Below are 56,687 nucleotides of genomic sequence, written 5' to 3'. Positions count from 1 at the left end.
TAAGAAAACACCATCGGGCCTCTATAAGCATACAGTTGATACGCCGGTAAGTTCAGAGAAAAACGCGAACACAGGGCTCGTAAAAATTGGAGACGGCGTTTATTTCTACAGTGCAGCCGCGATCACTCCAGAACTCCATACGATTACCGCTAATCGGCGGGCTCCAGCAGTCCTCGTCAATTTTGACAAATTGGACTCCGATATAATTTCGAAGATAGCGGGCATATCCGGTTTGGATGGTCTTAGCCTGACCAAGAGCTCAATAGCTCGACCAAGTCTTGCTAGTCTCGAGTTGAGGTCACCAAAGGGACAACTGCTCGGATACCTGCAATGGCGCGCCAACAAGCCGGGCACTGAAATGCTCAGGCGTATTGCCCCAGTGCTCCTCATCCTTGCACTCGCAATTGTCGGTCTGACTGTCGGCGTCATGGATTTTACCCGCCAGACAACCCGGAACCTATCCCAGAGCCAGGCAAAAGCCGTTTATACCGCCCGGCATGACGCCCTCTCCGGGCTTCCAAACAGGGAACAGTTCACCTACCTGCTGGCGAAAGCCCTCAAAGAGCCGCAAACCGAGGCTGAGGGCAGCGCCGTCGTCTATATTGATCTGGATCGCTTCAAGGACATCAACGACACTCTAGGACACGGTGCCGGAGACGAAATCATTACAGCCGTCGCTGCCAGGCTCAGAGCCGTTGTTCCAGGCTCTGGCGTGATCGCCAGAATCGGCGGCGATGAGTTCGCAATGCTTTTGACCAAGTGCGACAGCGCAGAATCAGTTGAACGCATTTTAACCCGCGTTCAAGATCAGTTGGTTCGTCCTATCAGGATCGACAACAATGAACTTTACGTCAGCCTGTCCATGGGAGCAGCGCTTGCCCCGCGTGACGGTGATGACCCTGGCGAGCTTCTGCGCAAGGCTGACATCGCCCTTTATGATGCCAAGGCGAATGGCCGAGGCCGTTGGTCATTCTTTGATAACTCGATGCAGGAACACGTCCAGACCAAAGACAAGATGTCCCGTGCGTTACGCCAAGCCATCGACAATGATGCCCTCGACATCGCCTACCAGCCACAGTGCGATTCAAGCGCCAATCAGATTGTTGCCGTAGAGGCCCTCGCCCGCTGGGATCATCCTGAACTCGGCGCGATTTCACCTAGCAGTTTCATCCCGCTTGCGGAGGAAACAGGCATGATCAACGACTTGGGCCTGTGGATTTTACGCAGGGCTTGCCGGGACGCTCATCAGTGGCCAGATGTGGTGATCTCCGTCAATGTTTCGCCAACCCAGTTCAAACATCCCCGGTTCGTGGAAACGATCCTTGAAACCCTGGAAGAGTACAACCTTCCCCCGAGTCGCCTGGAAATTGAGGTAACGGAGAGCGTTTTCGCCGGACAGGCACAAACAATCCTGACATCCATGCGCCGCCTCAAGGATCGGGGTGTAAAAGTCGCGCTGGACGATTTCGGATCCGGTTACTCAAGCCTGAGTTACCTGAGAACCTTCCCCTTTGACACACTGAAGATCGACCGCGATTTCATCTCCAACATGGACCAAGGCATTGAGGCCCAGGCGATCTTGACGACGATTATCCAGCTTGGGCAGGCCCTTGGCATGACGATTGTCGCAGAGGGTATCGAAACCTCCGAACAGCTGAAGTTCCTGGCTGACAGCGGTTGCCACCGGATGCAGGGATATTATATTTCACGTCCATTGCCCGACAACGCATTGACAGCCTTCCTGGAAGACCATGAATTGAACGCGGCCATGCAGGACACCGTCAATGCCTCCGTGCAGAATACACGATCATTGAAGGCCATCTAAGTTCCTGCAATTACTTGGCAAATAGCCGTCTTTCCAAAGCATCAACTACCTGCAGATAACTTGTAAATGGCAACCGATCGGCGACCTCCCAAAACCTCTGATCGAAGGCCTTGCTTGCAGCCGTAAGTCCCGCACGGCCAAACCGGGACACAATCATGTCCTCTAGCCAGTGTCTGTGCTGCCCACTTCTTTTAACGCTTAGCCGCCCATCGCGCGCCAGAAATGCATCATGACCATCTGTTGCCTCAACCAGCTCAGGAATGCCACGGCCTGTGGTCGCAGAGACTTCACAGACAGGAACGCTCCAGCCTTCCCGTTCCGTTCGCGCCAACGACAAAGCGCCTGTGACATCAGACGCCGCACGTTTTGCAGCAGCCCCCATATCCGCCTTGGTGACAGCAACCACATCCGGCAGTTCCATGATACCGGCCTTCATGAATTGAAGACTGTCGCCTGACCCAGGCTGAATACACAACACCAGCGTGTCGCAAGCCTGAACCAGATCACTCTCGGACTGGCCAATCCCGACCGATTCGACGATGACACGATCCACCACGGCCCGAAGCAGGGCAATTGCTGCAATCGCATGATCTGACAGCCCCCCGAGGCGATCTCGTGCCGCCATGGAGCGCACAAACACACCTTGGTCGTCCGGATCGGTGTGCAGCCGGGTTCGATCCCCCAAAAGAGCCCCGCCGGTAAACCTAGAGGATGGATCAATTGCCAGAACGGCAACGCTCTGGCCTTGCCCCCGAAAGTGCCGAATCAAAGCATCCGTCAACGTTGATTTTCCGACCCCAGGCGGGCCCGTCAAGCCGAGTACGCGCCCTGACCCGGCAGCGCAGGAGTGATCCAAAAACGCCGCAACATCCGGGTCAGCAGACGATGTTTCCAAACGCGTCAGCAGACGGGACAAAGCCAATTTGCCGCCTTGCCTAAGCTGATCCAGATCAGGGAGCGCTATCATGAACTACTCTCCCCGGTTTCCGTGACCCGCCTGCGCAAGTGGCAAGACATCAGTCCTTCGCAGTGAGCGCCGACTGCGCCGCGGCAAGACGCGCGATAGGCACACGAAACGGCGAGCAAGACACGTAGTCGAGCCCGACACTTTCGCAAAAGCCGATGGAGGCTGGATCACCGCCATGCTCACCGCAAATGCCAAGCTTCATGCCTGGGCGGGTCGAGCGGCCACGCTCAGCACCGATCTTCACCAACTCCCCAACGCCGTCCTGATCGAGCGAAACAAATGGATCCTGCTCAATCAGCCCCTTTGCCTGATAGGTCCCCAGGAAAGAGGCCGCATCATCGCGGGAAATTCCGAATGTTGTCTGGGTCAAATCATTAGTACCAAAAGAGAAAAACTCTGCCGACTTCGCAATTTCAGCCGCCTGGAGAGCTGCCCTTGGCAATTCAACCATTGTGCCGATCTGATAGGTCAGCTCGACACCGGTTTCGCTCTGGACTGCCTTTGCTGTCTTTTCGATAGACGCCCGAACAAGGTCCAGCTCCGCCTTCAGGCCCACAAGCGGCACCATGATTTCCAGCAGCACAAGCTCGCCAGTAATTTTGCCCGCTTCAACAGCGGCCTCAAAAATCGCACGCGCCTGCATTTCAGCAATTTCCGGATAGGACACCAACAAGCGGCATCCACGATGACCAAGCATCGGGTTGAATTCATGCAGAGACGAGGCCCGCTCGCGCAGCTTTTCGACATCCACCCCCATCGCTTCAGCGACATTGGCAAGTTCCTCATCGCTGTGCGGCAGGAACTCATGCAAGGGTGGGTCAAGCAAGCGGATGGTAACAGGCAAGCCCTTCATGATTTCAAAAAGAGCCGTAAAATCTTGCCGCTGCATCGGTAGCAGCTTGTCAAGAGCGCCCCTCCGACCTTCCTCGCCATCAGCCAGAATCATTTCACGAACTGCAACAATGCGTTCGCCTTCAAAGAACATATGTTCCGTCCGGCACAGTCCAATGCCTTCCGCGCCAAATTCACGGGCAGCTCTGGCATCCGCTGGCGTTTCAGCATTCGTGCGCACTTTCATACGGCGAACCTTATCAGCCCATCCCATCAAGGTCCCAAAATCACCGGAAAGCGCAGGCTGAAGCATAGTCACTTCACCAACCAGAACTTGGCCGGATGAGCCATCGATTGTGATGATATCGCCTTTGTTCAGGATGCGACCTACCGCTGAGACGGTGCCTGTACGATAATCAATACGCAGGCTTCCTGCGCCGGAAACGCAGGGTTTGCCCATGCCTCTGGCAACAACAGCCGCGTGAGACGTCATGCCGCCGCGGCTGGTCAAAATCCCCTCAGCAGCATGCATCCCGTGAATATCTTCAGGACTTGTCTCGACACGGACCAGAATAACCTTGCGTCCCGCTGCCTTGGCTTCTTCAGCTTCATCGGAAGAAAAAACAATTGCCCCACATGCAGCGCCCGGGGACGCTGGCAGACCGCGCACGATCACATCGCGAGTTGCCTTGGGATCGATGGTCGGGTGCAGCAGTTGATCCAATGCTCCTGGCTCAACACGCATCACGGCTTCGTTTTCAGTCAGCAGGCCTTCTTCGGCCATATCAACCGCAATCTTGAGAGCTGCTTTCGCCGTGCGTTTGCCCGCACGTGTCTGCAGCATCCAGAGTTTGCCCTTCTCAATGGTGAATTCCAGGTCCTGCATGTCCCTGTAGTGGTGTTCCAGCTTGCTACAAATGTCCTGAAACTCGGCAAAGCACTCTGGCATGAGCTGCTCAAGCGACGGCTTGGTTGACCCTGCTTCAAGACGAGCCTTTTCGGTAATGTCCTGAGGCGTGCGAATACCCGCCACGACATCTTCGCCCTGTGCGTTGACCAGGAATTCACCGTAAAGGGTATTCTCGCCCGTTGAAGGATTACGAGTAAAGGCAACACCTGTTGCAGATGTCTCGCCCATATTGCCAAACACCATGGCCTGAACCGTCACGGCTGTGCCCCAGCTGGACGGAATATCCTGAAGGCGGCGATAGGTCTTGGCTCTGGATGTCATCCAGGAGCCAAACACGGCTCCGATAGCGCCCCAGAGCTGTTCCTGGGGATCCTGAGGAAAAGGCAAACCTAGGTCTTTTTCGACCAGCGCCTTGAACTGTTCGATGATACCGACCCAGTCTTCAGCGGCAATTTCCGTATCCAGGGCCAGATCATTCTCAGCTTTGTGCTGTTCCAGAATTTCCTCAAACTCATGATGATCAGCGCCCAGCACCACATCCGAGTACATTTGAATGAATCGCCGGTAGCTGTCGTAGGCAAAGCGCATGTCTCCAGCGTCTTCGCCAATTGCTTTGACCGTGACATCATTCAGACCCAGGTTCAAAACCGTATCCATCATGCCCGGCATTGAAACCCGCGCACCGGAGCGAACCGACAGAAGAAGTGGTTTCTTGTCATCGCCGAACACGCGTCCTGTCACCGCTCCGACCTGAGCCAACGCGGCTTCCACCTGTCCATTGAGGTCATCTGGATATGAATTCTTATGATCGTAAAACCAAGTACAGACGTCAGTTGTAATTGTAAAACCGGGGGGGACGGGCAGACCGAGGTTACTCATTTCCGCAAGGTTTGCACCTTTGCCGCCAAGCAGATTCCGAAGGTCTGCTGCGCCATCCGCACTGCCATTGCCAAAATTATAGACCCATTTGGTCATGATCCGTCTCCGTCCTGAGCATTTTGCCGCGAAAGAACTCGCCACCCAAGTCTTTTGCGCCGCACATTCCTGCTATGGGCAGGGCAAGGACTCAAGCTATTTTTTCAAACAGCATCACAGCGGAAACCAAGTGTTTCTATACAAAGCGGGAGATTGAACGTTTTCAATGGATTTAAATGAACCAACAAATCTTTACCCCCCATTCCCTTGCCGCACGGCCTTAAAGACGCCATTGTCGCAGATAAATGATAACCGCGTCGTCATAATGCGACGGACGGATGCGAGGTGAAATGACCAATCTGATCAGCGCAAACTTCAAGGCCCCATCGGCCAAGTCTCGTTTGAAACGCTTGGCGCTGGCGACAACAGCCGCGATTATTGCTGTGCAGCTACCATTTGCCATTCCGGCCTTAGCAGACACTGACAGCGGAGAAACACAGCACATAGGGACACCACTGGACCTGCCGATCACCCTGTCAGGCAGCTATTTGGCAGGACGACTGGCTGGCATGCGAAATGATTTTCCTTATGCGTCCGCGTTTTTTTCAGGAGGCCCTCGTTGCTGACCCTGACAACACCGCTCTTTTGGAACGTGCCTTCATTTTGAACCTTGCCAATGGCGACATTTTGGAAGCTGTAAATTACAGCGAGGAAATGGAGCAACTGGGCATCGAGAACTTCCTCGCTCGCCTGACACGCGGTGCCGACGCTGTCGCGCTTGGGAATTATGATGAAGCGGTCGAAATTCTGACGCCGACCTCCGCCGGCCCTCTCGCTCAGCTTTCAACAGACATTTCACGGGCCTGGGCCTTGTTCGGCGCCGGTAAAACTGATGAAGCCTTGAAAATTATAGACGATTTGAAAGGCCCTAGCTGGTTCGAAGTCTTCAAGGAAACACATCAGGCCCTGATTTCTTACGCGGCCGGGCGCAATGAACAGGCGCTTGAGCATATTGAAGCAGCTTATAAGGCCGACCGTGGCGCCATCCGGGTAATTGATGCCTATGCACGGATCCTGGCAGCGAATAACCGCAAGGACGAAGCTCTCAAGGTCCTCGACGATTATGACAGGCTTCTGCGCGGCCACCCACTTCTGGAATTTACCCGCCAGGAAATTGACGCGGACAAACCGTTACCGCTTGTCTCAACTCCGGCCGCCGGAATCTCTGAAGTGCTCTATGGGCTTGGCTCCGCCATCGGTCGAGACGGTGCAGAAGAGCTCTCAACATCCTATCTGCAACTGGCGCTGCACTTGGATCCCCAAGCAGAATTTGCAGCTGTTGCACTTGGCGGTATGTTTGAGCGCATGGGCCTGCAGGAACGGGCAATTGCCGTTTTGAAGCAAGTACCCGATGCCTCGCCGCTGAAACGGGATGCAGAGATCCAGATCGGCCTGAACTACAATTCCCTGGAACAGATCGACGAAGCACGCAGCCATTTGGAAGCGCTGATCAAGGAAGATCCGTCCGATCTTGAAGCCATCATTGCACTCGGCAATGTGCTGAGGGGCCACAAGCTTTTCGAAGAATCTGAAGCGGTCTACACGCAGGGCATCGATACAATTCCCGAGCTTTCCCAAGAGCATTGGCTGCTCTTCTATTTCCGTGGAATTTGCCGGGAACGCCTTGATAAATGGCAGGCATCGGAAGCTGATTTCCGCCAAGCACTGGAGCTGTCAAAAGACCAGCCTCTGGTCCTGAATTATCTCGGCTACTCGCTCGTCGATCAGGGATTGAAGCTTGATGAAGCCCTTGAGATGATCGAAAAGGCAGTCGAACTGCGCCCGACAGATGGCTACATCGTGGATAGTCTTGGGTGGGTCTTCTACCGGCTTGGGCGCTATGACGAGGCTGTCACCCAGCTAGAACGTGCCATTGAACTGCGCCCATCAGATCCGGTGATCAACGACCACCTCGGTGATGCCTATTGGCAGGTTGGCCGCCGCAATGAGGCCAGATTCCAGTGGAACCACGCTCGCGACCTGAAGCCGGACGAGGAGGAATTGCCGATCATTCTCGACAAGATCGCCAATGGCCTCTCAGAAGAAGCCACCAACGAAGCCAAGGCTGGCAATTCGAAAAACGGCGGTTAAGTCCAGGGCATGCCTGAATTGGAGAGCCAAAAGGGCGCGGGAGAGTTTGCCCGCGCCAAAGTCAATCTCGCGCTCCACATCACCGGACAGCGCGACGACGGCTATCACATGCTAGATTCACTGGTGGTCTTTCCACGCATCGGTGATCACTTGTCGGCAACGCCATCAGACAAATTGAGTCTTGAGGTCACAGGGCCGTTCTCGACAGACCTTGAACCTCAGAGCAACAACAATCTGGTGCTGAAGGCGATTCGGCGGCTATCGCAAGCCAAAAACTGCGCACCACCTGATATCAATCTGTCACTGGAAAAGAACCTGCCCGTTGCCTCGGGCATTGGCGGAGGCTCCGCAGATGCTGCTGCAGCGCTCCGTCTGTTGATGCGCCAGCCAGGCTTTACCCTGGCGTCGGAAGACATCCACGCCATAGCGCTTGAACTGGGAGCCGATGTCCCAGTCTGCCTGAAACAAGTCGCCGTGCGGATGCAAGGCATCGGTGAGCTCTTGTCCCCCCTCCCAAGCCTGCCTGACTTTGGCATGGTAATTGCCAATCCGCGTGTTGCCGTCTCGACTCCTGCGATCTTCAAGGGTCTTCAAGCCCGAAACAATCCGTCCTTACCGGATCTACCGGAGAGTTTCGCCTCTCTGGACCAATTGATTGTCTATCTCCGTGAGACACGCAACGATATGCAGGTGACTGCGGAAGCGCTCTGCCCGGCCATCACAGATGTACTCTCAGAAATGGATCAACACCCGGAAACGCTCCTGAACCGCATGTCCGGGTCCGGAGCCACATGTTTTGCCCTATGCCGCTGCGGTGATGAAAAAAACCTTGCCGCCCGGATACAAAAAAGCCACCCGGACTGGTGGGTGGCTTTTTCAGATGAACTCTAGGCGAAAGCCCTAGCTAGCTTACACGGGAAATGCAGAAGGCGACCGCCTCTGCCAATGCATTCGCATGTGCGCCGCTTGGTAGCTTATCGAGAGCCTTCAAAGCACCGTCCCCATAAGACCGCGCGCGTTGAACGGTATCTGCAATACAGTCATATTTTCCAAGCAGCGCGATAGCTTGTTCGAGGTCACCCTCTTCAATACCGTCGGTCTCAAGACAACGCCTCCAGAAGACACGATCCTGGTCTGTGCCACGAGCCACCGCGAACACGATCGGCAAGGTGATTTTACCTTCGCGGAAATCATCGCCAATGTCCTTGCCAAGATCCGCAGCAGATCCGCCATAATCAAGCGCATCGTCGACCAGCTGGAACGCAAGGCCCAGCTCCATGCCGTAGCTGCGCGCTGCTTTTTTCATCTCGGCGCTTTCACCGGCGATCACCGGTCCAACTTCAGCTGCTGCTGCAAACAGCGCAGCTGTCTTTGCTTCCACCACGCGCAGATATTCAGCTTCCGTGGTCAGGATGTTTTTCGCTGCACCGAGCTGCAAAACTTCACCTTCTGCAATGATTGCAGAGGCTTCAGCGAGAATACGAAGGGCTTCAAGCGAACCGACATCGACCATCATCTTGAACGCCTGTCCAAGCAGATAGTCACCGACCAGAACGCTGGCCTGATTGCCCCAGACTTTGCGCGCGGCCATTTTACCCCGGCGCATGTCGCTTTCATCAACCACATCATCATGCAGTAGCGTTGCTGTGTGCATGAATTCGACACTGGCTGCCAGCGTCACATGCCCATCGCCATGATAGCCGAACATATCGGCACAGGCCAAAGTCAGCATGGGCCGAAGCCGCTTGCCGCCCGATGAAATCAGGTGCTTGGCAATTTCGGGAATTAAGTCAACATTCGATCCGGCCTTTGACAGGATAATCTGGTTGACGTTTTCCATGTCTGCGGACACCAGATCGACAAGCGACTGGACCGAGGGCTTAAGGGTCTTGTTATCGGACAAGGATGCGACCATGGCCACCAAAGGCACTCCTGTTTATATTTGAGCGGACAATATGGCGGGAGCGGCCTTCGGGCAAGGGAGCATTCAGTTGACAAACTGTTGAAATGCTTTCACCAGCACAATTTGTCAGGTTGAATGACTGTTTATTGTCCTGTGATCCAGTTTGAGAGGCACATGCCAGATGGAAGAACTGATTAGAACCAATGATCCGGTACTGATCTCCTTTCTTGAGCACCTGCTCAACGAAGCTGAAATCATCCATTTTGTCGCAGACGGAAACATGAGCATTATGGAAGGTTCGCTTGGCATGTTGCCCCGCCGCGTTCTGATTGACGCTTCTCAAATGATAAAGGCCCGCCACTTGATGACCGAAGCAGGACTGGCCCATGAACTGCGCGTACAATCGGACAGCTCACAGTCATGACAGCCCCTGCGCTCCCAGATAAGTCTCACACTTCGGCTAGCCCTGCCGAAACAGATACAAAAGCTGACACCACATATGACGCTTTTCTCGGAGGGCAGGTTTATATCCGCCAACCTCGAAAAGGCCGCCACAGGGCGGGACTTGATGCGGTCTATCTGGCCGCCGCTCTGCCCGATAACACAACAGGCCACGTTGTCGACCTTGGATCAGGCGTTGGAACCGCAGGCCTTTGCGCAGCTGCTCGGCTTCAAGACATCACCGTCACTCTTGTGGACGTGGACACAACGGCGCTGAGCCTTGCGCGGCAGAATGTCGCAGATAAGGAAAACACTGAATTTGGCGCGCGCCTTAGCGTTTTGGAGGCAGATATCACCGCCAAAGGGCACATGCGCCATTCTTCGGGGCTGGTGCCCGGATTCGCAGATCACGCAATCATCAATCCACCCTACTACGAGGCCGACCGGTTTCGCGCATCCCCGGATGAAGCCCGCGCTGGCGCACATATGCTTGATGAGCGCGGCCTGGAGCCCTGGGTCAAAACCGCAGCTGACATCGTGCGCCAGGGTGGTAGCCTGACCATGATCTTCAGAGCCGATGGCTTGAAAGACATGCTGGATGTCCTGCAGGGCCGATTCGGTGCAATAGACATCATTCCCTTGCACCCACGTCCCGGCGTCGCTGCAACGCGCATTCTTCTACGCGGCATCAAAGCCAGTAAGGCACCTCTTCAACTGCTGCCCGGCTTTGTGCTCCATGGCGACGATGGATCACATTTTACAGACCACACCAGTACCATCTTGCGAGATGGCAAAGGCCTTGGCCTCACCTGTCGCCGCTAAGCAGAATTACAGCCACTCAGTGGATGGCAATGCCGCCTTTGGCATAACGAAAATCGACAGGCTCCAGCAGATCTTGATGCGCAATGCGCACGGAATGGATTCGCGCCTCGATTTCCTTTTCCCAAAATTCCAGGAATTTGTTCAACTCGGGAAAATGTGGCGCCAGATCCTCAGTCTGCCAAAGGTAACTTTGCAGAAACCTCGGATGATCCGGCATCCGGTAGACAATTTCAGCGGTCATGAGGCCATAGCCCATGATGCGCTTTTGAAAATCAGAACCAACCGTCATGATTGCCTCGCTTTCTTCCACACGAAAGCATCGCGGCAATGCGGTTAACAAAACATTAAGACTGTTAATTTCAGACAACAACGTCAATATGTTAGCAGCCTCCAAGCATGAGTGCTGCCAAGCTTCAGGGAACCTGAATAGACGTCAGATAACCAAGAAAAGCATTGATATCTTCAGATTCGAAAGCGAACTCCGGCATACCATCGTGCGCAGTAACGATGCCCTCTGCCAGGCTCTCCTCCAAACTGGAAAGCGGATATCTCTTGCTCAAGTCACGAAAGGCAGGTGCTCCCGATTGAGCACTTTTGTCACTGCGCCCCACAGCATGACAGACCGCGCAATGGATTTCCGCCAGCTCAAGTCCGCTCGCAATGCTAGCCGGGTCATCAGGATAGGTTTCTGTCGCCATACCAGCCGTCGCTGAGAATATAAGTACGGCAGAGCCGCCGGTCACCAGTGCCCAAAAATCACGCTTCATCGTCGCCATATGCGGCTCTCCCTCAATCTGGAGAAAGTCTAACGGACCAGTGACAAGCAAACCATACGGAGCACTACGACCCTCATTCGGAATTATCGGTTGCCAGCGCCTCATAAGAACCCACCACATAATTTTATTTCGCCAGCGCCCTCCGATATCGGTAAACTCGCTATATGTTAGGGTCAGGACCAACCGGTATAGCCAGAATGAGCCAACGCATGAATCAGACCGCCCTGCCCGCCTCTATCGACGAAACACTGGCTCTATTGGAGGGCGATGGCTATGTGGCAGACCGCTCGCTCGCAACCGTGCTTCACTTGGCCCTGCGCATGAAACGCCCGCTTTTCCTGGAAGGCGAAGCCGGGGTCGGCAAAACCGAAATTGCAAAAGTTCTGTCACGAACGCTTGGCCGTGATCTTATTCGCCTGCAATGTTATGAGGGGCTCGACATTGCCTCTGCGGTCTACGAGTGGAATTATGCCGCCCAGATGGTGGAAATCCGTGTCTCAGAAGCCTCTGGTGACAAACAGCATTCGGAGCTGTCCAAGTCCATCTTCGAAGATCGCTTCCTGATCAAACGACCGGTTCTTCAGGCACTTCAACCTTCACCATCCGGCCCGCCTGTCTTCTTGATCGATGAGCTAGACCGCGCAGACGAAGCTTTTGAAGCTTTTCTCCTGGAGGTTCTCTCCGACAATCAGGTGACCATTCCGGAACTTGGAACAATCAAGGCCGAAGAACCGCCCATCGTCATCATCACGACGAATCGCACCCGGGAAATTCACGATGCCCTGAAGCGCCGCTGCCTGTATCATTGGGTCGATTACCCGGATGCCGAGCGAGAACTGGAAATTGTCCGCAGCAAGGTTCCAGGGGCTAACGAGCGCCTCAGCGCCGAGATCGTCAGCTTCGTACAAAAACTGCGCGCGGAGGAAGACCTCTTCAAACAGCCAGGTGTCGCCGAGACGCTGGATTGGGCGACAGCACTCAGTGAGCTGGACGAGATCGCGCTTGATCCGGACATGGCGTCCGACACCCTTGGCGTTCTTTTGAAATACCAGGATGACATCGAGCGGGTTCGTGGCTCCAAGGTTCGGCAGATGGTGGAAGACATCCGCAAAGACACGCCGATTTCTTCGACCACAGCCATGCCGAACATCTGAAGGAAAGGAAATGACCACTCCAGCGCCCCAGGACAGGCACGGCAAGATCGTTGACAACATCGTCCATTTTGCACGGACCCTGCGCAAGGCAGGAATGCCGACAGGTCCCTCGTCCGTGGTCGATGCCGTTCGCGCCGTGGAAGTCGCTGGTATCATCAATCGGGACGATCTTTACTGGACGCTTCATGCGGTCTTTGTACGCAAACGCGAGCACAGAGTGTTGTTTGATGAGGCTTTCCGGATTTACTGGCAAAGCCGGGGTTTGATTGAAAAAATGCTCGCGATCCTGTCGCCAGTTGCCCCCCCACGCGGCAAACCGGAGAATCCGAAGCCAGGCCAGACCCGCGTCTCTCAGGCGTTCCAGTCCGCCAAGGACCGCATGAGCGAGCAGACAAGACCGGAAGTCGAGGTCGATGCCAAGTTTACCGTGTCGGGAAAGGAGCTCCTGCAGGCCAAGGACTTCGCCCAGATGACAACGGAAGAGATGAACACAGCCAAACAGTCACTGCGTGATCTCAGCCTTACTATGGACACGGTACGCCAGCGGCGCTTGACCCCATCCTCCCATGGCAGGGTCGATCCGCGCCGAACCGTGAGAGCGTCCATGCGCACTGGCGGCGATATCATCGACCTGAAGTATCGCCGCCCGCTCGAAAAACGACCGCCTCTGATCGCGCTCTGCGACATTTCCGGCTCGATGAGCCAATACACACGCCTGCTGCTGCATTTCCTGCATGGCGTCACTGAGCAACGACGTGATGTCCACACGTTCCTGTTCGGGACACGGCTCAGCAATGTCACGCGGCAACTGCGAATGAAAGACCCGGACGAGGCACTGGAAGCCTGCAGTTCCGGCGTCGAAGACTGGTCCGGTGGCACGCGCATCGCCACGGCACTGCATGACTTCAACCGGGTCTGGTCCCGCCGGGTTCTGTCCGGAAATCCAACTGTACTGCTGATTACTGATGGACTGGAGCGGGACACGGACGAAGATCTGGCACGCGAGATGGACCGGCTACACCGCTCTTGCCGACGCCTGATCTGGCTCAACCCGTTGTTACGGTTTGACGGTTTTCAGGCCAAGGCAAAAGGCATCCGCGCCATCCTGCCTCACGTCGACGAATTCAGAGCGTCCCATTCCCTCAATGCGATTGAGGATCTCGTGGAAGCGCTTTCAGATAATGGAAAAACGGCAGATTCAGACCCAAGAAAGTGGCTCTCGTAAACGAGTAAGCCCTGCCCAACAGCACTGCCACAAAACTCCTCACGTGTTCGTGTTAGGGTTTCATGAACCATCCGGTGCTCTGGCAGAACCTACTGAGCGTAAACCCAAGACAGCGAAACGCTCAGGAGACCGTGATGAAATCCAAAAAGCCGATTCAAGACGAAGAGAACCAAGGCATTCGGCTTTATAGAAGACGAAACAAAGTGATCAGCGCAAGTCTTTGCAGTTTAGCTGTACTGTTGCCCCTTGCAAGCCTGACCAGTGCGACAGCTGCTCCGATCACCGTAAAAGGCAAATACACGCTTTCCGCCAAAAATCTGGAGACACGTTTCTCCGTCAAAGTCATCGGAGGCAGCAAGATCACAGGGGTTTTCAAATCCGTTCACGGGCAGATGTCCCTGAACAGCCTATCACCGCAAAAAAGCTCCGTTAAAGTCACCGTGGATCTCGACAGCGTCGAAACCGAAAATCCCTTGATCACCAATTTCTTGAAGGGGCCATCAATGTTCGATGTCAAAAATCACCCAACGGCAGACTTTATCAGCACGCGAGTTAGCAAGGTCGATGAAAAAACCGCAAATGTGGAAGGGGTTCTGGATATGCGGGGAAAACGCCAGAGAACCAGCCTAACCGTTAGTTTAACCGGAAAAGACCCCAATGGCACGATCCATTTCACTGTAAATGGCGGCTTCTTCCGTGGGCTTTACGGCATGAACATTGGACAGCCGATTTATGGTGACAAGGTCCGACTGAATATTTCAGGTACAAGCGCGCCGCGCTAAAATTGGGCATTAAAATACCCAGCTCCAAATCAATGGCAGCAGGATTGCCGTGGCCAAGGCATTCAACCCCATAGCAAGGCCCGCAAAAGCACCCGCGACTTCGCTGACCTGCAGCGCCCTTGCCGTGCCAATGCCATGGGAGGCCGTGCCAATGGCAAGGCCTCGCGCGGCCATGTCCTTCACACCTATCAAATTCAGCAAGAGCGGCCCGAGTGCCGCACCGACAATGCCTGTCAGAATGACAAGAACAGCCGTGAGCGATGGCAAGCCACCCAATTGCTCTGCAATAGCCATGGCAACCGGAGCCGTCACAGACTTCGGCGCGAGCGACACTAGAATATCTTCGCCAGCCCCAAGCGACCAGGCAAGCCCCACGGCACTGGCGACTGCCGTAAGAGATCCCGCCAGCAGACTGACTGTGATCGCAAGGGCCGACTGCCGTACCCGCTCTATCTGACGATACAGCGGCAGGGCCAATGACACCGTTGCAGCGCCGAGCAAAAAATGTACGAACTGCGCACCCTCAAAATAAGTCGCATAGTCTGTCCCCGTTGCCATCAGCACCGACACCAAAACAACAACCGCGATCAGCACCGGATTGAGAAGCGGATTTCGTCCACCTTTCTGATAGATCCAGTTGCCGAGTTGATAGGCTGCAAGGGTCAACGTCAGCGCCAGTAAAGGACTGGCTGACAGATAGACCCAAATTTCATCCAAGCCCTTATCCATCAGACACATCTCCCTCAGATATGCCGTCATCATTGCGGCGACCGCTCAACGCCCGCATTATAAGAGCCGTTACAGAAATGGTTGCCAACGTGCTTCCAACCAATGCCACAGAGATCGCCAGTCCCTGTTCGCCAATCATTGCCATATGCAGCATGACGCCGACGCCCGCTGGAACAAAAAGCAAAGACAGATTGGCCAGAAACGCATCGCCAACTTTGGCAAAATCCGCCGGAATGCCGCGATGGATCACCAGCCCTGCAAACAGCAGAACCATTCCGATGACCGGGCCAGGCACAGGCAGTTCAAGCGCCATCTTCAAAAGCTCTCCGGCCAACTGGCAGCCGAAGATAACGGTCAGGTAAAAAATCATGCAGATCAGCCCCAAGTCCACGAAATTCAAAGACAAGAGTGAAACGCGGAGCCTGTAAAGGCAAGGAGTTAGACGATCATAAGTACTCGGAAGGCATCAAGCACTCATGGAATCGCGATCACCGGGGTTCGCACGCTGACCCGCTGAAACAGGTCCCGAATATCCCGGTTCGCCATGCGAATACAGCCATAAGATACAGCCCGCCCGATTGAATTCGGCCGGTTGGTTCCATGGATTGCATAATTGCCATTGGAAAGCGTCATCGCCGCAACACCCATCGGGTTGTTCGCCGCGCCGCCCTTGATCAGTTTTGGCAGGTTGGGGTGGTCCTTTCGGACTTCCGCAGACGGCGACCAGGATGGCTCGACGTATTTGGCAGTAATGAAAGCCGATCCCGTCCAGGATTTCTTGCGTTTACCGACGGCCACCTTGTAGCGGATCGCCTGCCCACGTCCCAGCACCAGATAAAGACGGCGCTCGGAATTCTTGATCACCACCGTGCCAGGTCGGTAACCACGGTCCTGAAAACTGACCAGCTCCGCAGCTGACGCAGGACCGCCACTCAAAAATGTCAGACTGGCAAACAGAGTGCAGAAAAGCAGACCAAAACGCATGACACAGGACCGGATGTTCGAATGAACGTAACCCCAATGCTATGCCACTGCAGGTCCAAGCGATATCCACCTAGCAGCAAAGTTCAAATTAACGTTAAGCGCCAGAGTCTTGTGCATCGTCCTCAGGTGAGCCTGGGCAAACACCTACCGAAGCGACTTCCGATCATAGACACCATCTTTCCAGACGTACCAGACATACCCAGGCAAGCTCATGTCTCCCTTTTTATCGAACGTGAGCGTTCCCAGAACCGTCTCAAACGTGCCCGCATTCAAGGCCTCGACCACCGGGTCAAAGTCAGGGGTACCAGCTCTTTTAACCGCATCCGCCCAAACCTGAACCGCAGCATATGTGGTCAGAGCATAGCTATCGGCAGGTTTTCCTTCGGCCTCCAGAGCCTCGGCAACCGATGCAGCTTCAACGTTTTCACGCGGATTTGGCGGCAAGGTCATCAAAGTGCCCTCACCTGCTGGACCACTGATCGCCCAATATGCCTCTGTGCCCAGCGCGTCGCCAGAAACAAGAACGATATCAAGCCCCTGCTCAACCATCTGACGTTTTATGAGACCGGCGTCTGCATGATAGCCGCCCAAATAAACAACATCGATGCGCTCCGATTTAAGCCGTGAAATCAGACCGGAATAGTCCTTTTGACCGGCATAATACGCCTCATAAAGGGCTTCCGATTTGCCTGCATCATTCATCACGTCCTTCGTCGCATCAACCAAGCCTTTGCCGTAGGCCGTCCGGTCGTGAAGCAACGCAATTCTTTCATCTTTAAAAGCACCCGCCAGATATTCACCTGCCACCTTGGCCTGCGCATCAGCACGGCCATGAAGCCGAAAAATGCCAGGTCCGGGGCGCTGATCCGTGAAGGCTGGGTGCGCAGTTGCCGGGGAAATCTCTACAATCCCGGCCTTGGCATAGACAGCGCTGGCCGCTATCGATGCCTCGGAGCAAAAATGCCCGGCGACGAAGGCAACGCCTTTGCCGACCATCTGATTGGCAACAGCAACAGCCTGCTCCGCATCACATTGATCGTCACCAATCTCCAGCACCACTTTTTCGCCATTAAGGCCACCTGCTGCGTTGATGTCAGCAACGGCCAGCTCTGCACCAGCCCTCATCTGATCGCCGAAAACAGCGTATTGGCCACTCATCGGCCCCACTGCCCCAATCGAGATATCCGCAAGCGCCAAAGCGGGTGCGATAACTCCGGCGAGAACAGCAACACTGGCCCAAAGATAGTTTCGCGTCATCATGCGCTCCTCGTTTCAGTCTTTTCTAGCTCAAGCCAGCAAGCCTTACCCCCGAAAACCCGCGACCTCACGAATTGACGATCCGGCAAATTGGGAAAATGACCTATACCCTTAAGGATTAGAATGTAGACTATTGATCAAAGAAACAGCTCTATCGCACAAGCGATTAAAGCTCTGGACCCTATGACAATATCCTTGAGAAGGGAAACATGTCCGTGAAATCGACACATGCGCAGGAAGGTCAAGACATGACCAAGTCTTTTCCGCTCGATCAGTTGACCTTCCGCGAGGCCATGAGCCGTATTGCAACGGCCGTCCACGTTGTTACCACAGATGGTCCAGGCGGCCGAACCGGTGCCACTGTTTCTGCGGTTTGCTCTGTCTCTGATGATCCCGCGAGCATTCTTGTTTGTGTCAATAAAACAAGCCGGACCCATGGCGCCATCGTGCAAAATCGGGTGTTCTGCGTCAACACGCTCGATGAGAGCCATCAGGACATTTCTGATGCCTTCGCCGGTCGTGGAGATCTGGCCATGGACAAGCGCTTTGATAGCGCGCACTGGACGTCGCTTGCCACCGGCTGCCCCGGCCTCGATGAAGCACGCCTGAGCATTGATTGTGAAGTCCAGTCGATTACCGAGGTCGGAACGCACTCAGTCATTATCGGAACAGTTGCAGACATCCGCATGAATGAGCCCGGCAACTCGCTTATGTATGTGCGCCGTGGCTACCATAGTCTCGCCAAATAGCCCGCCCCATATAACTTACTCCAAATAATTCAACAAAGAACGATGATCCGGTCTAGGCTTTCTCAAAGCACCCAGCCGAGTTCCAGCAAACAGGTGGTATCATGCCAGGCCCGCGCAATCTCATCACAGATGTTCCTGGCCTCAAGGTCGGACATGCCTCAGACCCGGACCTGAAATCAGGCGCAACTGTCCTGCTACCTGATGAGCCTGCCGTTGCCTCCGTTGCTATTCATGGCGGTGCTCCGGGAACACGAGAGATTGCACTCCTTGAGCCCGAACAAACCGTTCCCAAGGTTGATGCAATCGTCCTGGCTGGCGGGTCGTCCTTCGGCCTGGATGCTGGCGCAGGCGTTCAAGGCAGGCTTGCAGAGCTCGGATATGGCTACGCAGTCGGGCCAGTCCGCGTGCCGATTGTGCCAACCGCAATCCTGTTTGATCTTCTCAATGGCGGCGATAAAGGGTGGGGTTCATCAGCCCCCTATCGCGATCTCGGCAGAGCAGCACTTGATGACATTGGCCTCGATTTTCCGCTTGGAACAATTGGCGCGGGCACAGGCGCAACCACCGCGAATCTAAAGGGAGGCCTCGGCTCCGCTTCCATCGTACTGGATAATGGTGTCACCGTCGGAGCGATTGTCGCCGTCAATGCGCTGGGCCGTGCCACCATTGGCGACACAGGGCATTTTTGGGCGGCCCCATTTGAGCAAGGACTTGAGTTTGGCGGACTTGGCCTGCCTTCACCACTTCCACCGGACGCAGTTGACGTCAAAACCAAGCTGGATGGTCTGAAGGCGGGCGCCAACACAACAATTGCTGCCGTTGCCACCGATGCCATCTTAACCAAATCAGAAGCAAAACGACTGGCTGTCATGGCTCATGATGGTTTGGCCCGTGCGCTTTGGCCAGCGCATACGCCGCTGGATGGCGATCTTGTATTCGCCATGTCGACCGGCCAGCGCCCCATGGACCGCGCCTTGGAAGACATGATCCAGATCGGCGCAGCAGCAGCCTCATGCCTTGCTCGTGCCATTGCCCGTGGTATCTATCATGCCAATGCTGCCGAGGGCGACCCGGTCCCAATATGGCGTGATAAATACGGTCGATAAACCAAACCAAAATGCCCGGGGTGTACCCCGGGCATTTCAATAATCTCAGGACATTCAGCAAGCCGAATAATCAGCTTTGAGACAGACCTTATTCCGCTGCCTCAAGATAGTCCTTCGCACTGTTGTCACCATCATCGCCGGACACACGGTTCAGCTGCTGCAGCAGTTGAGCACGCTTTTCCTTCGCCTTGGCCAGATTGGCATCCTTCACCGGACCAAACCCACGGATCATGTCCGGCACACGGGCAAGCTCAACCAGCAGGCCGTAGTTACCGCCATCAATCCGGCGAACAACCTCTTCCAGATCTGACTGATAGCTAACGATCAGCTCCCGCTCGGCCTTGCGTTCTTCCGTGCGGCCAAAGGGGTCAAACCATGTGCCGCGGAGACCTTTGAAACGCGTCATCAGCTTGAAGGCAGAGAATATCCACGGACCAAAGGCTATTTTCTGCGGCCTTCCGGTCTTTGGGTCCTTGGTGTGAGCGATCAAGGGCGGTGCCAGATGGATCTTGATTTTCTTCGGATCTGCGAACCGTTCCAGCAACTTGGCCTTGAAGGCAGGCTCTGAATAAAGCCGAGCCACTTCATACTCGTCCTTATAGGCCATCACCTTGTAAAGCAGCTGGGCTGCGGTTTCGCTCAACCGCATTGTTCCAGGCCCATGTGTCTCGTCGGCTGCTTTTACACGGCCAATCAAATCGCGATAGAGTTTCGCATAGTCAGCACTCTGATAGGCCTCAAGCTCAACAGCAAAAGCGTCAATCTGTTCGCCCAAGGGCTTTTTCTCAACGCTGGTAGGCTTCGGCAGATGAGACAGGATCGCATCAGCATCAGCGGCCAACACACGTCCTGCCCGGAACGCCTGAATATTTGCAGCCACAGCCGTGCCATTCAACTTGATCGCAGCTTCAATGCCCGCGCCTGAAATTGGCAAAGCACCGGACTGATAGGCCATGCCAACAAGGATCATGTTTGCAAAGATCGCATCACCCAGCAACTTCTCGCCAATGCTGGCTGCATCCATCGGAAGATAGAAGGCAGATCCCTCATTCAGAGCTCTGTCCATCCGAATTTCATCAAAGGACAAGGTTTGTTGCATGACAAATTCCGCCGTCGGGGCAACACGCGTGTTGGCAAACGTGCTGGTCGTCTCGGCATTGACCATCGCCAGCTGCTCCGCATTGGCCGCAACGATCATGTCACTGGCGAGCAGAACATCCAGACTTGCTGTTGGAACACGTGGTCCTTCAATCGTTTTGTCTCCTGCAGCAAAGCGCAGGTGAGATGTCACCGGACCGCCCTTTTGGGCCAAACCCGTCATATCCAACGTCGAGGCATGATTGCCATCGATATGTGTCGCCATGGCCAAGATAGCGCTAAGCGTTGTCACGCCCATGCCGCCAATGCCAGCAACCAACATATTGCGCGTACGCTCTAGGCCGGGCAGTACAGGGTCTATGATGCCAGCGACAAGCGCATCAATATCAACCTCTGCCTTGTCAGCCTTGCGAAGAGCAGCGCCTTCAATTTCAACAAAGGAAGGACAGAATCCCTTCACGCAGGAAAAGTCCTTGTTGCAGCTGGACTGATTGATCTGACGCTTTTCACCAAACGGTGTTGCCATTGGCTCAACCGAGAGGCAATTGGATTGCACCGAACAATCCCCACAGCCTTCGCACACACGATCATTGATGAACAAACGCTTGTCAGGGTCGGCCATAAGTCCGCGCTTGCGGCGGCGGCGCTTTTCCGTGGCGCAGGTCTGGTCATAAACGATGACCGAGACGCCCGCATGTTCCTGCAGCTCTTTTTGAACTGTCATCAGCTCATCGCGATGGCTAATCCGAGCACTAGACGCGATATCGCTCCAGCCGCCGTAAAGATCCGGTGTTTCGCTAAGGACTTCAATCCGACCCACGCCTTCGGCAGCAAGCTGGCGGGTGATCTGCGGCACAGTCAATTGACCATCGACCGGCTGTCCGCCCGTCATCGCCACAGCGTCATTGAAGAGGATTTTATAGGTAATGGAGGCATTGGCAGCAATCGCCTGGCGGATCGCCAGAATGCCGGAATGAAAGTAAGTCCCATCACCAAGATTGGCAAAGACGTGCGTGTCGTTGGAGAACGCCTGCTGGCCAACCCACAAAATCCCCTCACCGCCCATCTGGATCTGACCATCTGTGCTACGCCCGGCAAGTTCGGTCATGGCATGACAGCCAATACCCGGCAGGGAGCGGGCACCTTCCGGAACAACGGTAGAGGTGGAGTGCGGACAGCCAGAGCAGAAATAAGGAATACGTGCGGCCCGCTCCGCATGTCCCTGCGCCCACATCACCTGTTTGTTCATCCGCTCGGCAACACCGCGCATCTCATTGGTCACGGCATCTTCAGGCAACCAGTCCAGCAACCCTTGTACGATTTCCGCGGTCGAGAGTTCCAGAACATCTGATAGGAAGGGTGCACCATTCGGCCGCTTCTTACCCCAGATTTCCGGGCGGCTGTCCGCGGGCATATGATAGAAAGCTTCCTTGACCTGAGGCTCCAAAAAGCCCCGTTTGTGTTCAACGACAAGCAAGCGCTCAGCCCCTCGGGCGAAATCGAGAACACCTTCTGGCTCAAGCGGCCAGGTCATGCCGACCTTATAAACAGCAAGGCCCAGGTCTTTGGCTTTTTCTACCGTAAGGCCCAGCAGGTCCATCGCCTGCAGCAAATCACGGTAAGCTTTGCCGGTTGCCACAAGAGCAAGCCGGACACGCCGATCTGAGCCAAAACCGACGCGGTCAATGTTGTTGGCACGCACATAAGCTTGAGCTGCTGGCAGACGCAAATCGCGCAGCAAACGTTCGGTTTCCAACCGGTTGCCCAGCAGGAGATCCCGATTGATAGAAAAATCCTTGCGCGGATCCCCAACAGGCGGGCGGATGAAATTCAGTCGCGCATCATCAATGTTGATTGTTGCAGAGGCATCCATAGTATCAGCGACGCAGATCAACGCGCTCCAGATACCGCAAAATCTAGACATTTCCAGGCCATGCAGACCAAAGTCCAAGACATCTTGAATATCGGAAGGGTTCAGAACCGGAATCTCGGCGTGTTGGAAGAAAAATTCACTTTGCGCCGGCAGAACAGAGGACTTGGCGAGATGATCATCACCAGCAAGCGCCAGAACACCGCCATTACGATCCGTGCCTGACGCACTGGCTTGCTTCAGCGCATCACCAGCGCGGTCGACGCCCGGAGCCTTGCCGTACCAGATTCCGAAAACGCCATCATAATCACTGCCTTTTGGGTGCCCCTTCAGCTTCTGCGATCCCCAGACGGCTGTTGCTCCAAGCTCTTCGTTCACAGCTGGCAGGAAATGAATATCATTTTGGTCGAGAAACCGCTTCGAGCGGGTGAGTTCTGTATCGTAGCCGCCAAGTGGGGACCCGCGATACCCGGAAATAAAGCCACCCGTTTTCAGTCCGGCATTTCTGTCAAACCGCGCACGATCGAAAGACAAGCGGACCAGCGCTTGAATGCCGGTCAGATAGACCTGCCCTTTCGTGGCGACATATTTGTCATCCAGCGTGACTTCGGGCACATGGACATTCATTAGGCTTCACTCCTCTCCAAACAAAGCATCAAGGCAACGCGTCTCGCCCGTACTCTTCAGATCAATATCATCCTTTTCAGCAACAATTTCTGTGCTATCGTCCCATCAAATAGACAAAATATCGAAATTATATTTCCCAAAGAGACCATGACAGAAAAAAACCTCCTAGACCCCTCAGATATCCGAATTCTACGCGCCCTCCAACGCGACGCCTCTCTCTCCATTGCTGAAATTGCCAAGGAGGCTGGAATGAGCCAAACGCCTTGCTGGCGGAGAATCAAGAAGCTCAAGGAACAAGGTATTATTCGACAGATCACGGCAATAATCGACAGGGAATCAGTTGGTCTCGGGTTCGTGGCCTATTCCTTCGTCAAACTGGCCGTTCCATCTCGCGAGAATATGGAAACATTCGATAAGCTCGTGCACCATTGGCCTGAGGTCGTGACCTGCGAACGGATCACCGGAGCTGTCGATTATCTGATCAAGGTGGTCACTGATGATATCAAGACTTACGATGGCTTCCTGCGTCTGAAGCTGCTCGACAACACCCTCGTGTCAGATGTCCAGTCCCGCATCGTGGTCAACACAGTCAAGGATACAGTCGCCCTGCCCCTACGCGAAAACTAGACCATTTTTCGAGGGATTCGGTCACTCTGCACCAACAATACGGGCGAAAATACTCTATCTTATTCTTACAATTTTCAAGTTTATCATGTCAGAAATCTCAGAGGCGACAGGGGTGCACAATCCAGCCCAGGGTCCGCCCCGAGAATCATATCGGTCATCAAACGCCCGCTCAAAGGCCCAAGAGTGAAGCCCGATGCTCCATGGCCAAAATTATACCAAAGCCCAGGCCGCGCCAGAGACTGTCCTATGACCGGCAGTGAATCAGGTAAATACGGACGACTTCCCATCCAGGGATCGCCTGGAACGGGTGCCCCAAGAGGAAAAAGCGTTTCGGCCCGTTGACTGGCACGGCCCAGCTGGACCGGATTTGCAGGCGCTTCATGTGCAGCCAGTTCAATACCCGTTGTCAGCCGTATCCCCTGCTCCATCGGCGACAGCACATAGCCATGATCGACATCTTGTACCGGACGCGAAAGCGAAGCGCCTGACCTTGGCCGAAAATGAAGATTGTAGCCACGGGTCACAGCCAGCGGAAACTGCTCGCCATAACGGGCCGCGAATGCAGCAGACCAAGGCCCCAAGGCGACAACCACCTCCCGAGCGGTGATTTTCTTGCGGGGTGTCGTAATGCGCCAGCCATAGCGCCGCTGTTCAAGTGCAAAAGCATCCCCGTTCAAGAACACACCGCCCTCCTGAATGAAATGCCGCCACAAAGCCTCGACAACTCCGGCCGGGTTTGAAACAGATTCACTCTCTGGCCAGTACACGCCATAAAGAGAATCGGCCTTCAATCCCGGTTCAACTGAATTCAAATGACCACCGACAAGCTCACGGTAGTCTGCCCCAAACACCCTTGCGTAGTGGCGCTCGCGTTGATCCGCCTTGAAGCTGGCCTCAGAACGATAAACCTGCAGCCAGCCGCTTTTCCGGTAGAACCGCTCGGCATTGGTTTTGATCGAAAGCGCTCTGTGTTCCTTGATTGCGCGCGCCCGCATAGGCGCCATAGTGCGCGCAAAACGCTGTGCTTCCTGCAATCCATTTTGCTGAGCATAAAGCCGAAGCCACGGAACCAACCGCGCCAAAGCTGAGAAATCGCAATGCACGGCGGTCGACTGTTTCAAGGCAATGTCGAGAAGATCAGCAGGACGGCTGGGTATCGGTGTTGAGCAAAATCCATTACGAGCAATGATACCCGCATTGCCACCGGAGGTTTCCTCGCCCGGGTGCCCCCGATCAATCAGGGCAACCTCCAGCCCACGCTGACGAAGATGAACCGCCGTCGATGTGCCGACGATTCCAGCACCCAGCACAATGACATCGACCTGATCCAAATTGGCCCCTTGGAAACACACAATATTTGCTCTTATCCTACAACAGCTTAAAACAACAAACTGCTAAAGATATTTTAGCCCGCCTCTTCTGCCCGCCCCGGAGACTTACCGACAATGTTGTCACATACTTTATCGGCGCTTGGATGGATCGGGCAGCGCGGCCCCCTCGCCTTAACTGCAAGCGTTCTGATCGGCATGACATTGCCGTCTCTGTCGGCCTATGCCCGCCCGTATCTGACGGCAGCAGTGTTCGCACTCCTGATGCTCGCATTTCTGCGGGTGAACCCACAAGCGGTTCGCCAACGCGTGAAGCGACCAGTAATTATTCTCCTTGCAACGGCATGGATGATGCTGATCGTTCCCCTGATCGCTGGGATCGCCATCTGGTTTTATGGCGCAGATCAAATCGACCCTCAAATCCTTTTGATAATCTTCATTGTAACCGCTGCTCCGTCCGTCATGTCCGCACCCGCATTCATCTATCTGATGGGCCTGGATGGTGCGCTCAGCCTGGCGATCATGATCGCCGCAACCTCTCTGACACCAATCACTGCCCCCTTGATGGCAGAGTTCCTGCTTGGCAGCTCTCTCAACCTCGACAGTCTTGATCTCGCTGTACGTTTTGCAGCGCTGCTCGGCGGGTCACTGACCGTTGCCATGGTCATCCGCAAGCTGATCGGGTCCGCTCGGATCGCAGCGTCCAAAACCCGAATAGACGGACTGAATGTACTGGTTCTGCTTTTCTTCGCCGTCGCTGCCATGCACGGCGTGGCGCATAGTTTTGCCAGTCGGCCGATTTTCACCTTCGCGATTGCCGCACTGACTTTTGGCGTTGCATTCTTCCAGATCGGCATAACCCTGCTGATCTTCTCAGCCAGCAATCGCGCAGATGCATTTGCCATCGCGCATTCTGCAGGCAATAGAAACATGGGGTTGATGGTGGCGGCGCTTGGCGGCACCGTTCCGGAGTTCACCTGGCTCTGGTTCGCCCTTGGCCAACTACCGATCTATATGCTGCCAATGATCCTGAAACCGCTGGCTCGGCATTTCATTTTGAACAAAAACGCACCCAAAACGGTGAGTGATCTGACCTAAACCTCAGCTAAAACGATTGAAGTCCGTCCATCGACTTGCTCGCCTGCCCTGCCCGTGATAGCGGCCAAATACCAGACACTATGGAGCCTGCCATGAGCCGTGATATCCTGATTGCCCCGTCGATCCTCGCCTCTGATTTTTCCAAACTTGGCGAAGAGGTCCGAGATGTCGTTCAGGCGGGGGCTGACTGGATCCATCTGGATGTGATGGACGGCCATTTCGTACCCAACATCACCTTCGGTCCAGATGTCATTGCCAAGCTGCGCCCGCACACGGACAAGATCTTCGACACTCACCTGATGATCGCGCCTTGCGATCCATATCTGGAAGCCTTCGCCAAGGCTGGGTCGGACATCATCACCGTTCATGCAGAAGCAGGCCCACATCTCGACCGCTCCCTTCAGGCGATCCGCAATCTCGGCAAGAAAGCTGGCGTCTCACTCAATCCGTCCACGCCTGAAAGCGTGCTGGAATACGTGCTGGACCGCCTTGATCTGATCCTTATCATGACCGTCAATCCGGGTTTTGGCGGTCAGAAGTTCATCCAGGCAATGGTCGACAAGACCGCCCGCATCAAACAGATGATCGGCGACCGCCCCATCGACATCGAGATCGACGGTGGTGTGACACCAGAGACCGCCCCGCTTGTCGCAGCAGCCGGCGCAAATGTTCTGGTCGCAGGCTCAGCTGTCTTCAAAGGCGGCGCGGTCGAAAGCTATACCGACAACATCAACGCCATCCGCAAGGCCGCTGAACAGGCCTGATTGATTCAGTGTCGCCCGTCTCAAGAGACGCGCGACACTGAGTCCAAATGTTCAAGGCAGATAGACTAGGCTGTCCAAAGTTGGCGTTTCATCCCAGAAATGAAACTTGGCCGTGACGCTCTTGTCATAAAATTCCTCGTCATCAATATCCTTGTACTGGCATGAGACGGAAACTGCATTTGGGTCCAGTGTGCCATTCATCGGGTCAAAACCCGGCGCCCAGTTCAGCGGCGTATCACATTCACCAAGACCGGCGACGGCTGCCGCAATACCAGCAGCCCCAGCAGGCGATGAAAGAAATCGCTCAAAATCGACGCTTTCAGCTTGTGCTGCACTGGACAAACAAGCAGCGGCAAATCCGAACAGAGCGTATTTTGCAGTTTTTTTCATTAATTTGGCCCGTTTTTTTTAAGAATTAAATAGAAACCAAAGTGGATGGATCTAAGTAATATAAATTACTCTCTAGGTAAAATTTCAAGTACGAAACGCTTACTCAACGAGACATCGCCACGCACCCCAGCATGATATTGCCTAGGCTGAGGTCAAAATTGCAAGAATGCAGAAAACAAAAAAGCGCGAGAGTTTTCTCTCGCGCTTTTTTTCAAAATTCTCAGCGAAACTCCAGAAACATCAAGCAGCTTCAGTGCTTGAATTCTGGTTGATCCCATCAAGGAACAATCCGACTTCTTCACGTAGCGTGCGAGACTCTGTGTCCAGACTTTCAGCAGCTCCATGAACGTTATCGGCCATCTCGCGGGTCAAGCCTGCAGCTTGTGAAACGCCGACAATATTCGATGACACCTGCTGTGTGCCTTCTGCAGCCTGCTGAATATTCATCGCGATATCGTTTGTCGCAGCGCCCTGTTGCTCAACAGCAGCTGTGATGCTTGTTGAAATTTCGTTGATCCGTCCAACGGTCTCGGTGATCGCACCAATCGCATCAACTGCGAGCTTGGTTTCACCTTGAATGCTGGAGATTTGAGCCGAAATTTCTTCCGTCGCACGAGACGTCTGTGTAGCCAGTTCCTTCACTTCCGAGGCCACAACTGCAAAGCCTTTACCAGCCTCACCGGCACGGGCAGCTTCAATGGTTGCGTTGAGTGCCAGAAGATTGGTTTGTTCGGCGATCGCTTGAATCAAGGTCACGACTTCACCAATTTTACCAGCCGCCGCCGACAGCCCCTGAATACGGTTGTTGGTTTCGGCAGCCTGACTGGAAGCCTGGGTCGCAATCTGGTTTGAAGACGCAACCTGACGAGCAATCTCAGTCACTGACGCGGCCAACTCTTCAGACGCAGCTGCCACGGTTTCTGTATTGGAAGACGCACTTGCCGCTGCACCGGATACAGTCTCACTTTGAGACGAAGTTTGCTGAGCCGCCGCATTGAGGCTTGTCGACGATTTCTGCAAGCTATCAACTGAACCGGAAATCGTATCGAGCAAGGAGGCGATCGTGTCACGAAAGCCGCCGCATAGAGATTGAATGTTCCGCGAACGCTGTAGGTCAACTTCCTGGCGCTCTACCTGATTTGCAGCCATAGTCCGTCGTTCATTCTCATTTGCAACGAATGTTTCCATGGCCTGCGCCATTTCGCCGATCTCATCACCACGGCCTGCCCCGACGATTGTAATGTCTGTGTTGCCGCTCGCAAGGCCAGTCATATCCGTCGTCAGAGCCTTGAGCGGGCGCACGACATTGCGGATCGCAGCAATGGCAATTGCGATAACAAAAGCGCCACCCAGTGCCAAGACACCCGCCAACTTTGCAGTGCTCCACCAAAAAGCAGAATAGACATCATCAAGATAAACCGCAGATGCGATCACCCAGCCCCATGGCTTGAAGAGTTCGGACCAGCCCGCCTTGGGAACGTTCGATGTCTTGACGCCATTCAGCGTCCGACTTCCGAGGTAGTGGTTCACACCACCGCCTGCCTTCGCATTTGCGATATAACCCCGGGTAGTCGTTGAAGTTGAGGGCTCACCACCCTCCTTGTCACGAGAGTTGCTGACCACTCGAACGCCATTTTCATCGAAGGCAAACACCCGGGCGCCACCTTCAAAGACCATTGCACGGATCGCATCGCGTGTCATGATTTGGGCCTCTTCATCGGTCCAGTCACCAGCCTGCGCACGTGCGTAATTTTCACCTGCCATCGCCACAGCAGTCTCAACCAGGGCCCGAACTTTCGCAATCCGCTCGGCCTCAAGCGTAGTCAAAAGTGAAGATTGATTATATGTAACAATTCCCATAACAAAAATTGCAAAGCTCAAAATCGGCAACCAGATTTTGAAACCTATTCCAAGACGATTGAGTGTCATGCTAAGCCCCAGTTTAAATTACTCCCAAAAAACAGATATATAGAGTAAATTTAACGCTGAGTTAATCATGAAGAAATTGGCTATCTAAGCTTGTATTTTCATCATTTACTCATTCGTGGCATTGGTATTATTTCCAATGACTGATCCATAAGAAAAAATTCAGGCACTCCGACCTGATGGAAAAATCATAGCCAAATAACGCGCGCCAAAATCTTATTCGGCCATTTCGAAACAAGGCAATGAACACGTATTGCCACAACAATGAAGTGTCTGTCTGCTCAGCTAACTCTTCTGTCTCCTGGCCAACAGAGCGATTTCCGCTCCGTATTAGGGTCCGGCCTCACAACAACCTTTCGATGCTCAGGGAATTTTAAAGTTTGTCAAATCCAACCCCAATACCGCAGTGCGGTACGATGATGGAATTTGAAGCCCTCTGATTGCTTCCACAACCGCAATTCTGCGTCACGACCAGCTTGCAAATAACCGATGGCCATTGCTCTGGCGGTCGGGATCTCTGGCATGATGGTCCTGAGCTCAATGGACCTTACACCAGCCATGTGTTGCACGCCGCAGCAGGCAAAGGTTTTTCAATCATTCTGCATCAAGTTGCGAGAATGTTCAGAACTCGACTTACCGCTGACAACGATCCAGGAGCGCACGCCTTGAAGACCGCAAAAACGGATCCGCGCCAGCTGAACAGCCGCGCACAGCGGGGCTCGATGTCCCGGTTTCCAGCTGAAACGGTTCTTGGCTTTGCCCTGACTTGGTGCGTGCTGATCACAGGACTTGTTTCTCTTCAACTTTATCTGATTGGCCAGGCTTTCAGCGAGCGAACCTTGGCAGTTGTATTTATGTTCGTCGCTGGCAGCTTTTTAGGAGGCTTGTTCGCTTGCGCTTTTGCCTGGCTGATTACACGCTGGCACAATCAGCCCAGCGCTCGCTTTGCTGCCATGTTCATCGGATTATCCTGTGGCACAGTTGGAATGACTGCTCTGATCCATTATCTGCATTTCCGCAGCTATTTTGCTGATGAGCATAGTCCGGTTTTTACAATATACTGGGTTTTCGAAACACTCATGACGGGCGCCAGTTCAGCTTATATCTTCACCGTTGAAGGCATGCAGCTGCTTTTGCCGTGGGGCCTTCCCTTGCTCTTCGCTGCAGCTTGGGATTATGCGCGTTCCGGCAACACCCGCCGCTGACATAGAGTTTGGGCCTCTCTTTATAACAAGCCTTATCCGATAAAAACCAACCTCTGCATTGAGAGACAACGCAGTTCCTGTTAGACCGCGCGCAACAGCTCCCAAAATGAGGTCCCGCGATGATCCCGCGCTATTCCCGCCCCGACATGGTCGATATCTGGTCACCTGAATCCAAATTCCGCATTTGGTTCGAGATTGAGGCCCACGCATGTGACGCGCTCGCAGACCTCGGCGTGATCCCGAAAGAAGCAGCCAAAACCATTTGGGAAAAAGGCGGCGCGGCGACCTTTGACATTGATCGCATCGACGAAATCGAGCGTGAAACCAAGCACGATGTCATCGCGTTCCTGACGCATCTTGCTGAAATCGTGGGCCCGGACGCTCGTTTCGTCCACCAGGGAATGACCTCTTCGGACGTTCTGGACACCTGCTTCAACGTTCAGCTGGTCAAGGCGACAGATCTTCTGCTAGCCGATATGGATGCGCTTCTGGCTGCCATCAAGCGCCGCGCTTTCGAACATAAGAACACGGTCACCATCGGCCGGTCTCATGGCATTCACGCAGAGCCGGTGACATTTGGCCTTAAGATGGCCGAAGCCTATGCAGAGTTTGATCGCTGCAAAACACGGCTTATCAATGCACGCGCTGAAATCGCAACATGCGCGATCTCCGGCGCTGTCGGCACCTTCGCCAACATTGATCCAAGTGTTGAAGAACATGTTGCCAAGTCGATGGGCTTGCAGGCTGAACCGGTCTCGACCCAGGTAATCCCGCGAGACCGTCATGCCATGTATTTCGCCACACTCGGCGTCATTGCATCCTCGATCGAGCGCGTCGCCACCGAAATCCGCCACCTGCAGCGCACAGAAGTCCTGGAAGCCGAGGAGTTCTTCTCCAAGGGCCAGAAGGGTTCATCCGCCATGCCGCACAAGCGCAACCCTGTCCTGACCGAAAACCTGACCGGCCTGGCGCGCATCGTGCGCATGGCAGTCACCCCGGCAATGGAAAACGTGGCTCTCTGGCACGAGCGCGATATCTCGCATTCGTCCGTGGAACGCATGATCGGTCCGGATTCGACCGTCACCCTCGACTTCGCTCTGCATCGCCTGACAGGCGTCATTGACAAGCTGATGGTTTATCCCGAGCGCATGATGGGCAACATGGACCGTCTTGGCGGTCTGGTGCATTCCCAGCGTATCCTGCTGGCCCTGACACAGGCTGGATCATCTCGTGAAGATGCCTACCGGCTGGTTCAGCGCAATGCCATGAAGGTCTGGAACAGCTATCAGGTTTCCGGCGATTCCGACGTGGACTTCCTGACCGAACTTCTGGCCGATGAGGATGTGCGCAAATATCTGTCGGAAGACGACATTAAGGACCGCTTCGATCTCGGCTACCACACCAAGAATGTTGACGCGATCTTCAACCGGGTGTTCGGCGAAAGTTAAAACCATGAAACTGGCTGTCGTTGCGGATATACATGGCAACGTTCTGGCACTTGAGGCCGTTCTCGCGGACCTCAAATGCGAGGCGCCAGACACAGTGGTCAACCTTGGGGATTGTGCCTCCGGCCCGCTCTGGCCGGAGGAAACAGCAGCAGTCTTGCGCGAGACCAACTGGCCGACGGTGCGCGGCAATCATGACCGGGTGATCGCAGCGGGAAATATCCCGCCGGAAAACCGCACCGACAGTTTCACTATCGCTCATCTCTCGACTGAAAGCCTGACCTGGATTCAAGGCCTCCCGCCGGTCATTCAGCTGAGTGATGACATTCTGCTCTGCCATGGCACACCGGACAGCGATGTCTCCTATCTTACAGAAAACGTCATTGGCGACAGCCTCCACCGTGCAGATCTTGACACCATCAGAAGTCGGCTGTTGGGCAATGACACGCCGCTGATCTGCAGCGGCCATACCCATATCCAGCGGCTGATCACCCTCACAGCATCACGCCAGACAATCATCAACCCAGGAAGTGTCGGCCTTCCGGGGTACAGCGATGACACGCCAGTGCTGCACAAAGCCGAGGCTGGCAGTCCTCATGCCCGTTATGCCTTGATCGAACAGACATCCGATGGCTGGCAGATTGAAATGCGCGCCCTGACCTATGATTGGGAAGCGGCTGCAGCCGAAGCCGAGCGCAACGGCAGACCAGACTGGGCCACACCCTTACGCAGTGGATTTTTCGGTCAACTGCTATAGTAGATTGGAGCGATGCAACCGTTCCCCTGATACAAATCGATACACTTGAATACAAATATTCATTTATATTACAGAGCCTTAGCGTCTATAAAGTTTAACTAGGAGTTCACGAGATATCTTCCCGTGCAGCCTTGATCGGATCAGCTCTTTTCCGTCTTAGGACGGCATAAGAAACTGGAATGCAGACCATATTGTCTTCCCAGCTCCGATGATAATTTCAACGAGAAATGAGGCCACTTATGAGTTCGATTTCAAAATTGATTGCAGTTATCGCTGTCATGACAATGAGCGCAATTTCCATTGCTCCCACATCCGCTATGCCACTTACTGCCAAAAGCGCGCAATTCCATTCGACAATCGACGGTGCCCTGGTCCAGGTCAAAAGCCGCAAGGGCTATTACACTCGAAACGGTGAGCGATATTATAATGGTCACCGCGGCTACAATAAAAAGCGCAAAGGCTATCGCCAATTCAACGGATGGTGGTTCCCGTCGGCGGCTTTCTCAGCCGGACCTGATGGCAGCAATGTTAAAAACCATGGCCGCAAGGTTCAAAAGCACACAAGATTGTCCCGGAAACATTATGCTTGGTGTGAGAAAAAATACCGCTCGTACCGGGCAAGTGACAACACGTTCAATCCGTATAAAGGACCGCGCCGCGCATGTCGTTCGCCATTTTGACGGATAATCAATTGATCTGACTTCAGGCCGGTGAAATTCGCCGGCCTTTTGCTATTTAATGACGTTGAATTTGACAAAAACGCCTGTTCTCTCCATGAGACATTGAAAGCTGACACAAGCGCCCTCACGAAGAGACACGAAGCCATGAAGATCTCAGAAGCCGATATCCTGCTTATTCCAGGTTATGGAGAAACCTCCAAAAGCCACTGGATGTATCGCTGGCAGGAAAAAATGGCCTCTGCATGGGTCGTGGAGCAAAAGGACAAAATTCATCCCATTCGCAAGGTCTGGCAGGACACGTTGCTGGCCCGACTGGAAAAGACCTCCCGTCCGGTGGTTCTAGTCGGCCATTCCCTTGGCTGTATTTTTCTCGCCCATGCAGCTCATGCCCTGCCGAAAGACAAGGTCAAAGGAATGTTTCTGGTCGCCCCGTCGGACTGGGACCGCCCGAACCTTGTGCCCGGCTTCGACGGCGGTGATTTTGTGCCCATCCCGCGCCATCCCCTCGGCCTCACCACCCATGTCGTCGCAAGCCAAAGCGATCCTTATTGCGAATTCGACACGTCAAAGGCCCTCGCCCAATCATGGGGCGCAACCTTCCAGGACGCAGGCGATGCCGGACACATCAGCATAGACAGTGGCCACGGGCCTTGGCCCGAAGGCCTGATGTCCTTCGCTCACTTCATGAAGCGCTTCTGACAACTTTGAGGGCTTTACGCCTTGGTATGCGTCCCGATGGATGTCAGAAGGTCACTGGCAGCCTCAGTGAACAGCAGCATGTCGACGCCATAGGCCAGGAACCGGAAGCCGGCTTCCGTGGCCCAGGCGACGTCCTCAACGGATGTACAGAACTTGCCAGCAATCTTGCCAGCTGCGCGGGTTCTGGTCGCAATTTCGGCCGCCGCCTTGCGTGTGGCGTCATTTTCCGGGTCCAACTCAGCCCCGTTTGACAGCGTAAGCGACAAGTCGGCCGGCCCGACAAAAACAGCATCAAGCCCCGGCACCTGAAGAATCTCATCAAGAACCTCAAATGCTTCAGGCGTTTCTATCATGGCAAAGCCGAGCGTTTCATCATTGGCGCAGCGCAGGTAGTCCATCGGAGGTCTGCCCATCAGCATCGCACCACGATGCGGGCCCCAGCTGCGCGCGCCCACCGGCGGGTATTTGATCGCATCCACAAAGGCACGGGCATCGTCTGCCGAGTTGATCATGGGAGCGATGACTGCTTCCGCCCCCAGATCAAGCAACCGGCTGGCAGTCGCGTTCTCGCCGACCGGGATCCGCGCAACCCTGTGTGCTCCGCCAAGCGCTGTGGATGCCAGTCCCTCACGTACACTCGCGATGTCATGCTGACCGTGCTGCATATCCAGCGTGATGGCAGGATAGCCTGCTCGACCCAAGAGCTCACACAAAATGGCTGGAGCCAGCCCTGACCATGCGGTGACAATGACTTCATCAGCCCGAAGACGTGCAGCCAGCGTTGTCGTGTTCTCAGTCATGTCGTTTCAATCCTCCCAAAACGTTGGGTGTATCAAAACGCCTTGGCCAAACCTCCACAAGGTCAACAACCCGTCCAAAGTGTTCGCAGGCCAATAAAAAAGACTCCCGCATGGTGGCGGAAGCCTTTTCGAATTTCACAGATGAGGACAGGCAGATCAGCCTTTCTGGATCTGCTCGATTGCCGTGTGCATCAATTCGTCCATGGTGCGGCGAATCTGGTGATCGGACTGTTCGACCGACTTGGCATCGAAATCTCCGCGGATTTTGCGGAACACGTCTTCATCGCCCGGCTCTTCGAAGTCAGAACGCACAACTTCCTTGGCATAAGCCTCGGCAGCATCGCCTGCTTCTACGCCCATTTTTTCAGCCGCCCACAAACCAAGAAGCTTGTTGCGCCGAGCTGTCGCCTTGAACTTCAGCTCCTCGTCATGCGCGAACTTGCTCTCAAAACCGTCATCGCGCTTGTCGAATGTGCTCATTCTGGTGTCTCCTGAACTTCGGGAAGCCTCTAATGTCCCTTATATAGGAACTATCTTGGGCACTTCCATATCCTTCGGACGTTTCCAAATCAACGCGATAAAACCCTTATGCCTCAAAGATGGCGGTTTCTGATGTTTTCGCACACGCTAACAGATTGTGCTTTTGCACTGCATCAGTTAAGTTCCGCGCCGCTGGCTCAGGGATAAAGCGGACGTAATCCATGACTGTGGATTCTGTCGCTATTGACCAGCGGATAATGATCGGGGGGAAACATGACCAGTTGGAAGACCCCTGCTCGATGGATTTTCTCAAACATACACGGTACGTGCCCATGAATCGCCGCCGTCGCATCTATGAAGGCAAAGCCAAGATCCTCTATGAAGGCCCAGAACCGGGCACGCTGATTCAGCACTTCAAGGACGATGCCACCGCATTCAACAACAAGAAACACGAGATAATCGACGGCAAAGGTGTGTTGAACAACCGGATTTCCGAGTTTGTTTTCAACAATCTGAACGCCATTGGTATCCCGACGCACTTTATTCGACGCATGAACATGCGCGAACAGCTGATCCGCGAAGTCGAAATGATTCCGCTGGAAGTTGTCGTGCGCAATGTTGCCGCCGGATCCATTGCAAAGCGACTGGGCCTTGAAGAAGGCACACAATTGCCGCGCTCCATCATCGAGTTCTATTACAAGAACGACGAGCTGGACGATCCGATTGTGGCTGAAGAGCACGTCACAGCCTTCGGTTGGGCAACTCCTCAAGAGCTGGACGACATCATGGCGTTGGCAATTCGCGTCAACGACTTCCTGTCCGGCCTGTTTCTGGGTGTCGGCATCCGCCTTGTCGATTTCAAGATCGAATGCGGTCGCCATTTCGAAGGCGACATGATGCGCATTGTCGTTGCCGATGAAATATCACCAGACAGCTGTCGTCTGTGGGACGTCGATACCAACGACAAGATGGACAAGGACCGCTTCCGCAAGGATCTCGGCGGTATGCTGGAAGCCTATCAGGAAGTAGCCAAACGCCTCGGCATCCTGAACGAAAACGACCGACCAGCGGGCACAGGCCCAACCTTGGTCAAATAAAGCGTAACGTAAACTGAACCAATTTCGCGTTCCGAGATTGAACAGGCCAAAGAATCCCCCTAAGCCTCCGAAACGAGTTAGGGGGATTTTTGTATGTTGTACCAGTTTGTTAAGTTCGTCGCGGTCGCTGTAGCCTGCCTGTTCGTTGCAGCCTGCCAGACGTCCGGTCTGAAGCCAGGTAGCCTGGAAACATCCTATGCACCGGCAGGTTGGGTTCAAAAGGATAAGGGCAAGAAATCCTATTATGTTTGCCCGCCAAATCAATGCAAATCACTGCAGCTGATTGCGGTTGAACCATCGGATGTGAAGGGTAATGCAGAACAAGCAATTCGCGCCAACATCTTGAGTTCGGGTCTATTGAAAGAAATAGGCAATTCTGTAAATCGCGCGAGTCAGGGCAAATTGAAGCTTCTGTCTCAAAAAAGAATCGTAAAAAAGAACTACTCAGGTTTCGAGGTCAACTTCGTGATCAAAGGGCGAAACGGAAAAACGCTCTTCTTCGCGTCCCGACTGATCGTTCAAGGCGATCGTGGAAGCGAAGTTATCTCAGTTGCCACTTCGCAGCGGACTGCACAGGCCAACTTGAATAACTTTATGAGGAAGACCTCAATCCAGCGGCTTCCCTAATTTCTTCGGCCTACTTGGACCGAAAGATCTTTCGCTGCGCGGGTTCGTCGTGTAAGTGAGCCGTAACTTGACCGCTCAAACTACGAAGGGCCCGCGCTTAAAGTGCGTGGAACAGATGACCATGAAGGCACGTGTGATCGTCACCTTGAAAAACGGTGTTCTTGACCCTCAGGGCAAGGCCATTGAAGGCGCTCTTGGTGGGCTCGGCTTTTCCGACATAGGATCCGTCCGCCAGGGTAAGGTCTTCGACCTGGACCTGACATCAACCGACAAGGCCGCAGCAGAAGCAGAAGTCGCTCAGATGTGCGAAAAACTGCTCGCCAACACAGTGATCGAAAACTACGTCATCGAATTGCTCTGAGAACCGGGACCGCCCATATGAAATCCGCAGTCATCGTTTTCCCCGGCTCCAATCGCGACCGCGACATGTTCCATGCCATGGAGCTGATCACCGGGAAACGCCCTGAAGCCGTATGGCACACAGAAACCAGCCTGCCCGACGTCGATCTTGTGATCGTTCCCGGCGGCTTTTCCTATGGCGATTACTTGAGATCTGGCGCCATTGCTGCTCGCTCTCCGATCCTCAAGGATCTGGTGAAAAAGGCAGAGGCCGGCATCAATGTGCTTGGCGTATGCAACGGTTTCCAGATCCTGACAGAAGCAGGCCTCCTTCCCGGCGCATTGATGCGCAATGCCGGTTTGAAGTTTGTCTGCAAGGAAATCATGCTGGAAACAGCCAATGACGCAACACGCTTTTCAACTGCTTTCAAAAAGGGCCAGATCTGGCGCTGCCCAGTTGCGCATCACGACGGCAACTATTTTGCTGACGATGACACCTTGAAAGCCGTGGAAGACAACGCGCAGGTCGTGTTCAGATATGCCCAAGGCAGCAATCCAAATGGCTCGCTGAATGATATTGCCGGCGTGATGAACACAAAAGGCAACGTGCTTGGCATGATGCCTCACCCGGAGAACCTGGTCGAAGACCTCAACGGCGGCACAGATGGTCGCCTTCTGTTTGAAAGCCTTCTGAACAAGGCAGCCTAAAACAGCGATTTCGTGGACCAGACATAATGGCCGAACTCGAACTGTCCAAAGACGAACGCGAGCAATTGGTTCGCGTCATACAGGATCATATGCGAGACGAGCTGGAGCAGGACATCGGCAATATGGAGGCCACCCTGCTGCTAGACCGTTTGGTCGGGCCGCTCGGTGACACATTTTACAACAAGGGGCTTCGCGACGCAGCTGCGCTGTTATCCCGCCGCGCCGATGACATGGCCGACGAACTCTACACCATGGAAAAAATCATCAAGACGGACCGCTGATCACTTCGTGATACGACAGAGCCTGCGTATCAGTTCAAGCAGCTTTACGGCGTTCCTGCTTGGGAGCATGACCATAACGGCGGGCGAAGGCCCGTGAGAACGCCGCTGCAGACGAGAAACCGCACATGCGTGCAACCGTCTTCACTTGAGTACCCGCCTCCAGCTCGCTGCGAGCGACATCAAGCCGCCAATTGGCCAAATAAGCGCCAGGCGTCATGCCAAGAACGTCCTTGAAAGTCACAGAGAATTGCGTCCGGGACATTCCCGCTTCCGCTGCAAGTGTCTCCAAGCCCCAAGGTGCGCCAGGTTTGTTGTGCAAGGCGACAAGTGCACCGGCAAGGCGCGGGTGCGCCAGTCCAGCCAGAAGTCCGACATCCGTGCACCCCTTTTCAATCGCATGGCGCAACAGCCGGATGACAACCACTTCACTCAATCGATGGAAAACCGCCTGGCCACCGCAGCGGGGCTGAACAACTTCAGCAACCAACGGTACAACGACTGCAGCAAGCTCAGGTGCCTCAGACAGATCAACAGAGATGCATCGGGGCAGCGCCTGAATCAAATGATGCCCGGCACCACTAATGTCAATGCGAGCAACCACTTCCTGCCGCTCGCCATCTCTAATAGCCTCACAGACACAGGCCACTCCACTGGTCGTTTTATTGGGCAAGAATACAAGACGTTGATCTCCCGAAGACAGACGGTAAACAAAAAAATTGGCTACCCCGTCGTCCGACCCGGCATCAAGAGCCAAGGCAGCATGAACCCTAAACCGTTCAATCAGCGCTGAGAGACGGTCAAGACGACCTCCAAATTCAACGTTTACCAAAGGCGACACTTCCGAACTCCAGATCACTTATATCGAATTATAAATTGCTTATAGTTCTATAAACTAAGTCTAGTTTCCACAAAAGTGTAAAATTTAGGCCGTTTTCATCGGAGTTGCAAAATGCTTAATCCACGCCAGCCCGTTCCAGAGCTCAACCTCGACATCCTGAATGGTGATAAATTCGACCTAGAAACAGACAAAGGTGACTTCGGCACCCTGATTGTTTTCTACCGGGGTCTGCACTGCCCCATCTGCGCGACATACCTGAAGGAGTTGGAGCGCCTAACACCGGACTTCGAACAGCGCGGTGTCAAGACAATCGCAATCTCATCCGATGACAAAGATCGCGCCGGGAAGATGGCTGAAAAAGTCGGCGTTATAAAGCTGCGTGTCGGCTATGACTTGCCCCTCACCGTTGCACGAGAATGGGGTTTGTTCATCTCGGCAGGCCGGGGCGTGACATCCATCGGCCTTGAAGAACCCGCCCTGTTTTCAGAGCCTGGGGTCTTTCTGGTCCGCTCAAACGGGGAACTCTACTTTTCGTCTGTCCAGTCCATGCCGTTTATTCGCCCGCATTTCCAGGAAATGATTGGCGCTCTGGATTTTGTCAAAAAGGCAGATTATCCGGGTCGTGGTGAATACATCGGAGCAGTCTAAAACCAAAACCGCATCTGATTTGAATAGAAACAGTCACGACCCGGCTTCACGTCAGGCCTGCCCGCCTCCCCCGCTCTTGAGGGGATCATCACTCGGATGGATCATGAGCAGGAGATACAGGCAATTCGCACCCAATATGACGTTTTCAAAGGCTGCAAGAAAACTCATATCGGCAATGAAGCCGGGTCGCATGCGGGGAAACAATCAGCCCCTTTTGGAACGAGGAGGATTGCTCGTATCCCAAAATGGCCGGATTGCTTCACCAAAAGCGCGCTCTCGGGTCAAACCAATATCGCTTAACGCCTCATCGGACAGCTTCGACAAGTGTCGGCGACTACGGGACAGATGGAGCCAAAGCACCAATTTACGAACAGCAAAGCCAACAATGGTACTTACAACGGCATTTCGCCGACTACGTTCCCGCACAATTGCATCAACAACACTCATATTGAACCCTTTCTCGATACAATTTATAGGATTGAACTAATTGTCTCGATGCATTGATATGAATTGACTCAAGAAATGATGCAAGATAGAAAATTGTCACCATGACAAATTGGATCGCGACCCTCCCCTCGGGCAAAGGCCCCATGTATCTTCGTCTGGCCGAGCAGATCGCCAACGACATCACTGTCGGACGCCTGCCCCCCGGTGCGAAACTGCCGCCACAGCGCGATCTTGCCTATGATCTTTCGATCACGGTTGGCACAGTAGGCCGAGCCTATGCCCTCGTGCGGGAACGCGGCTTGGTCAGCGGAGAAGTCGGCAGGGGCACATATGTGCTGGGATCAACAAACGCTCAAGCACAAAGCCAGCATGATGTCGTAACGCATACGCCAGCCCACCATCGCCAGACAAACAGCCCGCGCACGCCCCTTCCAAAAGACGACCCGGATTTTGGCGGTACCAGAACATTTCTGCCTCCTCCGGACATGGTGAGGATGGACAGCACATCAGCTATTGAGGTCGGGCAAGCAACTCTTGTGCGCGAGCTGCTGGACAGCATCACCCGAGAACACCCCTATGAAATTGCCAGCTACACGCGAGATCAACCGCAGAGCTGGCGAAAAGCGGGCAAGCAATGGCTAACACAAGCGAATTGGTCTCCGGAACTGGAAAGCATCGTGCCCACACTGGGCGCGCATTCTGCGATCATGGCGGTGATCGCAGCGACCACACGCCCCGGTGATCGTATTGTTTTCGAAGAATTGACCTATAGCTCGATTTCCAGAGCCGTCGCCCTGGCTGGCCGTGTTCCTGCACCGGCCGCCCGCGATGAACATGGTCCTTTGCCTGAGGATCTTGATCGCCTTTGCTCCCAAACGCACCCAAAAGGCATCTTTCTGATGCCGACCATGCACAACCCGACCCTGTCGATCATGTCTGAAGAGCGGCGCCACGCAATTATCGACATCGCACGACAGCACAATCTCTGGATCATCGAAGACGAAGTTTACGGAACGCTGCGCGCCCATTCCTTGCCTGCACTAGCATCGATGGCTCCAGAACGCACATTTCACGTTGGTTCGCTCTCCAAGGCCGTTGCAGCCGGGGTTCGCGGCGGCTGGATCTCTTGTCCTCCAGCCCAAACCCAAAGGGTCATGACCGCTCACAAGATGCTCAGCGGCGGCATTTCCTTTCTACTGGCCGAATTGTCAGCAAGACTGGTGTTGTCAGGAGCTGCAGACGATATCAAATCCCGTGTTTTGACGGACATGAAGGCGCGTCACGCCATTGCCGAGAGTTATTTGAAGGATTATGATTTCAACTCGGCCCCCGATGCGCCATTCCTCTGGCTCAAACTGCCCGAACCCTGGCTTCCCGGAACCTTCAAGGCAGCATCAGCGGCAGAAAAAATCCTCATTGACGATGAAGATGAGTTCAAGACAGGGCGCAGCGAGCGAACACACCACCGAGTGCGGATGGGCTTTACCAACCCCGTGACACACGAAGACACAGCCAACGCATTTGCCACATTGAAGCAATTGCTCGATGGCAGCAGCTGCGCCTACGACAGTTTCGAGTAGCTGTTTGGGAGTGATGCCTGGCAACTCTCGCCAATCGCAGCCAATCAAATACAGTCTTGTTTCATGCCCCTTATGAGCCAGTTTCAAGGCTCATGACATCGACACAGAGCTGACCAGGACCGCGCCCATCTTTGACAAAGGCCAACCCTAGTAAACGCTTGTATTCTATGAATTTTTGATGACAGCAAACTTTCCTCATCGCAGCGCGGCACTCATCAAGGCAATGAAAAACTTGCGCCGCAACCATCAGGAAAGGCCAATTTTATGTCTTCAGGCAAATTAGACAAAATAATGAAAAGCGAGCTGAAAGACCAGTTCACAGCCTACGCAGCCAAGTGTGAAAAAGGGCTCAGACAAAGCCTGTTGTGGGCATATAGTAGTCAATATTACAAAGGTGGCTTTTATCCTGATTTTATCACACAACATGCACGATTTGAGGCGGAATTGGAGCGCATTAGAAAGCCATTTCTAAAGGCTCTCGAAAATGCGAGAAAAGCTAATCCACATTTAACAGACACCCCTCATGAAAAGGAGTATCTTGAAAAGATCTATCAGCAAATCGCCCTGACTTTAAAGGAATACATAAAAGCTGATACTGAGAAAAAATTCCTGCCTAAATTTTTAGAATCCATTAGCGGCAATAAAAAGGCCGATAAAAAGACCAAACCGCTTGATGTCAGCTCTTTAGCCAAGGCCGGGCTTGACGTCAAAAAGGGAAGTCACGAATGGACAGTTTGCGAAGTCATGGTGCAGCACATCCTGGACGGTGACGATAACAAGGCACAAGCTCTGTTCCCAAAGCTGCAAAAATTTAAGACTTTAGAAAAGGCACTTAAGAAAGTTCGTTTTAATGACCTCCTGAAGGCTTTTAAGAAAGCTGGCATTATTCCGGCTTAGTCTTAAAGTATATATAATGATTTTGCCGTGGCCAAAGCGTTGGCCACGGCTATGTTTATAACAATCAGACCTCATTCAACCTGGCACCATAACAGCCCACAGCTACGCACCTTCTGAAAACAGAAACTGTGAAATGCATCATTGAAGTCAGATCGATATACCTGCACAAATGCATGCTTTATTTTGCATCCAGCATGTAAGCGGGTGACGGCAACACCCTATAAAGAAATCGAGAGGACCCTAAGGCGCAGCAAGGACAGCCGCCGCCACGCCACTTTGGAAGGCGCAGAACATTTACTTTCGAGCGAAGAAAATTCTCTGGGCATTCTTGCGTGAGCTGTTCTTCCCATCGCTCATGATAAAGCGTCGCCGGCCACATCCATGCTATTCTTGAATATTTCCATGACCATATCCCGTTTCTTCTCGTTTTTGGGAAGCTCAATCATACATTCCATGCTCAGGGTTTTACGAGCCGATAGAAGGGCGTTTTTATACTGTGCATCGTAGACAATAAGGGTATGCATCTGCGCGACTTTCTGCTGAAGCTGCGTCATCTTTTTCCGCACATCCTCATCCTCTTTATTCTCGAGCTTTTTGACGCACTCTTCAACTGCCTTGGCAAAATCATCACGCTTTGCAAGAAGAGCCGCCTGTTGCGTCTTCATAACATCGATAGCCTTCAAGGCCTTTTCCAGAGCCTTGTCGGCCTCCAAAACTTTGGTCTGGAAAAAATCAATCGTATTAGCGTACTTCTTGAAATACCCATAGTAGACATCACGGGTTTTCTTATAAACATCATAGGATTTCCCAAGAAGGTACATGATACCTGCGCCCGTTGCTATAGCTCCAGCCGCCACGCCAACGGGCGTAAAAAGAGAGACCGTCGCAATAGAAACGACCGTAAAAATCAGAAGTGCGTTACTAATAGTGGTAAAAACCTTGGTAGATGACATCAGATCATCTCTCTTGATCAATTTCTTATTTCTTGCCAATTTGAGTGCGTAGTCCGTGCACTTTTTGGAAGTCTCCTTCAGTATCTTTTCGATCCGCTTCACAAATTTCGAATGCAGCAACATGCTCATATTACTGCGATACTTGTTGAGCTTGTTCACCTCGACATCGATTACTGGATCACCCACCCCATTTTGACGTTCACGAGCAAGCCTTTGTACGGTGTTAACCGTATGATCCTCGATTTTGGAAAGATATGCCTCCATATCTTTGACAACAGACTCCATCTCAGCGGGGAAAATATCATGCAATCTTTTGATTGCAGCCCCAACGATGAAGTCATGCTCCTTCTTTGAAATCTTGTCATTATTCAAAATTTCGATTTCGGTTTTGCTGGAAAAAGAAAACTCCAGACCTTCAGCTGCATTGGCTAGGCTTGCCAGCTTGTGCCCAATGCCCAACGCGAAGCCGTTTTTGATACTCTTCGCCTTCAACCAAGTTTTTGGACGCTTAAAGGCAACGATATTGGCTCTCATTAAAGTCGACTCGTCCCACCACTGCTGCGCCATGTGCCACTTCTCCGAGTTAGTATGTAAAAGGAGACGAGCACCCCAACGGCCCCCATCATCCTAGTTTTACAGCAACCATTGAAGGCTCTCTGCCTCCATGTAGTGACGAAAAGGGACACTAAAGTTCACCCAGAACCACAATTTCATAAAAAGATCATATTCAATTATTTCAATAACTTAGCTAGCTTATAAAATTCATTGCAAGCCAATATTCAGACAGGCATTGCATCAACGCCAACTTAACTAACCAGGAGTGGGCAGACCGACACGGCAGGCCTCCCTTTTTCGAGCCGCGAGATGCCTCGCCCAGCGGCGCATTATTAGTCCGATCCAGGCAACAGCACTCTCTGAAGTGGTCCCCATTCAAGCTTGAGCTACACCTGCGAAAACCACGAACACACGCATACTGAAGAGCTTAACCAGCGTTCGAAAAAGTGCTTTAGAACAGAACCATTTTCTCAAGCCCAAGGTTCTTCCAATCGCCCCAAAAATCCGCATTTCCCACTCCCCTTCTCGTCGACGATCTGATAAACGGATCACAAAACTGGCCTAGGTGCTCCGCACCGCAACGATCCGGACCGATATGATCCCGAACGACATCAAGATCACACCCGACCTTATCGCTTCCCACGGCCTGAAGCCGGATGAATACGAGCGGATCCTCGAGCTGATAGGCCGCGAGCCGACGTTTACCGAGCTCGGCATTTTCTCGGCCATGTGGAATGAGCATTGCTCCTACAAGTCTTCCAAGAAATGGCTGAAGACCCTCCCGACCACAGGCCCGCGTGTTCTGGTTGGGCCTGGCGAAAACGCTGGTGTAGTCGATATCGGAGACGGACAGGCTGTTGTCTTCAAGATGGAGAGTCATAACCACCCATCCTATATCGAGCCTTATCAGGGCGCTGCGACAGGGGTTGGAGGCATTTTGCGTGACGTCTTCACCATGGGCGCACGTCCGGTGGCTGCCATGAATGCACTTCGCTTCGGCGAGCCCGATCATCCACGCACCAAGCACCTTGTCTCAGGCGTCGTATCAGGCGTCGGCGGTTATGGTAATTCCTTCGGCGTCCCGACTGTTGGCGGTGAAGTCGAGTTCCATGCCAGCTACAATGGCAACTGTCTGGTCAATGCCTTTGCTGCAGGTCTTGCAGATACGGACAAGATCTTCCTGGCCAAGGCAGAAGGCGTCGGGCTTCCTGTCGTCTACCTGGGTGCCAAGACAGGCCGTGACGGTGTTGGTGGCGCAACCATGGCATCGGCCGAGTTCGATGAGACGATTGAGGAAAAGCGCCCAACTGTTCAGGTCGGCGATCCATTCACTGAAAAATGCCTGCTGGAAGCCTGCCTGGAACTGATGAAGACCGGTGCGGTGATCGCCATTCAGGATATGGGGGCTGCTGGCCTGACCTGTTCTGCGGTCGAGATGGGGGCCAGTGGCGACCTCGGTGTCGAACTTTACCTTGATCAGGTGCCTGTGCGCGAAGATCACATGAGCCCCTATGAAATGATGCTTTCGGAAAGCCAGGAGCGCATGCTCATGGTGCTGCGCCCTGAAAAGGAAGCCGAAGCGGAAGCCATCTTCAAAAAATGGGGCCTCGACTTCGCGATTGTCGGCATCACCACCGATACGCTGCGGTTTGTCGTCAAGCATCACGGAGAGACAGTTGCCGATCTGCCAATCAAGGAACTCGGCGACGAAGCTCCTGAATATGACCGGCCCTGGACCGAAACAGCAAAACGTCCGGTCCTGAATTCCAGCGACATTGCAGAACCCGCTGACTATGCCGAAACTCTGAAGACCCTTGTTGGTGGCGCCAATGGCTCTTCTCGCCGTTGGGTCTATGAGCAATATGACACGCTCATTCAGGGCAACACAGCCGCCTCCCCCGGCGGTGATTCCGGTGTGATCCGCGTTGAAGGCAGCCGCAAGGGCCTGACATTCGCCGTTGACGTCAGCCCGCGCTACTGCCTCGCCGATCCGTTTGAAGGCGGCAAGCAGGCCGTTGCAGAAGTCTGGCGTAACCTGACAGCAGTCGGCTCCGAGCCGCTGGCCGCAACAGATAACCTGAACTTCGGCAATCCGGAAAAGCCCGAGATCATGGGACAGCTGGTCGGCTGCATCAAAGGCATCGGCGAAGCCTGCCGGGAATTGGAGTTCCCGATCGTCTCCGGCAACGTCTCGCTCTACAATGAAACACACGGAACGGGTATTCTGCCAACGCCAGCCATCGGCGGTGTCGGCCTGCTTCCTGACGTAACCGTGCGCGCCACCTCTGCCTTCAAAGCAGAAGGCGATGCAATCGTCGTCATTGGCGGCAAGGGCACCCATCTGGGCTGTTCACAGTATCTGGCTGAGGTTCTCGGCCGCGAGGAGGGCGCTCCGCCACCCGTAGATCTGGCCGCAGAAAAACGTCGTGGTCTTCTTGTGCGCCAGTTCATTGGCGCAGGCCGCACCACAAGCGTCCATGACATATCTTCAGGCGGCCTGGGCGTCGCTCTCGCAGAAATGGCCATGGCAAGCGGCATTGGCGCAACCGTCGAAATTGACGGGCCTGCCCATGCAGCTCTCTTTGGCGAAGATCAGGGCCGCTATGTCATAAGTGTTGCGCCATCAGAGCTTGAAGCAATCTTGGAAGACACTATTGATGCGGGCATCGAAGCACACCATATCGGGCAAACTGGCGGCACTGATTTGACTGTTGAGGGTATCCTCACCATATCCGTTGCAATGCTGAAAGAAGCACACGAGAATTGGTTCCCGAAGTATATGGCTTGAGCTTAACCGCATCGCCAGTATCGGAAACTGTATGACGAGGGAAAGAGGACCAAACCAAGATGCCCATGGACGCCAATGAGATCGAGACCCTAATCAAGGCAGCTCTGCCAGATGCAAAGATCGAGATCCGCGACCTGGCCGGCGACGGCGATCACTATGCCGCCAATGTCGTGTCTGAATCGTTCCGGGGCATCAGCCGGGTCCAGCAACACCAGCTGGTCTACAAGGCTCTGAAGGGAAACATGGGCGGCGAATTGCATGCCCTTGCCCTGCAAACCAAGGCCCCGGACTGAGCATTAAAAACCACCGCGAATTTGCCGCTTTCAAGTGGCCATCGAATATCGAAAAGGACGAACAACATGAGTATCCAGGACTGGATAAAGAACGAAGTTGAAACCAACGACGTCGTTGTTTTCATGAAAGGCACACCGAACTTCCCTCAGTGCGGCTTCTCCGGACAGGTCGTTCAGATCCTCGATTATGTCGGTGTTGGCTACAAGGGCATCAACGTCCTGGAAGACGACGACCTGCGCACCGGCATCAAGGAGTTCGCCAGCTGGCCGACCATTCCTCAGCTCTATATCAAGGGCGAGTTCGTCGGCGGCTGTGACATCATCCGTGAGATGTTCCAGAACAAAGAACTACAGACTGCTTTCACTGAAAAAGGCATCGAGATCAAAGCCGACGCTTAATCGGAAATCAGTCTCTATAACGCAATAAGGGCGGATCACAGGATCCGTCTTTTTTGTGAGCAACGCTCACTCATGACCCCGCAAGGAACTTATTGTCCGACAAGCACCCTCTTATCCATCAGCCACTTCAAACCACGCCGCCATTCATCGTCCGTGTTGCCGCGTATATCTGTCTGATACAGGAATGTCCCCTTTTCCGTTTCTGCGCCTCTCTCCCGCGAAATGATTGGCTGCACCAAGTTCAACACGCGAGCCTTCGAAAACTTCGCAAACCACCGGGCCAATGGTCCGTGCATGAGAACATGCCTAATAGTCCAAAGACCTAACTGTTTCAATCAGTGAGGCATGGGATCGACCTCTCAGAACTTGCCGTTGTCGTTTTTCCATTCACTGCGCGGTGCTATTTTTTCAATTGTGTCCCAATGTTCCACCAGCTGGGAGTCAGAGACACGGAAAAGATCGTAAAAAGCCGAATGCACACCGCCAAGCGTCCCCTCACTGATGCACAGGACGAAATTTCCCTCCGCCAGAACGCGATGAACTTGTTTGTAGTCAATATTCCGATAGCCTCGCTCCGAGACCTCAAGCGCCGCCCGCAATGTGGATGCACCATCCATGCGATGCGGATTGTGTTCAATATATCCAGCCTCATTGATGAACTCATCCAGCCGATCAAGCTGTCTACCGACAAACACGGTTTCGACGAAAGATCGCACGAGAGTTCGATTTGCTTCGGTCAAATGAAGATCAGTGACTTCAGTTGGTCCGTCCACCATGCTGCGACCTGATGGGTTTGGGCCTTGTCTTTCCTGAATATTATCCCAGTGTTCAACAGCTCGTCCCTCCTCGAACCGAAAGACTTCAAAGCATATCTTCCTGGAAGAAAAATCATATTCCATATGGGCGAACACAAAAGCCCCGTCTTCAAAGCCCCGAACCATATTCACCTTCGGCTCAGTTTTTGAAAGTCGTTTGAACAGCAAGGCCAATCCTTCACTCCCCTCATGCGTCTGAGGGTTGTGCTGAATGTATTTCGCTTCATTGACAACTGCTATTGGTTCCGGATCACCCTTTTCAATGTTCTTCAAGAGCGCTCTGATTTGGTCCTTTTTGGACACCGCCATTTTGTCATCTCCCACCATTGTTGCCCTCTACCAACGCATCACCTCATTGAAGACCATAATTGTGTTCAATCCCATGAATGATTTACAAAGCGCGATCTTGTGAGCGTAAAAACCATTGAGGATGGTTGCCTGGGACATTCAATAACGATTAGGTGAGCAAACAAATTCAAGTTTATCCAAGTTAACTCTACGTTCAAAAAACCAACAACTCGGCAAATATTGCCGAATCGCCTATTATGAACGCAAGGTGAATGCTGGATTCAGGGTTAGTACAGATGCGTACCGCCATTCTCCGTCCATGACTTAACGGCCAATAGGTGTCGGGGAATGGGAACGGGGACTATGAAAACAATTGCCGCTGCGACGATTTGCTGTGCATTTGCTGCACTCATCTTTAATTATTTTAATAACCCAACCCAACCAGAGCTTACGCGCGTCAATTGCGCGAAAATAGCAGTCTTTGCCCCAAGTACAGGCAAAAACGCAGAAGACCTCTGCCGCAACTACGGCGGCCTGGCGAAAAGCGATGCCACCCCCAACACAGAAGGTTTGGTGATCCTGGTGCGCAATCAGCCCATGGGCGGGTTCTCTGGCCAGAACTCTATCCGCTAAGGAATAGGCCAGGCCCGCCGAGTATCGGCTGGACCGCCTTGCCAGAGCCGAATTCATGGCATCGTGCTACGTGAGCTGAAAGCTACTTTGCTGCGAATAAATTGGCTGTCATGGCAAGCCCTGCTCCACACGGCTCTTCAGCTTCTCCAACCAAGGCATCAGAAGATGCATTAACAGGCAAGCCCACAGGCGTATCAATGGCCGCCCCTGGCCGCAGGGACGCAAAATCATAAATCTCACCGTCCATCAGATGGGATGGGCGTGTATTGCCCATCGCCCTTGCCATCACACTGAGACGGCCCGGACTTTCCTTTTCCCACAACTGCAGCATCCGCTTGACTTCATCTCGCTGGAGGCCATCCTGAGATCCGCACAAGTTGCAGGGAATGATTGGGAAATCCATTGCTCTAGAAAACTTGGCGATGTCATTTTCCGCTGAATAGGCCAAGGGACGCAGCACCAACAGATCTCCGTCGTCATTGATCAATTTAGGCGGCATGGAGGCCAAGCGTCCACCATGAAACAGGTTCATGAAAAACGTCTCAAGGATATCATCCCGGTGGTGCCCCAGAACAATCGCCTCGCACCCTTGTTCCCGCGCGATCCTGTAAAGGATGCCCCTGCGAAGCCTTGAACACAGAGAACAATAGGTTTTGTGCGCTGGAATCTTATCTGTGACGATGGAATAAGTGTCCTGGCGAACGATCAAATGATCGATACCATTTGCTTCGAAAAACTCTGGCAGAATATGCGCTGGAAAGCCCGGCTGCGCCTGGTCCAGATTGCAGGCGATCAAATCGACCGGAAGCAACCCGCGCCATTTCAGCTCGATCAGAACTGCCAGCAGCGTGTAACTGTCCTTGCCGCCCGACAAGCAAACAAGCCACTTGGGCCTTGCACCATCAGCTGACGGCGGCCCGACCATCCCGAAATCATCCATCGCCTGGCGCGCCTGGCGCAACAAGCGCTTCCTCAGCTTCTTGAACTCAACGCTGGAAGGCGCATTGCGCAGCAGCAAAGGCACGGCACCATCAGCCTCGATCTTGCCACTTCGGCTCTGATCTTCTTGGACACCTGTCACTTCACCGGCCAATGCGGACTCCTTTGGATCACAAATGGATCGATAGTTTGAAAACAGTTGAATAGCCGATCGGGAACCATGCAGCAATTGCGTTTAAAAGCACCAGTGGCAAACACAGTTTCAACCTGCCAGTGCCATGGCCAAATAGAGCTGAAGTCCAGAAACCAAAAAGGCCGCCCTGATGGGCGACCTTTCTGCAGATCCTGTAAAAGGAGCCAAATTAACGCGAGTAAAACTCGACGACCAGGTTTGGTTCCATCTGCACCGGATACGGCACATCAGCAAACGTAGGTACGCGCGAGAAAGTCGCTGTCATTTTGGAGTGATCAACGTCCACGTAGTCAGGAACGTCGCGCTCTCCGGATTGAACTGCTTCAATCACAAGGCCAAGCTGCTTGGACTTTTCACGAATCTCGATCAAATCACCAGGACGAACACGGTAAGATGGGATGTTTACCCGCTGACCGTTGACCTTGATGTGACCGTGGTTGATGAACTGACGTGCAGCAAAAACAGTCGGAACAAACTTGGCGCGATAGATGATCGCATCCAGACGACGCTCGAGCAGGCCGATCAGGTTCTCGGAAGTATCTCCGCGAAGACGGGATGCTTCACCATATACCTTACGGAACTGCTTTTCGGAAATGTCGCCGTAGTAGCCCTTGAGCTTCTGCTTGGCGCGCAACTGCACACCAAAATCGGACATTTTGCCCTTGCGGCGCTGACCATGCTGGCCAGGACCATATTCACGCTTGTTGACCGGGCTTTTGGCACGGCCCCAAATGTTCTCGCCCATGCGGCGATCAAGTTTGTGCTTAACACTATGGCGCTTAGACATCGCGGTTTCCTTTGTATAACGCGTTGTTCTTCTTCAAGGAAACGCGCCCTCCTTTATCTCCCGAAATTCAGGAAATCGACAGGGGTCCAATCAGATTGCGCCAACCAGACACCCACGGGTGCGTAATGACTGCCACAGAAACCTGCAACAGACATGTGGGTGCTATAGAACATGATGCTGAAAGTCAATTGACCCAAGCAGAAACCAGCTGTTTTTGGTCGAACGAACATTAATTAGGTGTGGTTTGCAAATAGGGTTCGGACTCATAAAATTGGATACACAGGCATTGAACAGGGAGCCTGCAGTGTTGCAAAAACCCAAAAACATTCAGGCTTCCATCTTTTGGGTCACACGTCCGACTAGCCCCACCTCAATCATTGCATTCATGCATCTTTACAAGAAGGCAATCCTAAAACTCAGCCACCCCATTAACTCGTATTATGACGTTGGTTGAAAGACCACCTTGTACGAACGCTACGTCGGGAACGTAGGCGAGTACCGAAATTTCCAAGCCTTTGACAACAATGGCACGACAGACAAAAGAATATTCATGCCGCAAAGCTCAGAACGAAGATAGGTCCCGAAGATGCTGCCATCTTTTCGCTACAAAATGTCTTCCTGAGAAGATGTATTGCCCTAGACAGGGTAAATACATACTTGCTATTTCTGCCCAGCTTATAGACTCATGACCATGAGTTAACCAGCTGCGGTTAAGCGAAGATCGCCAACATCCGCGAAACTGACATTGTAGCATATCTTTAGGAAAACTTAATCATAACACGGCTAAATACCGCTAGGTAAATTTACAGTTCAATTATTTGCATCAATATTAAAAATAATATTCGTATTGCCTTAGGTTTTATCCGGAGCACCTTAATGGGTAAATTGCAGAAAATAATTGATGACCCGGCGGCCTCTTCATGCCCCCTGATAGATTATGACTTTGCAAAAATTATAAACCCTATTTCTTACGCATTCAAACCGATCGTTGACTTTGAATCAGGCGTTGTTTTTGGCTATGAGGCCCTATTTCAAAACCTTGACGGAAAAAGCTATAAAAACACAACCAAGATCTACAATGATGCCCAAGCGCAAGGTTATTTAGCAAACCTCGTGACGGCCCTTTTTACCTCAACCCTTCGTTCCTACTGCAACTTCAAAAAGGCCCGCGGCACAAAGCTGTTCTTCAATCTGGACCACCGAGGCCTCGGCAATGGCAATGATCCTCGAATGCAGTTGGCTGATATTGCCAACTCGCAAGGATTTAGCCCATCCGAGATCTGCCTTGAGATTACATTGCGACAGGAAGATGATTGCTCGGATATCAGCCAACACGCCCTGTCCGAATTGCGCCGTAGCGGGTTCCTGCTGGCGCTGGATAATTTTGGACAAGGGTTTTCTGAACTCCGCATGATTCAGGAAATCGAACCGGAATACATCAAAATAGATCGGTTCTTCCTGAGTGGGATAGACTCCGATCCACGCCGGAAACTGTTTGTTACGACCGTTGCAAACCTGGCCCATGTTTTAGGGTCCCGTGTGATCGCAAACGGGGTAGAGAGCCAAGTAGAACTCAAGGCATGTCATGAAGCGGGCTGTGATCTTGTGCAGGGGCCTTACGTGGCAAAGCCTGTTTCGAAGAAAGCCCAGCCCCGCCTTTTCTACGAACACATTCGCACGCCAAGTATCGGCAACATACAGATAGCTGAAGAACTGCGGTTCCAAGCGGAATTGGACAGCCTGCCGACAATAAGTCAACAGGCTTGCCTCGGCCAGCTCCTGGACCTGTTTTTAAACAATCAGGACACGAGCATTGTGCCTGTTCTGGGTGCCAACAACGAGCCGCGCGGCCTGATTCACGAGCGGGATTTGAAGGCCTACCTCTACGCAGGCGGCCTGGCTCAGGGCGAGGACAACGCCACACGCAATCTGCCGATTCTAAATCTCATTCGCTCTGGTCCGATCGGCGACATCGATTCGAACACAGACATGCTGCTGAAGACCTTTGCCTCATCCCTGAATTCGGACGGGATCATCATCACGCAGAACTTTCGTTATGTCGGTTTCCTTTCGGCCACGTCCCTGCTGAAGATCATTCATGAGAAGCGCCTGCTCGAAGCACAGGACCAAAATCCGCTGACAGGCCTTCCTGGCAATGTTGCCATCACCCGTTTCATCACTGAAGCAGCTCACCCAGAGCCCAACGCCCGGCATCTTTGCTACTTTGACTTCGACAATTTCAAACCCTTCAACGACACCTACGGATATCGCAAGGGCGACCGAGCGATCATCCTGTTCAGTGAGCTCCTGCAACGCCACATATCAGGCAATGGAACATTCAAAGGCCATGTTGGCGGAGATGATTTTTTCGCAGGTTTCCTGAACGGAGACCGAACCGAGATCATCGCAGTTTTGCAATCTCTAAAGGACGCGTTCAAATCCGACGTAAAAAGCTTCTACAATGCTGCGCACCGTGAGTGCGGATATATGGAGGCAGCCGACAGGTTCGGAGCCCGCCGCATATTTCCGCTGCTCGATTGCTCAATTTCGATGATCACTCTGGAGCCTGATGTCGGCTTGCATCCTGAACAAATGAACGCCGAAATCGCGAACTTGAAAAAAGCCGCGAAGCTCTCCGACAACGGCCTCGTTGTCAAAACGATCAGGTCCTAAAGTTTAGCGATCTCAAAGTCGGCCACGTGCGGAATGACAAGCAGTCAGTGCTTCAACCGATCTGCACACAGATCAAGCCGATAAACCAAACCCGGTCAAAAGCCTTAGGCTATCTGCATCTCGCCGACCAGACGTGAAGATCGCCTGATCTGGCTGTGCTTCCACACCACGAACGGAAACATTGCCTGCAGGTAGAACTCTTGCAGTCTCGACAACCCGCGCCAACTGGCGTGCGATGGCTTCGGCAGGATCTATCCAATCCACCGGCCAGGGCGCAATCTCGCGAAACCTATTGGCCAGAAACGGATAATGGGTGCAGGCCAGCACAATGATATCGGTCCGCCGCGCACCGTCCTCCAGGAAACAGTCCGCGATCTCAGTCAATAGATCTGCATCTGCCGTGTCATCCCCGCGCAAATGGGCTTCTGCCATCTCCGCCAACAGATCAGATCCAACCAACCGCACATGACAATTGCTGGCATGACGGGCAATCAGGTCGCGAGTATAAGCGCGGCGCACGGTTCCAGGTGTCGCCAAAACGGAGATCAGACCGGACCGCGTGCGATGTGCCGCAGGCTTGATCGCAGGCACTGTGCCGACAAAGGCCATATCCGGAAAGGCTGCTCGCAGCGCCTCACCAACCAGCGTGAAAGCCGTATTGCAGGCGATCAGGACAACCTTTGGATCATGCAGTTCAATCTGACGTCCGACCAGATCAATCAGGCGCTCTGCCAAGGGTATCTCGTCCCAGCCGCCATAAGGGAAAGCGGCATCATCAATGACATAAACCAGCCGCTCATAGGGCAGCTTGAACCGGACTTCACGCAAGACAGTCAAGCCGCCCACCCCGGAATCAAGGATCAGGACTGGGCGATGGCAAATCATCTCAGCTCTCGTCTTGATCGTTGGTTGCCTGGACACCCTTCGTCTTGACCCTTGGTTCTTCCGGCCTTGGACGTGTCCTGCGATTTTCCAAAGCAGCGACCACACCGCGCAGCGCCCGAACTTCTTGATCTGTCAGCTCGGCCTTTTGAAAGATATTGCGCAGGGTCAACACCATATTCGGCCGGCGCTCCGGCGGACGGAAGAAAGTCACCGTGTCCAGCGCGGATTCCAGATGATCAAAGAACCGCACCACATCTTCCTTGGCCGCAGGCGGATGAAGCTCTTCGTTAAGGCGGAACGGCAGAGCGTCCTTCACTGCCGTCTTGCGCCATTCATAGGCGCACACAAGAACGGCCTGGGCAATGTTGAGCGATGCAAACTCCGGATCAACCGGCAGCGTCACGATTTCGTCGGCCAGCGCAACCTCATCATTGTTGAGCCCCCAACGCTCACGCCCGAACAGATAACCGGTCGCCAAATCGCTCGCGCCAAGTTCAGTCAGCTTGAGAGCGGCTTCATCAGGGCCCCGCACAGGCTTTGAAATCTCACGCGAGCGCGCCGTCGTGGCGTAAACATAAGTCAGATCCGCAACAGCCGCTTCCACGCTGTCAAACACTTGAACACAGTCGATCACATGGTCGGCCCGACTGGCCGCAGCGCGGGCCTTGTCACTTGGCCAACCGTCCCGAGGATTGACGATGCGAAGATCGGTCAGGCCGAAATTGGCCATGGCCCTGGCCGCCGTGCCAATGTTCTCGCCGAGCTGCGGCTCGCACAAGATAATACAGGGCGGACGCACATCCACCTGCCGCGCTTCATCGCGAATATTTGCGTTTCTGGTCATGGATGCGATTTAACCGAAGTCACGGAAATTGGGAAGGGGCAACGCGCCACGGCAGCAATTTGCACCTCCCCTGCCCACACGCGCCTTCCCCGACTTGATCGTGGATCCGTGCGAGTGCTCAACGGCAACCACCCTGCAGCAACGGAAAGGCAGTGCTTGAATGTCGGATAAGGTCCCCGGTTCAAACCTCTGATTGATTGTAATTCGCCCGCGTCAACAGATTGCGGAACGCATTCGAGTCCACCGCGTAGCTGCTAGAGACCAAAAAGCTCCGAGGCAGGATTATTCCAGATAATCATTCTTCGGTCATCTCCGGCTTAATGCGGATAAATCCTCTACCCCACGACGTCATCCCATAGCTCGACCAGGGGATGCACTCCGCCTCCTTGCCTCGATCACCGCTTCCCGAGTTGTCCCCCCCTCACGGCATGGATTGCCGGATCAAGTCCGGCAATGACGGCGGGGGGGAAGCGACCTTCCAGCCTCATCAAGGGTCACATAGTGCAAGTTGAAACTGCCTCGGCGCGTCTCGCAAACATCAACCAACCCCAAAAAAATTTCGACCCACTCAGCGGTCATCCCGCTCTTGATGCGGGATCCAATCCAAGTATCGGCACAGGACAAAGGTGGGCCAGGGTGCGTGCCTCACCTTTGCGGCCTGCTCGCCACTTCCAAACCGATTGGAACGGGCATTGGATCCCCGATCAAGTCGGGGATGACCGCTGAGAGGAAGCGACCTTCCAGCCTTATCAAGGGTCACATAGTGCAAGTTGAAACTGCCTCGGCGCGTCTCGCAAACATCAGCCAACACCAAAAAATTTCAGCGAACTCAGCGGTCATCCCACACTTGATGCGGGAT

The 56,687-nt window shown here is 53.6% G+C and carries 56 protein-coding genes (1 of these 56 only partly in view); 32 read left to right on the top strand and 24 right to left on the bottom strand.

The genetic code is table 11. The features are described 5' to 3' along the window. Window positions 1-1,825, top strand: partial view of a putative bifunctional diguanylate cyclase/phosphodiesterase gene (locus V6575_RS15570; RefSeq protein WP_340275628.1) — the 3' portion only. 461 nt of this gene lie to the left of the window's left edge; 1,825 of the gene's 2,286 nt are visible here — the last part of the coding sequence; its start codon lies off the left edge, out of view; it ends in the stop codon at window positions 1,823-1,825. 10 nt (window positions 1,826-1,835) lie between these two features. Here V6575_RS15570 and meaB read toward each other — a convergent pair whose 3' ends face one another. Together meaB and ppdK are read right to left on the bottom strand one after the other, a co-directional pair. Then, complete coding sequence (gene meaB / locus V6575_RS15565; protein WP_340275626.1) at window positions 1,836-2,792, bottom strand: methylmalonyl Co-A mutase-associated GTPase MeaB; 957 nt, start codon at window positions 2,790-2,792, stop codon at window positions 1,836-1,838. 49 nt (window positions 2,793-2,841) lie between these two features. Next, a complete protein-coding gene (ppdK, locus tag V6575_RS15560; protein ID WP_340275625.1) occupies window positions 2,842-5,508 on the bottom strand; it encodes a pyruvate, phosphate dikinase in 2,667 nt (888 codons plus the stop codon). Window positions 5,509-5,798: 290 nt separating this feature from the next. Here ppdK and V6575_RS15555 point away from each other — a divergent pair, with 290 nt between their 5' ends. From V6575_RS15555 to V6575_RS15545, 3 genes are read left to right on the top strand one after another with little or no spacing between them, the layout of a single operon-like run. Next, entirely contained in the window at window positions 5,799-6,074 is a 276-nt protein-coding gene (locus V6575_RS15555; RefSeq protein ID WP_340275624.1) for a hypothetical protein, read from the top strand. After that, the gene (locus V6575_RS15550; protein ID WP_340275623.1) at window positions 6,037-7,599 is read left to right on the top strand and encodes a tetratricopeptide repeat protein; all 1,563 of its coding nucleotides are present in this window, start codon (window positions 6,037-6,039) and stop codon (window positions 7,597-7,599) included. Before V6575_RS15555 ends, V6575_RS15550 begins: the two co-directional genes overlap by 38 nt. Window positions 7,600-7,608: 9 nt before the next feature. Continuing rightward, window positions 7,609-8,490, top strand: a complete 882-nt coding sequence (locus tag V6575_RS15545; RefSeq protein ID WP_340275622.1) for a 4-(cytidine 5'-diphospho)-2-C-methyl-D-erythritol kinase — start codon at window positions 7,609-7,611, stop codon at window positions 8,488-8,490. 13 nt (window positions 8,491-8,503) lie between these two features. On the opposite strand, the gene V6575_RS15540 is transcribed toward V6575_RS15545, so the two are convergent. Continuing rightward, complete coding sequence (locus V6575_RS15540) at window positions 8,504-9,520, bottom strand: polyprenyl synthetase family protein (RefSeq protein ID WP_422785586.1); 1,017 nt, start codon at window positions 9,518-9,520, stop codon at window positions 8,504-8,506. A 163-nt stretch (window positions 9,521-9,683) separates the two neighbouring features. Here V6575_RS15540 and V6575_RS15535 point away from each other — a divergent pair, with 163 nt between their 5' ends. Next, window positions 9,684-9,926, top strand: coding sequence for a putative signal transducing protein (locus tag V6575_RS15535; protein ID WP_340275620.1), 243 nt, complete (start codon window positions 9,684-9,686; stop codon window positions 9,924-9,926). After that, window positions 9,923-10,765: a tRNA1(Val) (adenine(37)-N6)-methyltransferase gene (locus tag V6575_RS15530; RefSeq protein WP_340275619.1), complete on the top strand. Its 843-nt coding sequence runs from the start codon at window positions 9,923-9,925 to the stop codon at window positions 10,763-10,765. Before V6575_RS15535 ends, V6575_RS15530 begins: the two co-directional genes overlap by 4 nt. Window positions 10,766-10,781: 16 nt before the next feature. Here V6575_RS15530 and V6575_RS15525 read toward each other — a convergent pair whose 3' ends face one another. Both V6575_RS15525 and V6575_RS15520 read right to left on the bottom strand, forming a co-directional pair. Then, a complete protein-coding gene (locus V6575_RS15525; RefSeq protein WP_340275618.1) occupies window positions 10,782-11,054 on the bottom strand; it encodes an usg protein in 273 nt (90 codons plus the stop codon). Window positions 11,055-11,178: 124 nt separating this feature from the next. Next, entirely contained in the window at window positions 11,179-11,541 is a 363-nt protein-coding gene (locus V6575_RS15520) for a c-type cytochrome (RefSeq protein WP_340275617.1), read from the bottom strand. A gap of 209 nt (window positions 11,542-11,750) precedes the next feature. Here V6575_RS15520 and V6575_RS15515 point away from each other — a divergent pair, with 209 nt between their 5' ends. The 3 genes from V6575_RS15515 to V6575_RS15505 all read left to right on the top strand — a co-directional run bounded on the left by V6575_RS15515 (window position 11,751) and on the right by V6575_RS15505 (window position 14,702). Then, complete coding sequence (locus V6575_RS15515) at window positions 11,751-12,695, top strand: AAA family ATPase (RefSeq protein WP_340275615.1); 945 nt, start codon at window positions 11,751-11,753, stop codon at window positions 12,693-12,695. Between the two features lie 10 nt (window positions 12,696-12,705). Then, window positions 12,706-13,920, top strand: a complete 1,215-nt coding sequence (locus V6575_RS15510) for a vWA domain-containing protein (RefSeq protein ID WP_340275614.1) — start codon at window positions 12,706-12,708, stop codon at window positions 13,918-13,920. A gap of 134 nt (window positions 13,921-14,054) precedes the next feature. Next, entirely contained in the window at window positions 14,055-14,702 is a 648-nt protein-coding gene (locus V6575_RS15505; RefSeq protein ID WP_340275613.1) for a YceI family protein, read from the top strand. 9 nt (window positions 14,703-14,711) lie between these two features. On the opposite strand, the gene V6575_RS15500 is transcribed toward V6575_RS15505, so the two are convergent. The 4 genes from V6575_RS15500 to V6575_RS15485 all read right to left on the bottom strand — a co-directional run bounded on the left by V6575_RS15500 (window position 14,712) and on the right by V6575_RS15485 (window position 17,672). Further along, a complete protein-coding gene (locus tag V6575_RS15500) occupies window positions 14,712-15,431 on the bottom strand; it encodes an LrgB family protein (RefSeq protein ID WP_340275611.1) in 720 nt (239 codons plus the stop codon). Beyond that, a complete protein-coding gene (locus tag V6575_RS15495; protein ID WP_340275610.1) occupies window positions 15,424-15,801 on the bottom strand; it encodes a CidA/LrgA family protein in 378 nt (125 codons plus the stop codon). Before V6575_RS15495 ends, V6575_RS15500 begins: the two co-directional genes overlap by 8 nt. A 104-nt stretch (window positions 15,802-15,905) precedes the next feature. Continuing rightward, entirely contained in the window at window positions 15,906-16,415 is a 510-nt protein-coding gene (locus V6575_RS15490; protein WP_340275609.1) for a L,D-transpeptidase, read from the bottom strand. 144 nt (window positions 16,416-16,559) lie between these two features. Continuing rightward, the gene (locus tag V6575_RS15485) at window positions 16,560-17,672 is read right to left on the bottom strand and encodes a branched-chain amino acid ABC transporter substrate-binding protein (RefSeq protein WP_340275608.1); all 1,113 of its coding nucleotides are present in this window, start codon (window positions 17,670-17,672) and stop codon (window positions 16,560-16,562) included. A 248-nt stretch (window positions 17,673-17,920) separates the two neighbouring features. On the opposite strand from V6575_RS15485, the gene V6575_RS15480 reads away from it, so the two are divergent. Next, a complete protein-coding gene (locus V6575_RS15480; RefSeq protein ID WP_340275607.1) occupies window positions 17,921-18,421 on the top strand; it encodes a flavin reductase in 501 nt (166 codons plus the stop codon). 101 nt (window positions 18,422-18,522) lie between these two features. Beyond that, window positions 18,523-19,527 carry a P1 family peptidase gene (locus V6575_RS15475; protein WP_340275606.1) on the top strand — a complete coding sequence of 335 codons (1,005 nt, stop codon included), beginning with the start codon at window positions 18,523-18,525 and terminating at the stop codon, window positions 19,525-19,527. Window positions 19,528-19,615: 88 nt separating this feature from the next. On the opposite strand, the gene V6575_RS15470 is transcribed toward V6575_RS15475, so the two are convergent. After that, window positions 19,616-23,122: an indolepyruvate ferredoxin oxidoreductase family protein gene (locus V6575_RS15470; RefSeq protein WP_340275604.1), complete on the bottom strand. Its 3,507-nt coding sequence runs from the start codon at window positions 23,120-23,122 to the stop codon at window positions 19,616-19,618. A gap of 147 nt (window positions 23,123-23,269) precedes the next feature. On the opposite strand from V6575_RS15470, the gene V6575_RS15465 reads away from it, so the two are divergent. Continuing rightward, the gene (locus V6575_RS15465) at window positions 23,270-23,749 is read left to right on the top strand and encodes an Lrp/AsnC family transcriptional regulator (RefSeq protein ID WP_340275602.1); all 480 of its coding nucleotides are present in this window, start codon (window positions 23,270-23,272) and stop codon (window positions 23,747-23,749) included. Window positions 23,750-23,832: 83 nt separating this feature from the next. Here V6575_RS15465 and V6575_RS15460 read toward each other — a convergent pair whose 3' ends face one another. After that, window positions 23,833-25,080, bottom strand: a complete 1,248-nt coding sequence (locus tag V6575_RS15460) for an NAD(P)/FAD-dependent oxidoreductase (RefSeq protein ID WP_340275601.1) — start codon at window positions 25,078-25,080, stop codon at window positions 23,833-23,835. Between the two features lie 114 nt (window positions 25,081-25,194). Here V6575_RS15460 and V6575_RS15455 point away from each other — a divergent pair, with 114 nt between their 5' ends. Further along, window positions 25,195-26,175 (top strand): bile acid:sodium symporter family protein, encoded by a 981-nt coding sequence (locus tag V6575_RS15455; RefSeq protein WP_340275599.1) that lies wholly within the window; start codon window positions 25,195-25,197, stop codon window positions 26,173-26,175. Window positions 26,176-26,267: 92 nt separating this feature from the next. Beyond that, a complete protein-coding gene (rpe, locus tag V6575_RS15450) occupies window positions 26,268-26,939 on the top strand; it encodes a ribulose-phosphate 3-epimerase (protein ID WP_340275598.1) in 672 nt (223 codons plus the stop codon). A gap of 51 nt (window positions 26,940-26,990) precedes the next feature. Here the strand turns inward: rpe and V6575_RS15445 are convergent, their stop codons facing one another. Together V6575_RS15445 and V6575_RS15440 are read right to left on the bottom strand one after the other, a co-directional pair. After that, window positions 26,991-27,329: a hypothetical protein gene (locus tag V6575_RS15445; RefSeq protein WP_340275596.1), complete on the bottom strand. Its 339-nt coding sequence runs from the start codon at window positions 27,327-27,329 to the stop codon at window positions 26,991-26,993. Between the two features lie 240 nt (window positions 27,330-27,569). After that, a complete protein-coding gene (locus V6575_RS15440) occupies window positions 27,570-29,258 on the bottom strand; it encodes a methyl-accepting chemotaxis protein (RefSeq protein WP_340275595.1) in 1,689 nt (562 codons plus the stop codon). Window positions 29,259-29,920: 662 nt separating this feature from the next. On the opposite strand from V6575_RS15440, the gene V6575_RS15435 reads away from it, so the two are divergent. The 5 genes from V6575_RS15435 (at window position 29,921) to V6575_RS15415 (ending at window position 34,041) form a co-directional block, all read left to right on the top strand. Beyond that, complete coding sequence (locus tag V6575_RS15435) at window positions 29,921-30,460, top strand: hypothetical protein (protein ID WP_340275594.1); 540 nt, start codon at window positions 29,921-29,923, stop codon at window positions 30,458-30,460. Window positions 30,461-30,579: 119 nt separating this feature from the next. Beyond that, on the top strand, window positions 30,580-31,908 hold the full coding sequence (purB, locus tag V6575_RS15430; RefSeq protein WP_340275593.1) for an adenylosuccinate lyase: 1,329 nt from the start codon (window positions 30,580-30,582) through the stop codon (window positions 31,906-31,908). Between the two features lie 4 nt (window positions 31,909-31,912). Next, window positions 31,913-32,662, top strand: coding sequence for a metallophosphoesterase family protein (locus V6575_RS15425; RefSeq protein ID WP_340275591.1), 750 nt, complete (start codon window positions 31,913-31,915; stop codon window positions 32,660-32,662). A 239-nt stretch (window positions 32,663-32,901) separates the two neighbouring features. After that, entirely contained in the window at window positions 32,902-33,342 is a 441-nt protein-coding gene (locus V6575_RS15420; RefSeq protein ID WP_340275589.1) for a BA14K family protein, read from the top strand. A gap of 144 nt (window positions 33,343-33,486) precedes the next feature. After that, complete coding sequence (locus V6575_RS15415; RefSeq protein ID WP_340275587.1) at window positions 33,487-34,041, top strand: RBBP9/YdeN family alpha/beta hydrolase; 555 nt, start codon at window positions 33,487-33,489, stop codon at window positions 34,039-34,041. 14 nt (window positions 34,042-34,055) lie between these two features. Here V6575_RS15415 and V6575_RS15410 read toward each other — a convergent pair whose 3' ends face one another. Both V6575_RS15410 and V6575_RS15405 read right to left on the bottom strand, forming a co-directional pair. After that, window positions 34,056-34,841: an HpcH/HpaI aldolase family protein gene (locus V6575_RS15410; protein WP_340275585.1), complete on the bottom strand. Its 786-nt coding sequence runs from the start codon at window positions 34,839-34,841 to the stop codon at window positions 34,056-34,058. 156 nt (window positions 34,842-34,997) lie between these two features. Further along, window positions 34,998-35,321 (bottom strand): DUF1476 domain-containing protein, encoded by a 324-nt coding sequence (locus V6575_RS15405; protein WP_340275583.1) that lies wholly within the window; start codon window positions 35,319-35,321, stop codon window positions 34,998-35,000. A gap of 299 nt (window positions 35,322-35,620) precedes the next feature. On the opposite strand from V6575_RS15405, the gene purC reads away from it, so the two are divergent. The 5 genes from purC to V6575_RS15380 all read left to right on the top strand — a co-directional run bounded on the left by purC (window position 35,621) and on the right by V6575_RS15380 (window position 38,373). Further along, a complete protein-coding gene (gene purC / locus V6575_RS15400; protein WP_340275703.1) occupies window positions 35,621-36,418 on the top strand; it encodes a phosphoribosylaminoimidazolesuccinocarboxamide synthase in 798 nt (265 codons plus the stop codon). A gap of 93 nt (window positions 36,419-36,511) precedes the next feature. Continuing rightward, window positions 36,512-37,045, top strand: coding sequence for a hypothetical protein (locus V6575_RS15395; RefSeq protein ID WP_340275582.1), 534 nt, complete (start codon window positions 36,512-36,514; stop codon window positions 37,043-37,045). A 121-nt stretch (window positions 37,046-37,166) separates the two neighbouring features. Beyond that, a complete protein-coding gene (gene purS / locus V6575_RS15390; RefSeq protein ID WP_340275702.1) occupies window positions 37,167-37,406 on the top strand; it encodes a phosphoribosylformylglycinamidine synthase subunit PurS in 240 nt (79 codons plus the stop codon). Window positions 37,407-37,423: 17 nt separating this feature from the next. Beyond that, window positions 37,424-38,092 carry a phosphoribosylformylglycinamidine synthase subunit PurQ gene (gene purQ, locus V6575_RS15385; protein ID WP_340275580.1) on the top strand — a complete coding sequence of 223 codons (669 nt, stop codon included), beginning with the start codon at window positions 37,424-37,426 and terminating at the stop codon, window positions 38,090-38,092. Between the two features lie 26 nt (window positions 38,093-38,118). After that, window positions 38,119-38,373: a DUF2164 domain-containing protein gene (locus tag V6575_RS15380; RefSeq protein WP_340275578.1), complete on the top strand. Its 255-nt coding sequence runs from the start codon at window positions 38,119-38,121 to the stop codon at window positions 38,371-38,373. A gap of 34 nt (window positions 38,374-38,407) precedes the next feature. On the opposite strand, the gene V6575_RS15375 is transcribed toward V6575_RS15380, so the two are convergent. Continuing rightward, window positions 38,408-39,211, bottom strand: a complete 804-nt coding sequence (locus tag V6575_RS15375) for an AraC family transcriptional regulator (protein WP_340275576.1) — start codon at window positions 39,209-39,211, stop codon at window positions 38,408-38,410. Between the two features lie 111 nt (window positions 39,212-39,322). Between V6575_RS15375 and V6575_RS15370 the strand changes: the two genes are divergently transcribed. After that, window positions 39,323-39,859 carry a peroxiredoxin-like family protein gene (locus V6575_RS15370; protein WP_340275574.1) on the top strand — a complete coding sequence of 179 codons (537 nt, stop codon included), beginning with the start codon at window positions 39,323-39,325 and terminating at the stop codon, window positions 39,857-39,859. A gap of 204 nt (window positions 39,860-40,063) precedes the next feature. Here V6575_RS15370 and V6575_RS23360 read toward each other — a convergent pair whose 3' ends face one another. Continuing rightward, window positions 40,064-40,306, bottom strand: coding sequence for a DUF1127 domain-containing protein (locus V6575_RS23360; protein ID WP_422785585.1), 243 nt, complete (start codon window positions 40,304-40,306; stop codon window positions 40,064-40,066). A gap of 101 nt (window positions 40,307-40,407) precedes the next feature. Between V6575_RS23360 and V6575_RS15365 the strand changes: the two genes are divergently transcribed. Both V6575_RS15365 and V6575_RS15360 read left to right on the top strand, forming a co-directional pair. Further along, on the top strand, window positions 40,408-41,886 hold the full coding sequence (locus tag V6575_RS15365) for an aminotransferase-like domain-containing protein (RefSeq protein ID WP_340275572.1): 1,479 nt from the start codon (window positions 40,408-40,410) through the stop codon (window positions 41,884-41,886). A gap of 264 nt (window positions 41,887-42,150) precedes the next feature. Beyond that, the gene (locus V6575_RS15360; protein WP_340275570.1) at window positions 42,151-42,783 is read left to right on the top strand and encodes a hypothetical protein; all 633 of its coding nucleotides are present in this window, start codon (window positions 42,151-42,153) and stop codon (window positions 42,781-42,783) included. 353 nt (window positions 42,784-43,136) lie between these two features. Here the strand turns inward: V6575_RS15360 and V6575_RS15355 are convergent, their stop codons facing one another. Continuing rightward, complete coding sequence (locus V6575_RS15355) at window positions 43,137-44,303, bottom strand: hypothetical protein (protein WP_340275569.1); 1,167 nt, start codon at window positions 44,301-44,303, stop codon at window positions 43,137-43,139. Between the two features lie 583 nt (window positions 44,304-44,886). On the opposite strand from V6575_RS15355, the gene purL reads away from it, so the two are divergent. From purL to grxD, 3 genes are all read left to right on the top strand, one after another. Then, complete coding sequence (purL, locus tag V6575_RS15350; protein WP_340275700.1) at window positions 44,887-47,079, top strand: phosphoribosylformylglycinamidine synthase subunit PurL; 2,193 nt, start codon at window positions 44,887-44,889, stop codon at window positions 47,077-47,079. Between the two features lie 59 nt (window positions 47,080-47,138). Beyond that, window positions 47,139-47,372 (top strand): BolA family protein, encoded by a 234-nt coding sequence (locus V6575_RS15345; RefSeq protein WP_340275567.1) that lies wholly within the window; start codon window positions 47,139-47,141, stop codon window positions 47,370-47,372. A 66-nt stretch (window positions 47,373-47,438) separates the two neighbouring features. Then, window positions 47,439-47,771 carry a Grx4 family monothiol glutaredoxin gene (gene grxD, locus V6575_RS15340; protein WP_340275566.1) on the top strand — a complete coding sequence of 111 codons (333 nt, stop codon included), beginning with the start codon at window positions 47,439-47,441 and terminating at the stop codon, window positions 47,769-47,771. An 89-nt stretch (window positions 47,772-47,860) separates the two neighbouring features. On the opposite strand, the gene V6575_RS23355 is transcribed toward grxD, so the two are convergent. Further along, the gene (locus V6575_RS23355; RefSeq protein ID WP_422785584.1) at window positions 47,861-48,067 is read right to left on the bottom strand and encodes a DUF2380 domain-containing protein; all 207 of its coding nucleotides are present in this window, start codon (window positions 48,065-48,067) and stop codon (window positions 47,861-47,863) included. Window positions 48,068-48,130: 63 nt separating this feature from the next. Next, entirely contained in the window at window positions 48,131-48,895 is a 765-nt protein-coding gene (locus V6575_RS15335) for a nuclear transport factor 2 family protein (RefSeq protein ID WP_340275565.1), read from the bottom strand. A 342-nt stretch (window positions 48,896-49,237) separates the two neighbouring features. Here V6575_RS15335 and V6575_RS15330 point away from each other — a divergent pair, with 342 nt between their 5' ends. Beyond that, on the top strand, window positions 49,238-49,507 hold the full coding sequence (locus tag V6575_RS15330; RefSeq protein WP_340275563.1) for an antitermination protein: 270 nt from the start codon (window positions 49,238-49,240) through the stop codon (window positions 49,505-49,507). Between the two features lie 82 nt (window positions 49,508-49,589). Here the strand turns inward: V6575_RS15330 and ttcA are convergent, their stop codons facing one another. Continuing rightward, a complete protein-coding gene (gene ttcA, locus V6575_RS15325; RefSeq protein WP_340275699.1) occupies window positions 49,590-50,549 on the bottom strand; it encodes a tRNA 2-thiocytidine(32) synthetase TtcA in 960 nt (319 codons plus the stop codon). Window positions 50,550-50,808: 259 nt separating this feature from the next. Then, entirely contained in the window at window positions 50,809-51,426 is a 618-nt protein-coding gene (gene rpsD, locus V6575_RS15320; RefSeq protein WP_340275561.1) for a 30S ribosomal protein S4, read from the bottom strand. A gap of 876 nt (window positions 51,427-52,302) precedes the next feature. On the opposite strand from rpsD, the gene V6575_RS15315 reads away from it, so the two are divergent. Then, window positions 52,303-54,099: a GGDEF domain-containing protein gene (locus V6575_RS15315; RefSeq protein WP_340275560.1), complete on the top strand. Its 1,797-nt coding sequence runs from the start codon at window positions 52,303-52,305 to the stop codon at window positions 54,097-54,099. Between the two features lie 72 nt (window positions 54,100-54,171). Here V6575_RS15315 and murI read toward each other — a convergent pair whose 3' ends face one another. Continuing rightward, window positions 54,172-54,984 carry a glutamate racemase gene (gene murI, locus V6575_RS15310; RefSeq protein ID WP_340275558.1) on the bottom strand — a complete coding sequence of 271 codons (813 nt, stop codon included), beginning with the start codon at window positions 54,982-54,984 and terminating at the stop codon, window positions 54,172-54,174. Window position 54,985: 1 nt separating this feature from the next. Beyond that, window positions 54,986-55,828, bottom strand: coding sequence for an RNA methyltransferase (locus V6575_RS15305; RefSeq protein WP_340275557.1), 843 nt, complete (start codon window positions 55,826-55,828; stop codon window positions 54,986-54,988). Between the last annotated feature and the right edge of the window lie 859 nt (window positions 55,829-56,687).

This window comes from Roseibium algae, assembly GCF_037783265.1.
Taxonomy (GTDB): domain Bacteria; phylum Pseudomonadota; class Alphaproteobacteria; order Rhizobiales; family Stappiaceae; genus Roseibium; species Roseibium algae.
The sequence above is the reverse complement of the archived record's forward strand: the minus strand, read 5'-3'. Positions and strand labels throughout refer to the sequence as shown.

What these genes read in the sequence shown, in the direction of transcription:
- meaB (WP_340275626.1), bottom strand. Translation starts at nt 2,792, where the DNA reads ATGATAGCGCTCCCTGATCTGGATCAGCTTAGGCAAGGCGGCAAATTG.
- ppdK (WP_340275625.1), bottom strand. Translation starts at nt 5,508, where the DNA reads ATGACCAAATGGGTCTATAATTTTGGCAATGGCAGTGCGGATGGCGCA.
- V6575_RS15555 (WP_340275624.1), top strand. Translation starts at nt 5,799, where the DNA reads ATGACCAATCTGATCAGCGCAAACTTCAAGGCCCCATCGGCCAAGTCT.
- V6575_RS15550 (WP_340275623.1), top strand. Translation starts at nt 6,037, where the DNA reads ATGCGTCCGCGTTTTTTTCAGGAGGCCCTCGTTGCTGACCCTGACAAC.
- V6575_RS15545 (WP_340275622.1), top strand. Translation starts at nt 7,609, where the DNA reads ATGCCTGAATTGGAGAGCCAAAAGGGCGCGGGAGAGTTTGCCCGCGCC.
- V6575_RS15535 (WP_340275620.1), top strand. Translation starts at nt 9,684, where the DNA reads ATGGAAGAACTGATTAGAACCAATGATCCGGTACTGATCTCCTTTCTT.
- V6575_RS15530 (WP_340275619.1), top strand. Translation starts at nt 9,923, where the DNA reads ATGACAGCCCCTGCGCTCCCAGATAAGTCTCACACTTCGGCTAGCCCT.
- V6575_RS15525 (WP_340275618.1), bottom strand. Translation starts at nt 11,054, where the DNA reads ATGACGGTTGGTTCTGATTTTCAAAAGCGCATCATGGGCTATGGCCTC.
- V6575_RS15520 (WP_340275617.1), bottom strand. Translation starts at nt 11,541, where the DNA reads ATGGCGACGATGAAGCGTGATTTTTGGGCACTGGTGACCGGCGGCTCT.
- V6575_RS15515 (WP_340275615.1), top strand. Translation starts at nt 11,751, where the DNA reads ATGAATCAGACCGCCCTGCCCGCCTCTATCGACGAAACACTGGCTCTA.
- V6575_RS15510 (WP_340275614.1), top strand. Translation starts at nt 12,706, where the DNA reads ATGACCACTCCAGCGCCCCAGGACAGGCACGGCAAGATCGTTGACAAC.
- V6575_RS15505 (WP_340275613.1), top strand. Translation starts at nt 14,055, where the DNA reads ATGAAATCCAAAAAGCCGATTCAAGACGAAGAGAACCAAGGCATTCGG.
- V6575_RS15500 (WP_340275611.1), bottom strand. Translation starts at nt 15,431, where the DNA reads ATGGATAAGGGCTTGGATGAAATTTGGGTCTATCTGTCAGCCAGTCCT.
- V6575_RS15495 (WP_340275610.1), bottom strand. Translation starts at nt 15,801, where the DNA reads ATGATTTTTTACCTGACCGTTATCTTCGGCTGCCAGTTGGCCGGAGAG.
- V6575_RS15490 (WP_340275609.1), bottom strand. Translation starts at nt 16,415, where the DNA reads ATGCGTTTTGGTCTGCTTTTCTGCACTCTGTTTGCCAGTCTGACATTT.
- V6575_RS15485 (WP_340275608.1), bottom strand. Translation starts at nt 17,672, where the DNA reads ATGACGCGAAACTATCTTTGGGCCAGTGTTGCTGTTCTCGCCGGAGTT.
- V6575_RS15480 (WP_340275607.1), top strand. Translation starts at nt 17,921, where the DNA reads ATGACCAAGTCTTTTCCGCTCGATCAGTTGACCTTCCGCGAGGCCATG.
- V6575_RS15475 (WP_340275606.1), top strand. Translation starts at nt 18,523, where the DNA reads ATGCCAGGCCCGCGCAATCTCATCACAGATGTTCCTGGCCTCAAGGTC.
- V6575_RS15470 (WP_340275604.1), bottom strand. Translation starts at nt 23,122, where the DNA reads ATGAATGTCCATGTGCCCGAAGTCACGCTGGATGACAAATATGTCGCC.
- V6575_RS15465 (WP_340275602.1), top strand. Translation starts at nt 23,270, where the DNA reads ATGACAGAAAAAAACCTCCTAGACCCCTCAGATATCCGAATTCTACGC.
- V6575_RS15455 (WP_340275599.1), top strand. Translation starts at nt 25,195, where the DNA reads ATGTTGTCACATACTTTATCGGCGCTTGGATGGATCGGGCAGCGCGGC.
- rpe (WP_340275598.1), top strand. Translation starts at nt 26,268, where the DNA reads ATGAGCCGTGATATCCTGATTGCCCCGTCGATCCTCGCCTCTGATTTT.
- V6575_RS15445 (WP_340275596.1), bottom strand. Translation starts at nt 27,329, where the DNA reads ATGAAAAAAACTGCAAAATACGCTCTGTTCGGATTTGCCGCTGCTTGT.
- V6575_RS15440 (WP_340275595.1), bottom strand. Translation starts at nt 29,258, where the DNA reads ATGACACTCAATCGTCTTGGAATAGGTTTCAAAATCTGGTTGCCGATT.
- purB (WP_340275593.1), top strand. Translation starts at nt 30,580, where the DNA reads ATGATCCCGCGCTATTCCCGCCCCGACATGGTCGATATCTGGTCACCT.
- V6575_RS15425 (WP_340275591.1), top strand. Translation starts at nt 31,913, where the DNA reads ATGAAACTGGCTGTCGTTGCGGATATACATGGCAACGTTCTGGCACTT.
- V6575_RS15420 (WP_340275589.1), top strand. Translation starts at nt 32,902, where the DNA reads ATGAGTTCGATTTCAAAATTGATTGCAGTTATCGCTGTCATGACAATG.
- V6575_RS15415 (WP_340275587.1), top strand. Translation starts at nt 33,487, where the DNA reads ATGAAGATCTCAGAAGCCGATATCCTGCTTATTCCAGGTTATGGAGAA.
- V6575_RS15410 (WP_340275585.1), bottom strand. Translation starts at nt 34,841, where the DNA reads ATGACTGAGAACACGACAACGCTGGCTGCACGTCTTCGGGCTGATGAA.
- V6575_RS15405 (WP_340275583.1), bottom strand. Translation starts at nt 35,321, where the DNA reads ATGAGCACATTCGACAAGCGCGATGACGGTTTTGAGAGCAAGTTCGCG.
- purC (WP_340275703.1), top strand. Translation starts at nt 35,621, where the DNA reads ATGGATTTTCTCAAACATACACGGTACGTGCCCATGAATCGCCGCCGT.
- V6575_RS15395 (WP_340275582.1), top strand. Translation starts at nt 36,512, where the DNA reads ATGTTGTACCAGTTTGTTAAGTTCGTCGCGGTCGCTGTAGCCTGCCTG.
- purS (WP_340275702.1), top strand. Translation starts at nt 37,167, where the DNA reads ATGAAGGCACGTGTGATCGTCACCTTGAAAAACGGTGTTCTTGACCCT.
- purQ (WP_340275580.1), top strand. Translation starts at nt 37,424, where the DNA reads ATGAAATCCGCAGTCATCGTTTTCCCCGGCTCCAATCGCGACCGCGAC.
- V6575_RS15380 (WP_340275578.1), top strand. Translation starts at nt 38,119, where the DNA reads ATGGCCGAACTCGAACTGTCCAAAGACGAACGCGAGCAATTGGTTCGC.
- V6575_RS15370 (WP_340275574.1), top strand. Translation starts at nt 39,323, where the DNA reads ATGCTTAATCCACGCCAGCCCGTTCCAGAGCTCAACCTCGACATCCTG.
- V6575_RS23360 (WP_422785585.1), bottom strand. Translation starts at nt 40,306, where the DNA reads ATGAGTGTTGTTGATGCAATTGTGCGGGAACGTAGTCGGCGAAATGCC.
- V6575_RS15365 (WP_340275572.1), top strand. Translation starts at nt 40,408, where the DNA reads ATGACAAATTGGATCGCGACCCTCCCCTCGGGCAAAGGCCCCATGTAT.
- V6575_RS15360 (WP_340275570.1), top strand. Translation starts at nt 42,151, where the DNA reads ATGTCTTCAGGCAAATTAGACAAAATAATGAAAAGCGAGCTGAAAGAC.
- V6575_RS15355 (WP_340275569.1), bottom strand. Translation starts at nt 44,303, where the DNA reads ATGGCGCAGCAGTGGTGGGACGAGTCGACTTTAATGAGAGCCAATATC.
- purL (WP_340275700.1), top strand. Translation starts at nt 44,887, where the DNA reads ATGATCCCGAACGACATCAAGATCACACCCGACCTTATCGCTTCCCAC.
- V6575_RS15345 (WP_340275567.1), top strand. Translation starts at nt 47,139, where the DNA reads ATGCCCATGGACGCCAATGAGATCGAGACCCTAATCAAGGCAGCTCTG.
- grxD (WP_340275566.1), top strand. Translation starts at nt 47,439, where the DNA reads ATGAGTATCCAGGACTGGATAAAGAACGAAGTTGAAACCAACGACGTC.
- V6575_RS23355 (WP_422785584.1), bottom strand. Translation starts at nt 48,067, where the DNA reads ATGCACGGACCATTGGCCCGGTGGTTTGCGAAGTTTTCGAAGGCTCGC.
- V6575_RS15335 (WP_340275565.1), bottom strand. Translation starts at nt 48,895, where the DNA reads ATGGCGGTGTCCAAAAAGGACCAAATCAGAGCGCTCTTGAAGAACATT.
- V6575_RS15330 (WP_340275563.1), top strand. Translation starts at nt 49,238, where the DNA reads ATGAAAACAATTGCCGCTGCGACGATTTGCTGTGCATTTGCTGCACTC.
- rpsD (WP_340275561.1), bottom strand. Translation starts at nt 51,426, where the DNA reads ATGTCTAAGCGCCATAGTGTTAAGCACAAACTTGATCGCCGCATGGGC.
- V6575_RS15315 (WP_340275560.1), top strand. Translation starts at nt 52,303, where the DNA reads ATGGGTAAATTGCAGAAAATAATTGATGACCCGGCGGCCTCTTCATGC.
- murI (WP_340275558.1), bottom strand. Translation starts at nt 54,984, where the DNA reads ATGATTTGCCATCGCCCAGTCCTGATCCTTGATTCCGGGGTGGGCGGC.
- V6575_RS15305 (WP_340275557.1), bottom strand. Translation starts at nt 55,828, where the DNA reads ATGACCAGAAACGCAAATATTCGCGATGAAGCGCGGCAGGTGGATGTG.